General features: G+C 58.9%; 61 protein-coding genes and 1 tRNA gene (2 of these 62 cut by a window edge). 36 read left to right on the top strand and 26 right to left on the bottom strand.

What is annotated here, in order from left to right; translation table 11 throughout:
• The 11 genes from HX875_RS03745 to HX875_RS03795 form a co-directional block, all read right to left on the bottom strand.
• Nucleotides 1-1,533, bottom strand: partial view of a malto-oligosyltrehalose synthase gene (locus HX875_RS03745; protein ID WP_177041750.1) — the 5' portion only. 1,224 nt of this gene lie to the left of the window's left edge; only the first 1,533 of its 2,757 coding nucleotides appear in the window; its start codon is at nucleotides 1,531-1,533; its stop codon lies beyond the left edge, outside the window.
• Entirely contained in the window at nucleotides 1,530-3,614 is a 2,085-nt protein-coding gene (gene malQ, locus HX875_RS03750) for a 4-alpha-glucanotransferase (RefSeq protein ID WP_177041752.1), read from the bottom strand. The genes HX875_RS03745 and malQ overlap by 4 nt, the downstream gene beginning before the upstream one ends.
• Nucleotides 3,611-5,362 (bottom strand): malto-oligosyltrehalose trehalohydrolase, encoded by a 1,752-nt coding sequence (gene treZ, locus HX875_RS03755; protein ID WP_177041754.1) that lies wholly within the window; start codon nucleotides 5,360-5,362, stop codon nucleotides 3,611-3,613. The genes malQ and treZ overlap by 4 nt, the downstream gene beginning before the upstream one ends.
• Nucleotides 5,363-5,379: 17 nt before the next feature.
• Complete coding sequence (gene glgA, locus HX875_RS03760; protein WP_177041756.1) at nucleotides 5,380-6,939, bottom strand: glycogen synthase GlgA; 1,560 nt, start codon at nucleotides 6,937-6,939, stop codon at nucleotides 5,380-5,382.
• 485 nt (nucleotides 6,940-7,424) lie between these two features.
• The gene (locus tag HX875_RS03765; RefSeq protein ID WP_177041758.1) at nucleotides 7,425-8,375 is read right to left on the bottom strand and encodes a D-2-hydroxyacid dehydrogenase family protein; all 951 of its coding nucleotides are present in this window, start codon (nucleotides 8,373-8,375) and stop codon (nucleotides 7,425-7,427) included.
• A 26-nt stretch (nucleotides 8,376-8,401) separates the two neighbouring features.
• Complete coding sequence (locus tag HX875_RS03770) at nucleotides 8,402-9,415, bottom strand: alpha/beta fold hydrolase (protein WP_177041759.1); 1,014 nt, start codon at nucleotides 9,413-9,415, stop codon at nucleotides 8,402-8,404.
• 56 nt (nucleotides 9,416-9,471) lie between these two features.
• On the bottom strand, nucleotides 9,472-9,903 hold the full coding sequence (locus tag HX875_RS03775) for a YqaA family protein (RefSeq protein WP_177041760.1): 432 nt from the start codon (nucleotides 9,901-9,903) through the stop codon (nucleotides 9,472-9,474).
• Between the two features lie 3 nt (nucleotides 9,904-9,906).
• Nucleotides 9,907-10,353, bottom strand: a complete 447-nt coding sequence (locus tag HX875_RS03780; protein ID WP_177041761.1) for a DUF411 domain-containing protein — start codon at nucleotides 10,351-10,353, stop codon at nucleotides 9,907-9,909.
• Nucleotides 10,354-10,508: 155 nt separating this feature from the next.
• Complete coding sequence (locus tag HX875_RS03785) at nucleotides 10,509-10,964, bottom strand: SRPBCC family protein (protein ID WP_177041762.1); 456 nt, start codon at nucleotides 10,962-10,964, stop codon at nucleotides 10,509-10,511.
• Nucleotides 10,965-11,054: 90 nt separating this feature from the next.
• On the bottom strand, nucleotides 11,055-13,049 hold the full coding sequence (locus HX875_RS03790) for a methyl-accepting chemotaxis protein (RefSeq protein ID WP_177041763.1): 1,995 nt from the start codon (nucleotides 13,047-13,049) through the stop codon (nucleotides 11,055-11,057).
• 166 nt (nucleotides 13,050-13,215) lie between these two features.
• Entirely contained in the window at nucleotides 13,216-14,211 is a 996-nt protein-coding gene (locus tag HX875_RS03795) for an aldo/keto reductase (protein ID WP_177041764.1), read from the bottom strand.
• 119 nt (nucleotides 14,212-14,330) lie between these two features.
• Here HX875_RS03795 and HX875_RS03800 point away from each other — a divergent pair, with 119 nt between their 5' ends.
• Nucleotides 14,331-15,248 carry a LysR family transcriptional regulator gene (locus tag HX875_RS03800; protein WP_177041766.1) on the top strand — a complete coding sequence of 306 codons (918 nt, stop codon included), beginning with the start codon at nucleotides 14,331-14,333 and terminating at the stop codon, nucleotides 15,246-15,248.
• On the opposite strand, the gene HX875_RS03805 is transcribed toward HX875_RS03800, so the two are convergent.
• Nucleotides 15,239-16,144: an AraC family transcriptional regulator gene (locus HX875_RS03805; RefSeq protein WP_177041767.1), complete on the bottom strand. Its 906-nt coding sequence runs from the start codon at nucleotides 16,142-16,144 to the stop codon at nucleotides 15,239-15,241. The genes HX875_RS03800 and HX875_RS03805 overlap by 10 nt on opposite strands.
• Before the next feature lie 102 nt (nucleotides 16,145-16,246).
• Here HX875_RS03805 and HX875_RS03810 point away from each other — a divergent pair, with 102 nt between their 5' ends.
• Genes HX875_RS03810 through HX875_RS03830 form a run of 5 tightly spaced genes read left to right on the top strand, consistent with a single transcriptional unit; the run spans nucleotide 16,247 to nucleotide 20,680 of the window.
• Complete coding sequence (locus tag HX875_RS03810; RefSeq protein WP_177041770.1) at nucleotides 16,247-16,807, top strand: carboxymuconolactone decarboxylase family protein; 561 nt, start codon at nucleotides 16,247-16,249, stop codon at nucleotides 16,805-16,807.
• 52 nt (nucleotides 16,808-16,859) lie between these two features.
• The gene (locus tag HX875_RS03815; RefSeq protein WP_177041772.1) at nucleotides 16,860-17,921 is read left to right on the top strand and encodes an acyl-CoA dehydrogenase family protein; all 1,062 of its coding nucleotides are present in this window, start codon (nucleotides 16,860-16,862) and stop codon (nucleotides 17,919-17,921) included.
• Nucleotides 17,918-18,721 (top strand): ABC transporter ATP-binding protein, encoded by an 804-nt coding sequence (locus HX875_RS03820; protein ID WP_177041773.1) that lies wholly within the window; start codon nucleotides 17,918-17,920, stop codon nucleotides 18,719-18,721. The genes HX875_RS03815 and HX875_RS03820 overlap by 4 nt, the downstream gene beginning before the upstream one ends.
• A complete protein-coding gene (locus HX875_RS03825) occupies nucleotides 18,708-19,907 on the top strand; it encodes an ABC transporter substrate-binding protein (protein ID WP_177041775.1) in 1,200 nt (399 codons plus the stop codon). Before HX875_RS03820 ends, HX875_RS03825 begins: the two co-directional genes overlap by 14 nt.
• 14 nt (nucleotides 19,908-19,921) lie before the next feature.
• Nucleotides 19,922-20,680 (top strand): ABC transporter permease, encoded by a 759-nt coding sequence (locus tag HX875_RS03830; RefSeq protein ID WP_177041958.1) that lies wholly within the window; start codon nucleotides 19,922-19,924, stop codon nucleotides 20,678-20,680.
• A 58-nt stretch (nucleotides 20,681-20,738) separates the two neighbouring features.
• Here HX875_RS03830 and HX875_RS03835 read toward each other — a convergent pair whose 3' ends face one another.
• On the bottom strand, nucleotides 20,739-20,876 hold the full coding sequence (locus tag HX875_RS03835; protein WP_003207572.1) for a hypothetical protein: 138 nt from the start codon (nucleotides 20,874-20,876) through the stop codon (nucleotides 20,739-20,741).
• 173 nt (nucleotides 20,877-21,049) lie between these two features.
• On the opposite strand from HX875_RS03835, the gene HX875_RS03840 reads away from it, so the two are divergent.
• A complete protein-coding gene (locus tag HX875_RS03840; protein WP_177041777.1) occupies nucleotides 21,050-21,244 on the top strand; it encodes a hypothetical protein in 195 nt (64 codons plus the stop codon).
• A gap of 1 nt (nucleotide 21,245) precedes the next feature.
• On the opposite strand, the gene HX875_RS03845 is transcribed toward HX875_RS03840, so the two are convergent.
• The gene (locus tag HX875_RS03845; protein WP_177041780.1) at nucleotides 21,246-21,623 is read right to left on the bottom strand and encodes a fe2+ zn2+ uptake regulation protein; all 378 of its coding nucleotides are present in this window, start codon (nucleotides 21,621-21,623) and stop codon (nucleotides 21,246-21,248) included.
• A 240-nt stretch (nucleotides 21,624-21,863) separates the two neighbouring features.
• Between HX875_RS03845 and pvdQ the strand changes: the two genes are divergently transcribed.
• The 3 genes from pvdQ (at nucleotide 21,864) to HX875_RS03860 (ending at nucleotide 27,247) form a co-directional block, all read left to right on the top strand.
• Nucleotides 21,864-24,161, top strand: coding sequence for a bifunctional acylase PvdQ (gene pvdQ / locus HX875_RS03850; RefSeq protein ID WP_177041782.1), 2,298 nt, complete (start codon nucleotides 21,864-21,866; stop codon nucleotides 24,159-24,161).
• Between the two features lie 213 nt (nucleotides 24,162-24,374).
• Nucleotides 24,375-24,448, top strand: a tRNA-Cys gene (locus HX875_RS03855).
• 351 nt (nucleotides 24,449-24,799) lie between these two features.
• The gene (locus tag HX875_RS03860) at nucleotides 24,800-27,247 is read left to right on the top strand and encodes a DUF4062 domain-containing protein (RefSeq protein WP_177041784.1); all 2,448 of its coding nucleotides are present in this window, start codon (nucleotides 24,800-24,802) and stop codon (nucleotides 27,245-27,247) included.
• Nucleotides 27,248-27,326: 79 nt separating this feature from the next.
• Here HX875_RS03860 and HX875_RS03865 read toward each other — a convergent pair whose 3' ends face one another.
• The 9 genes from HX875_RS03865 to HX875_RS03905 are packed head-to-tail and all read right to left on the bottom strand — an operon-like array spanning nucleotide 27,327 to nucleotide 31,299.
• Complete coding sequence (locus HX875_RS03865; RefSeq protein WP_177041786.1) at nucleotides 27,327-28,391, bottom strand: tyrosine-type recombinase/integrase; 1,065 nt, start codon at nucleotides 28,389-28,391, stop codon at nucleotides 27,327-27,329.
• Nucleotides 28,392-28,394: 3 nt separating this feature from the next.
• Nucleotides 28,395-28,631 (bottom strand): DUF4224 domain-containing protein, encoded by a 237-nt coding sequence (locus HX875_RS03870; protein ID WP_177041960.1) that lies wholly within the window; start codon nucleotides 28,629-28,631, stop codon nucleotides 28,395-28,397.
• Nucleotides 28,631-28,951 (bottom strand): hypothetical protein, encoded by a 321-nt coding sequence (locus tag HX875_RS03875; protein WP_256348029.1) that lies wholly within the window; start codon nucleotides 28,949-28,951, stop codon nucleotides 28,631-28,633. The genes HX875_RS03870 and HX875_RS03875 overlap by 1 nt, the downstream gene beginning before the upstream one ends.
• Nucleotides 28,948-29,490: a phosphohydrolase gene (locus HX875_RS03880; RefSeq protein WP_177041788.1), complete on the bottom strand. Its 543-nt coding sequence runs from the start codon at nucleotides 29,488-29,490 to the stop codon at nucleotides 28,948-28,950. Before HX875_RS03880 ends, HX875_RS03875 begins: the two co-directional genes overlap by 4 nt.
• A complete protein-coding gene (locus HX875_RS03885) occupies nucleotides 29,487-29,885 on the bottom strand; it encodes a hypothetical protein (RefSeq protein ID WP_003207588.1) in 399 nt (132 codons plus the stop codon). Before HX875_RS03885 ends, HX875_RS03880 begins: the two co-directional genes overlap by 4 nt.
• 47 nt (nucleotides 29,886-29,932) lie before the next feature.
• Complete coding sequence (locus HX875_RS03890) at nucleotides 29,933-30,259, bottom strand: pyocin activator PrtN family protein (RefSeq protein ID WP_177041790.1); 327 nt, start codon at nucleotides 30,257-30,259, stop codon at nucleotides 29,933-29,935.
• Nucleotides 30,252-30,389, bottom strand: coding sequence for a hypothetical protein (locus tag HX875_RS03895; protein ID WP_177041792.1), 138 nt, complete (start codon nucleotides 30,387-30,389; stop codon nucleotides 30,252-30,254). The genes HX875_RS03890 and HX875_RS03895 overlap by 8 nt, the downstream gene beginning before the upstream one ends.
• A 25-nt stretch (nucleotides 30,390-30,414) precedes the next feature.
• Entirely contained in the window at nucleotides 30,415-30,699 is a 285-nt protein-coding gene (locus tag HX875_RS03900) for a phage antirepressor KilAC domain-containing protein (RefSeq protein WP_177041794.1), read from the bottom strand.
• 9 nt (nucleotides 30,700-30,708) lie between these two features.
• The gene (locus tag HX875_RS03905; RefSeq protein ID WP_177041796.1) at nucleotides 30,709-31,299 is read right to left on the bottom strand and encodes a hypothetical protein; all 591 of its coding nucleotides are present in this window, start codon (nucleotides 31,297-31,299) and stop codon (nucleotides 30,709-30,711) included.
• Nucleotides 31,300-31,656: 357 nt separating this feature from the next.
• Between HX875_RS03905 and HX875_RS03910 the strand changes: the two genes are divergently transcribed.
• Nucleotides 31,657-33,450 (top strand): NACHT domain-containing protein, encoded by a 1,794-nt coding sequence (locus HX875_RS03910; RefSeq protein WP_177041797.1) that lies wholly within the window; start codon nucleotides 31,657-31,659, stop codon nucleotides 33,448-33,450.
• 20 nt (nucleotides 33,451-33,470) lie between these two features.
• Here HX875_RS03910 and HX875_RS03915 read toward each other — a convergent pair whose 3' ends face one another.
• Entirely contained in the window at nucleotides 33,471-34,196 is a 726-nt protein-coding gene (locus HX875_RS03915) for a LexA family protein (protein WP_177041799.1), read from the bottom strand.
• Nucleotides 34,197-34,274: 78 nt separating this feature from the next.
• Between HX875_RS03915 and HX875_RS03920 the strand changes: the two genes are divergently transcribed.
• The 5 genes from HX875_RS03920 to HX875_RS03940 all read left to right on the top strand — a co-directional run bounded on the left by HX875_RS03920 (nucleotide 34,275) and on the right by HX875_RS03940 (nucleotide 38,166).
• Nucleotides 34,275-34,535, top strand: coding sequence for a hypothetical protein (locus HX875_RS03920; protein ID WP_177041801.1), 261 nt, complete (start codon nucleotides 34,275-34,277; stop codon nucleotides 34,533-34,535).
• A gap of 328 nt (nucleotides 34,536-34,863) precedes the next feature.
• Nucleotides 34,864-35,382, top strand: coding sequence for a phage regulatory CII family protein (locus HX875_RS03925; RefSeq protein WP_177041803.1), 519 nt, complete (start codon nucleotides 34,864-34,866; stop codon nucleotides 35,380-35,382).
• Nucleotides 35,375-35,602 (top strand): TraR/DksA family transcriptional regulator, encoded by a 228-nt coding sequence (locus tag HX875_RS03930; RefSeq protein WP_177041805.1) that lies wholly within the window; start codon nucleotides 35,375-35,377, stop codon nucleotides 35,600-35,602. Before HX875_RS03925 ends, HX875_RS03930 begins: the two co-directional genes overlap by 8 nt.
• A complete protein-coding gene (locus HX875_RS03935; protein ID WP_177041807.1) occupies nucleotides 35,592-37,808 on the top strand; it encodes a VapE domain-containing protein in 2,217 nt (738 codons plus the stop codon). The genes HX875_RS03930 and HX875_RS03935 overlap by 11 nt, the downstream gene beginning before the upstream one ends.
• The gene (locus HX875_RS03940) at nucleotides 37,801-38,166 is read left to right on the top strand and encodes a PA0613 family protein (RefSeq protein ID WP_177041809.1); all 366 of its coding nucleotides are present in this window, start codon (nucleotides 37,801-37,803) and stop codon (nucleotides 38,164-38,166) included. The genes HX875_RS03935 and HX875_RS03940 overlap by 8 nt, the downstream gene beginning before the upstream one ends.
• Before the next feature lie 460 nt (nucleotides 38,167-38,626).
• On the opposite strand, the gene HX875_RS03945 is transcribed toward HX875_RS03940, so the two are convergent.
• Complete coding sequence (locus tag HX875_RS03945) at nucleotides 38,627-38,974, bottom strand: hypothetical protein (protein WP_177041811.1); 348 nt, start codon at nucleotides 38,972-38,974, stop codon at nucleotides 38,627-38,629.
• A gap of 87 nt (nucleotides 38,975-39,061) precedes the next feature.
• Between HX875_RS03945 and HX875_RS03950 the strand changes: the two genes are divergently transcribed.
• Both HX875_RS03950 and HX875_RS03955 read left to right on the top strand, forming a co-directional pair.
• Complete coding sequence (locus HX875_RS03950) at nucleotides 39,062-39,406, top strand: phage holin family protein (protein ID WP_177041813.1); 345 nt, start codon at nucleotides 39,062-39,064, stop codon at nucleotides 39,404-39,406.
• 22 nt (nucleotides 39,407-39,428) lie between these two features.
• Nucleotides 39,429-39,668: a hypothetical protein gene (locus tag HX875_RS03955; protein WP_177041815.1), complete on the top strand. Its 240-nt coding sequence runs from the start codon at nucleotides 39,429-39,431 to the stop codon at nucleotides 39,666-39,668.
• On the opposite strand, the gene HX875_RS03960 is transcribed toward HX875_RS03955, so the two are convergent.
• Nucleotides 39,645-39,962, bottom strand: coding sequence for a hypothetical protein (locus HX875_RS03960; RefSeq protein ID WP_371321469.1), 318 nt, complete (start codon nucleotides 39,960-39,962; stop codon nucleotides 39,645-39,647). The two genes, HX875_RS03955 and HX875_RS03960, sit on opposite strands and share 24 nt — an antisense overlap.
• A gap of 312 nt (nucleotides 39,963-40,274) precedes the next feature.
• Here HX875_RS03960 and HX875_RS03965 point away from each other — a divergent pair, with 312 nt between their 5' ends.
• From HX875_RS03965 to HX875_RS04050, 18 genes are all read left to right on the top strand, one after another.
• A complete protein-coding gene (locus HX875_RS03965) occupies nucleotides 40,275-40,904 on the top strand; it encodes a terminase small subunit (protein ID WP_177041817.1) in 630 nt (209 codons plus the stop codon).
• Nucleotides 40,885-42,891 (top strand): phage terminase large subunit family protein, encoded by a 2,007-nt coding sequence (locus HX875_RS03970; RefSeq protein ID WP_177041819.1) that lies wholly within the window; start codon nucleotides 40,885-40,887, stop codon nucleotides 42,889-42,891. The genes HX875_RS03965 and HX875_RS03970 overlap by 20 nt, the downstream gene beginning before the upstream one ends.
• Nucleotide 42,892: 1 nt before the next feature.
• Nucleotides 42,893-43,099: a phage head-tail joining protein gene (locus HX875_RS03975; protein ID WP_177041821.1), complete on the top strand. Its 207-nt coding sequence runs from the start codon at nucleotides 42,893-42,895 to the stop codon at nucleotides 43,097-43,099.
• A complete protein-coding gene (locus tag HX875_RS03980; RefSeq protein WP_177041822.1) occupies nucleotides 43,099-44,580 on the top strand; it encodes a phage portal protein in 1,482 nt (493 codons plus the stop codon). The genes HX875_RS03975 and HX875_RS03980 overlap by 1 nt, the downstream gene beginning before the upstream one ends.
• Complete coding sequence (locus tag HX875_RS03985; RefSeq protein ID WP_177041824.1) at nucleotides 44,577-45,719, top strand: head maturation protease, ClpP-related; 1,143 nt, start codon at nucleotides 44,577-44,579, stop codon at nucleotides 45,717-45,719. Before HX875_RS03980 ends, HX875_RS03985 begins: the two co-directional genes overlap by 4 nt.
• Nucleotides 45,716-46,054: a head decoration protein gene (locus HX875_RS03990; protein WP_177041826.1), complete on the top strand. Its 339-nt coding sequence runs from the start codon at nucleotides 45,716-45,718 to the stop codon at nucleotides 46,052-46,054. The genes HX875_RS03985 and HX875_RS03990 overlap by 4 nt, the downstream gene beginning before the upstream one ends.
• Before the next feature lie 63 nt (nucleotides 46,055-46,117).
• A complete protein-coding gene (locus HX875_RS03995) occupies nucleotides 46,118-47,113 on the top strand; it encodes a major capsid protein (protein ID WP_177041828.1) in 996 nt (331 codons plus the stop codon).
• 2 nt (nucleotides 47,114-47,115) lie between these two features.
• Nucleotides 47,116-47,436, top strand: a complete 321-nt coding sequence (locus HX875_RS04000) for a head-tail joining protein (protein ID WP_177041830.1) — start codon at nucleotides 47,116-47,118, stop codon at nucleotides 47,434-47,436.
• Entirely contained in the window at nucleotides 47,433-48,092 is a 660-nt protein-coding gene (locus HX875_RS04005) for a hypothetical protein (RefSeq protein ID WP_177041832.1), read from the top strand. The genes HX875_RS04000 and HX875_RS04005 overlap by 4 nt, the downstream gene beginning before the upstream one ends.
• Nucleotides 48,082-48,600, top strand: coding sequence for a hypothetical protein (locus HX875_RS04010; RefSeq protein ID WP_177041834.1), 519 nt, complete (start codon nucleotides 48,082-48,084; stop codon nucleotides 48,598-48,600). The genes HX875_RS04005 and HX875_RS04010 overlap by 11 nt, the downstream gene beginning before the upstream one ends.
• The gene (locus HX875_RS04015) at nucleotides 48,597-49,190 is read left to right on the top strand and encodes a phage baseplate assembly protein V (protein ID WP_177041836.1); all 594 of its coding nucleotides are present in this window, start codon (nucleotides 48,597-48,599) and stop codon (nucleotides 49,188-49,190) included. The genes HX875_RS04010 and HX875_RS04015 overlap by 4 nt, the downstream gene beginning before the upstream one ends.
• Before the next feature lie 55 nt (nucleotides 49,191-49,245).
• Nucleotides 49,246-49,452 (top strand): hypothetical protein, encoded by a 207-nt coding sequence (locus HX875_RS04020; RefSeq protein WP_177041839.1) that lies wholly within the window; start codon nucleotides 49,246-49,248, stop codon nucleotides 49,450-49,452.
• 5 nt (nucleotides 49,453-49,457) lie between these two features.
• Complete coding sequence (locus HX875_RS04025; protein WP_177041840.1) at nucleotides 49,458-49,784, top strand: GPW/gp25 family protein; 327 nt, start codon at nucleotides 49,458-49,460, stop codon at nucleotides 49,782-49,784.
• The gene (locus HX875_RS04030; RefSeq protein WP_177041842.1) at nucleotides 49,781-50,662 is read left to right on the top strand and encodes a baseplate assembly protein; all 882 of its coding nucleotides are present in this window, start codon (nucleotides 49,781-49,783) and stop codon (nucleotides 50,660-50,662) included. Before HX875_RS04025 ends, HX875_RS04030 begins: the two co-directional genes overlap by 4 nt.
• A 1-nt stretch (nucleotide 50,663) precedes the next feature.
• Nucleotides 50,664-51,269 (top strand): phage tail protein I, encoded by a 606-nt coding sequence (locus tag HX875_RS04035; protein WP_177041845.1) that lies wholly within the window; start codon nucleotides 50,664-50,666, stop codon nucleotides 51,267-51,269.
• Complete coding sequence (locus HX875_RS04040; protein WP_177041847.1) at nucleotides 51,266-53,194, top strand: phage tail protein; 1,929 nt, start codon at nucleotides 51,266-51,268, stop codon at nucleotides 53,192-53,194. The genes HX875_RS04035 and HX875_RS04040 overlap by 4 nt, the downstream gene beginning before the upstream one ends.
• Before the next feature lie 12 nt (nucleotides 53,195-53,206).
• On the top strand, nucleotides 53,207-53,641 hold the full coding sequence (locus HX875_RS32705) for a phage tail assembly chaperone (protein ID WP_256348030.1): 435 nt from the start codon (nucleotides 53,207-53,209) through the stop codon (nucleotides 53,639-53,641).
• 102 nt (nucleotides 53,642-53,743) lie between these two features.
• Nucleotides 53,744-54,832 carry the 5' portion of a phage tail sheath subtilisin-like domain-containing protein gene (locus HX875_RS04050; protein WP_177041849.1) on the top strand. It continues 75 nt past the right edge of the window, so the window shows 1,089 of its 1,164 coding nt (coding positions 1-1,089); its start codon is at nucleotides 53,744-53,746; its stop codon lies beyond the right edge, outside the window.

Genomic DNA, 54,832 nt, shown 5'->3' on the forward strand with positions numbered 1-54,832 from the left:
GCGGCCCAGCGGGCGGTCGCGCCAGGGTTGGCCACCGAGCCATTTTTCCAGGTAGTCGAGCACCGGCCAGTCGCCTTCGCTCAAGGTGCTGCGAGCACCGGCCAGGGCTTGCAGGAAAAACACGTCGTCCAGTTCGCTGCGGCCCCGGGCGCTGATGTAGGTGCGATACACCGGGAAGTGCACGATCAGTTCCTGCAACGCCCGGCGAATCGCGCCCAGCGTCAGGTCGCGGCTCATCACATCGTCCCGGGCCACTTGCAGCAGGGCCTGGGCCACGCTTTCGAAGTCGCCGGCCAGGGAGCCGTTGAGGATTTGCTGGCGGGCCAGCCAGGCTTCTTCGATAAACGAAGACGGGCGTTCGGTGTGGCGGGTCCAAAGCTCGGCCAGGGGCTCGAAGCCTTGCGGGTCATGTTGCAGCAACGACAGCTGGTTCATGAATTCGTAGCCGGTGGTGCCGTCTACGCGCCAGTCTTCGCGCAGGGTTTCGCCTTCGCCGAGGATCTTCTCGACGAAGATCGGCAAGTGCCGCCCGCCCGCCAGGGAATCGACGCGGCGACGCAGTTTGCGGCAGTAACCGCGCGGGTCGGCAAGGCCGTCGATGTGGTCGATGCGCAGGCCGTCGATCAGGCCTTCGCCGATCAGTTGGAAGATCTTGCCGTGGGTGGCTTCGAACACCGCGCTGCGCTCGACCCGCAGGCCGCCCAGCTCGTTGACGTCGAAGAAGCGTCGCCAGTTGATATCGTCCGCCGCCGTGCGCCAGCTGGCCAGGCGGTAGCTTTGTTGTTCCAGCAGGTTGTGCAGGCGGGCAAAGCCTTCGGGCTGGCGGGCGTCGTAGAGGCCGAGGTTATCTTCGATGGCCTTGAGTGTTCCGGGATCCCGGGCGGCCTCGCTCAGTTCCTGTTTCAGCGCGGTGGCCAGGGGATAGGCGTCCGGCTGGTAGGCCAGGCCGCTGAAGCGGTCGGCCAGGGCTTTGATCGGCACCAGTTCGCCGTACTCCCGTGGGCAGATCGGAAAGCGATGTTCGTAATGCTCGACGTAGAACGCGCCTTGCTGCGGATCGAAACGCAGGGGCAGGGCGCCGGATTGCAGGGCTTCGCCGTAGTCGCTGCCGAGAAACGGCATCAGCAACTGGCCCTTGAGCAGTGGGTCTGGCGAGTGCCATTGAATGTCGAAAAACTCGCTGTAGGGACTCAGGCGGCCCCACTCCAGCAGGTCCAGCCACCAGGGGTTATCGGCACCGCCTACGGCCATGTGGTTGGACACGATGTCGAGGATCAACCCCATCTCATGTTCGCGCAGGGCTGCTACCAATCGGCGCAGTGCAGGTTCGCCACCGAGTTCGGGATTGACGGTGGTGGGGTCGACCACGTCATAGCCGTGCATCGAGCCGGCGCGGGCGCTCAGCAGCGGCGAGGCGTAGAGGTGGCTGATGCCCAGTTCGGCGAAGTACGGCACCAGCGGCACGGCGTCGTCGAGGGTGAAGCCTTTATGAAATTGCAGGCGTTGGGTGGCCCGCAGGGTCAATGGCTTCATCGGTCACGCTCGTGGGCCTGGATGCGCGCCACGGCCAGCAGCTCAAGGCGGCGGGCGGCATTTTCATCGTCGAGCAGAGTGGCTGCATCGCCCGGCAGGCGGCGGCGCCAGTTCGGGTGGGTGTCGGTGGTGCCGGGCAGATTGGATTGTTCCTCAACGCCCAGGGCGTCCTCCAGTGGCAGCAATACCAACGGCGCACGGGTATGGCCCAGGTAGCGCACGCTGGCATCGATGACGTGGTCGGTTTCGTTGCGTATTTCATCGGTGAAGTTCTGCGGGTCCTGGCTCAAGGCCTGGCGCAGTGCCTGACGTTCCCGCAGGCGGTGTTCGCTCCATTGCTCCACGGTTGGGGCATCGATCAGGCCCAACTGGATATTCCAGTCGATATCGCGGCTGTGCCACCAGCCGTTGAGGGTCGGCAGGTCATGGGTGCTGGTGGTGGCCAGCGCGTTGTCCGGCCAATCCAGGATCGGTTTGAACTGGCCGCTGTGGTCTTGCTCGAACAGCAGCACACGCATGCCGAGGATCGAGCGGGCGATGAGTTTTTCCCGCAGGCCGTCGGGCACGGTGCCGAGATCTTCGCCGAGGACGATCGCCTGGTGGCGGCTCGATTCCAGGGCCAATAGCCGCAGCAGGTCATCCACCGGGTAATACAGGTAGGCACCGTCCCGTGGCGAGGCGTCCATCGGGATCACCCACAGGCGTTGCAGGCCCATCACGTGGTCGATGCGCAAGCCGCCGGCATGGGCGAAGTTGGCTCGCAGCATTTCGATGAAGGCGCGAAAGCCGTTGCGCTTGAGGCCTTCGGGAGAAAACGCGGAGATGCCCCAGCCCTGGCCGGAGCGGTTGAGAATGTCGGGCGGCGCACCCACAGTGAGGTCCGCCAGCAGTTCGTCCTGGCGGCTCCAGGCCTGGCTGCCGCCGCCATCGGCGCCGACGGCCAGGTCGGCGATCAGGCCCACGCCCATGCCACTGCCCCGGGCGGCTTGTTGCGCGCGTTCCAGGCAGCGGGCGATCAGCCATTGATTGAAGGCGTAGAAGCCGATTTCATCCCGATTGTCTTCGGCGAACTGCGCCAGTGCCGGGCTTTGCGGGCTGTGCCAGTCCTCGGGCCAGTGGCGCCAGTCGAGGCTCTCGCCGTCGGCGGCACGCTGGGCCTGGATGGCTTCGAAGCGGCAGTGGTTTTCCAGGGCTTCGCCGCCGGCCTGGCGGAAGCTCAGGAAGTCGGCGTGCTGCGGGTGGTCGCCCCGGCGGAAGTCTTCATACAGGGTACGCAGCAGGCGCTGCTTGGCTTTGGCGGCGGCCGGCCAGTCGATCAGGCTTTGCTGCTCGAGGTCTTGCAGCTCATCGGCCAGGCCGCTGGCTTCGATGGCGATTTGCACCGCACGCTCGCCGAGTATGCAGCCGGGGGAGGCGTACAAACTGTTGAGGAACAGGCGGCTGGACGGGGAATACGGGCTGAAGCGCTCGGTGTCGGCGCTGAACATCGCGTGCATCGGGCTGATGGCCAGGGCATCGGCGCCGCGCTCGGCGGCGGCCCGGGCCAGTTGCTCCAGGGCCTGGGTGTCGCCAAAGCCGCCGTCGCCGCTGCGGCGCAGGGAATACAGTTGCGCACTCAGGCCCCAGGCACGGGCGGTTTGGGTGTCGACCGCTTCCGCGACGGTGTAGCAGTGGGTCGGGGCGACGGCCAGGGTGAAATGCTGGTCGGCGATATGCACCTGGTGGTAGCCCACTGCAATCGTTGCGGGCAACACGGCGTCATCGTCCAGGCTCAGGTTCAGCACGCTTTCGTCTTCGAGGTGAATCTGGCACGGCGTGCCCGGGGCGAAGTAGCGCGCCAGGTCCAGGCCGGCGCCGCTGTCGACGGTCATCAGCGGCGGCAGGTGCTTGTCTTGTTGCACGCGCTCCAGGTCCAGCAGGCTGGCTTCGATCTCGGCATCGTTGTCGGCCGGGTGGCCGAGGCCTTTCAGTACGGCGCGCAGGGCGTCGGCTTTCACATGTTGCGGGCGGCCGGTTGCGTCGATCCAATCGACGGCCAGGCCCGCTCGGCTGGCGAGTATTTCCAATTGCGCGTCGCTCAAGGGTGCTCTCCAACAGGGGAATGGGTAAGGCTGACGCGGGCGCTGAAGGGAGCCAGTTGTTGGGCTCCACTTTCCTGCGTCACAAATAGGAGGTGCGAGGCTGCCGGGTAGTTCAGAGATTCGGCGCTCAGGTTGAGGTCGATCTGCAACAGGCTGCCATTGCCCAGGCGCCAGCGTGCGGTGACGGCGTGGTCGGCCAGCACTTGGGCGCCCAGGGCCACGCTGCCTGGCAGGTGAGGCACGATGTGCTGGTGGCGCAGGCTCAGCAGGTGGCGGTAGAGCTGCGAGTCGCCGCAGTCGGCGAGGGCGGGTGCCGAGCGGCGGAAGGTTTGCAGGGAGTTGGGGTCGGGAATCCGCTCGCGGCGCTCGGGGTCGCTGAACGCGGCAAAGTCGGCAAACTCGTTGCGCCGGCCTTCACGCACTGCCTCGGCCAGTTCGCCGTGGTGGTCGGTGAAGAACAGGAACGGTTCTTCGGCGCTGACTTCATCGCCCATGAACATCAAGGGGATCATCGGCGACATCAGCAGCAAGGTCGTCGCGGCGCTCAGCGCCTGGGGCGAACACAACTGATGCAGGCGCTCGCCCAGGGCACGGTTGCCGATCTGGTCGTGGTTTTGCAGGAACAGCACAAAGGCACTGGGCGGCAGGTGGCCGCTGGGCTCGCCGCGCGTGTGGCCGTGGCGGGTGGTGTGGCCCTGGTAGATAAAACCTTCGCTCAGGCAGCGGGCGAGCTTGCCGGTGGGGTCCTGGGCGAAGTCGGTGTAGTAGGCGTCGGTTTCGCCGGTAAGCAGCACGTGCAGGGCGTTGTGGCCGTCGTCATTCCACTGGGCGTCGAACCCGGCCTCCAGCAGGCTGGCCTGGTTGAATTCGTTTTCCAGCATCAGCCACACATGGCGCCCGGCATCGACTTGCTGGCGGACCTTTTGCGCCAGCTCCTCAAGAAAGCCGGGGTCGTTGATGGCGTGCACGGCGTCCAGGCGCAAGCCGTCGAAGCGGTATTCCAGCAGCCACATCAGCGCGTTGTCGATGAAGAAATCCCGGACTTCCCGGCGATCAAAGTCGATGCCGGCGCCCCAGGGCGTGTGCACATCTTCGCGGAAGAAACCTTTGGCGTAGGTGCCGAGGTAATTGCCGTCGGGGCCGAAGTGGTTGTAGACCACATCCAGGATCACCGCGAGGCCATGATGATGGGCGCTGTCGATCAGCTGTTTCAGCTGTTCGGGCGAACCGTAGGAAGATTGGGGGGCGTAGGGCAGGACACCGTCGTAGCCCCAGTTGCGTTCGCCGGGGAACTGCGCGATGGGCATCAGCTCAATGGCGGTGACGCCCAGCTCCGCGAGGCGCGGCAGTTGTTTCTCGACTTCGGCGTAGCCCCCCAGCACGCCCACGTGCAACTCGTAGATCACGGCTTCGTGCCAGGGCCGGCCCTGCCAGTGGCTGTGGCGCCACTGATAGGCCAGCGGGTCGACCACTACGCTGAAGCCGTGAACGTCCGTGGCCTGGGCCCGGGAAGCCGGGTCGGGAACGTCCTGTTCGCCGTCGATGTTGTAGCGGTAGCGCGTGCCCGGTGGGCATTGCAGCTGCACCACAAACCAGCCATCGGCCTGGGGCAGCATTGCGACCGATTTACCTTCTTCAAATTCAACGCTGACATAAAACGCGTCTGGCGCCCACAAGGCGAAACGGGTGTGTTCCGCATCCAGCATGATCGCGCCGTGGGGCCAGGTTTCCAGAGTCCTTGACGGCATCTATGAAGACCTCTTTTTTACTGTTTCCCCGATCTTCCCAGCGCTTTCGCCACCAGTTTTTCATAAAGTTCGGCGTAGGGTTCCACTGCCTGGCTCCAGTTGAACGGAGCGGCCATGGCTCGGCAACGCATCGCATTGAGCAAACCTGGGAAGGCGAACACCTTGAACGCGCGGCTCAGGGCCGCCTCGTAGCTTTCGACAGTGGATTCGTTGAACAGGAAGCCGGTGACGCCATCCTCAATGGTGTCGGCCAGGCCACCGGTGTTGCGCGCCACCGGCAACGAACCGAAGCGCTGGGCGTACATCTGGCTCAGGCCGCAGGGTTCATAACGGGACGGCATCAGCAGGAAGTCGCTGCCGGCAAACATACGGCGGGCGTCGGTCTCGTTGAAGCCGATGCGCACGCCGATCTGGCCGGGAAAGCGCAGGGCCAGGGCGCGCATGGCTTGTTCTTCTTCAGGCTCGCCGCGACCGATGATCGCGATCTGGCCGCCGTTTTCGACGATGAAGCTTGCGACCGCTTCAGTGAGGTCCAGGCCTTTCTGGTAGACCAGGCGCGACACCACGGCGAACAGCGGGCCGGTGGAGTCATGCAGGCCGAACAGGTTGCGCACATGGGCGGCGTTCAGCGCCTTGCCTTCCCAGTCACCGATATTGAAGGGGTGAGTCAGGTGCGAGTCGGTGGACGCTTCCCAGCTTTCATCGATGCCGTTGGGAATGCCGCTGAGCAGGCCTTGCTGGGTCTTGCTGGCGAGGAAACCGTCCAGGCCACAGCCGAATTCGGGGGTGGTGATTTCCTGGGCGTAGGTCGCGCTGACCGTGGTGATATGGCTGGAGTACGCCATGCCGGCCTTCAGGAATGACAGCTTGCCGTAGAACTCCATGCCTTCCTGTTGCAAGGCGTGTTCGGGAATCCCCAGTTCCGGGCACGAGGCCAGGCTGACCACACCCTGGTAGGCCAGGTTATGAATGGTGAACAGCGTCGGGGTGCGTGACCCACGCCAGTGCATGTAGGCGGGTGCCAGGCCGGCGGGCCAGTCATGGGCGTGCACCAGGTCCGGGCACCAGTGGATCTGTGCCAGGTTGGCGGCAATATCGGCGGCGGCCAGGCCCAGGCGGGCGAAGCGGATATGGTTGTCGGGCCAGTCACGGCCGTTGTTGGCGCCGTAGGGCGTGCCTTCACGCTCATACAGTTCGGGGCAGATCAGCACGTAGATGACCAGGCCATCCTTGAGGTCCATGCGCCCGATCTTGCACGGTGGCAATGCGGCGTGGCCGCCCAGCTCACCGATGATATGAATGGGGTTGTCGCTGTCCAGCACCTGCGGGTAGCCAGGGATCAGCACCCGCACATCGTGCAGGTGCGCCATGGCGCGGGGCAGGGCGGCGGACACGTCTCCCAGGCCGCCGGTTTTCACCAGGTCAGCCAGTTCGGAGGTGACAAACAGCACTTTCTTGCGGTTGGGATTCTGACTCTGTACCGGCCGCAGCGCGTTCGGCAGGTCGGCCAGTGAGGTCGGCCCGCCAACCGGCTGACTAAAACGCTCTCCCTGAGTATCTACAGCGGCACTGATCATAGTTCTCTCCCATGTGTTGGTCGGCTGATGGCATATGGCAATCAGCGAAGGTTGACCGCATCCTGCGGCCAGGCGCACAAGCGCTACACAGACTGGCAAGCCTTATGCCAGTTGTGCTGGAGTCTTAAATAGAGTGGATGGACGGGCATTCGGCGTGAACCGTCAGCGCTCGCCTTACCTTAAACCTGACCTACGGCAGAGTTCGAAAGTTTCGATTTTTTGCGGGGTTTTTGTTTTGGAACGGACCCATCGGTCATGAGTCTAGGACAGATCCCAGAGCCCGTGGGGTCTGTGGGGGAATTTTGTAGGACAAATTTTTTTCATCCGCACCGTAGCGTCCCTAGCGCCGGTACCGCTTCCGTAGTAGCAGCTGTCGAGCGCCAGCGAGGCTGCGTCGGGCGCACTGCCGATTCTGAACCGGGTCGCGCCCTACGCAGCCTCGCTGGCGCTCGACAGCTGCTACTACGGGGGGGAGGAGTGCACCGCTATAGTGCGCGGACAGGCACGCCTTTGGCCCACGCCTGAATGTCTTCGATCATCTGCTCGTAGAACTGGCGGTAATTCTGCTCGCTGACATAACCGACGTGTGGCGTGGCCAACACATTCGGCAATTGGCGGAACGGGTGCCCGGCAGGCAACGGCTCCTGGGCGTAGACATCCAGTGCCGCGCCTGCCAGCCGGCCATTGGCCAGTGCGTCAATCAAGGCCGCCTCATCGACAATCGGCCCGCGCGCCGTATTCACCAGGTGCGCCGCAGGCTTCATCCATCCCAGCGCCTCGGCGTCCACCAGCCCGCGGCTGCGGTCGCTGAGCACCAGGTGAATCGACAACACATCCGCCTGTTCAAACAGCTCACGCTTGCTGACCCAGGTCACGCCGGTCTCGGCGGCGCGTTCCGGGGTGAGGTTTTCGCTCCAGGCAATCACGCGCATGCCGAATGCCTGGCCATACTTGGCGATCTTCTGGCCAATGCTGCCCAGGCCGAGAATGCCCAGGGTCTTGCCGTACAGATCGCCGCCCAGGCCCACCTGCCAGCCGTCGGCGCGCAGGGAATTGGCTTCGGCCAGCAGGTTGCGGGTGGAGGCCATGATCAGTGCCCAGGTCAGTTCCGGGGCGGCGTGTTTGTAGCTGTCGGTGCCGCACACCTGGATGCCCAGGGCCTTGGCGGCGGGAATGTCGATGGCCGCGTTGCGCATGCCGCCGGTCACCAGCAGCTTGAGCTTGGGCAAGCCTTGCAGCAGGGCCTGGTCAAACGTGGTGCGCTCGCGCATCACGCAGATCACTTCGAAACCCTGCAAGCGCTCGATCAGCGTCGCGGTATCTGCGGGGTACTCGTGGAGGAAATGCACCTGGCCGACCGACGCCAGGACTGACCAGTCCACCACGCCACTGGCCACATTCTGCCAATCATCAATCACTGCGATCTGTACCGACATTCACGCGTGCCTCGAAAAAGGTTGGATTAGAGGGCATTCAGCCCTTGCAACAGCGCCTTGTGAAACTGTGCCGGTTCTTCCATTTGCGGCGCATGGCCCAGGCCCGGGAATTCCACCAGGGTGGCGTGGGGGATCAACTTGGCCACCTGCTTGCCCAATACCGCGTAGTTGCCGATCTTCGCCTTGACCGCCGGTGGGGCGATGTCTTTGCCAATGGCGGTGTTGTCGGCTGTGCCGATCAGCAGCAGGGTGGGCATCTGCAGGTCCTTGAACTCGTAGTACACCGGCTGGGTGAAGATCATGTCGTAAATCAGCGCCGAGTTCCATGCCACCACGGTGTGGCCGGGGCCCTTGTTCATACCGGCGAGCATCTGCACCCAGCGCTCGTATTCTGGCTTCCAGTGGCCGGCGTAGTAGGTGTCGCGTTCGTAGTTGCGGATGCCGTCGGCGGTGAGCTTCAGCTCGCGCTCGTACCATTGGTCAACGCTGCGATAGGGCACGCCAATGGCTTTCCAGTCTTCCAGGCCGATAGGGTTTACCAGTGCAAGTTGTTCGGTTTGTTCCGGATATAGCAGGGCGTAGCGCGTGGCGAGCATGCCGCCGGTGGAATGGCCAAGAAGCGTGGCCTTTTGAATGCCGAGTTTTTCCAGCAACTGGTGAGTGTTGATCGCCAGTTGCTGGAAGCTGTACTGGTAATTGTCCGGTTTGCTGGAGGTGCAGAAACCGATCTGGTCGGGAGCGATCACCCGGTAGCCGGCGTCACTCAAGGCCTTGATCGAGGCATCCCAGGTGGCGCCGCAGAAGTTCTTGCCGTGCATCAGCACGATGCTGCGCCCATTGGCCTTGCCGTTGGCGGGAACGTCCATGTAGCCCATTTGCAGGGATTTTCCCTGGGACTGGAAGGTGAAGTGTTCCACTGGATAAGGGTATTGGAAGCCTTGCAGTTCGGGGCCGTAGGTTGGGCCTTCAGTGGCGGCGAAGGCGGGCAGGACGCTGCCGAGCAGCAGGCTGGCGACACACAATGAGCGGATTTTGGACATTGGTATTGGCTCCGGGAACAGTGCCCGGATGCTGTGGCGGGGGGATTAACGGGAGATTAAATCCAGTGCAGGGTCAGCATGGCCAATACCCCGTAACGCGCCCCTTTGGCCAGGGTCACCAGCAGCAGGAACCGCCACAACGGCTCGCGCATCACCCCGGCCACCAGCGTCAATGGGTCGCCAATGACCGGCACCCAACTGAGCAGCAACGACCAATGACCCCAGCGTTGATAGTGGGTGCGGGCCTTCTCCAGGTGTTTCGGGCTGACCGGAAACCAGCGCCGCTCCTTGAAGCGCTCAACCGAGCGTCCCAACAGCCAATTGACCAGCGAACCCAATACGTTGCCAAGCGTTGCAACCGCAAGCAGCAGCCACAGGCTGTAATGCCCGCTGATCAACAGCCCCACCAGCACCGCCTCCGACTGCATCGGCAACAGCGTGGCGGCGCCGAAGGCGGCGAAAAACAGTCCCAGGTAACCGGCAAGCATCAATCAGCGTGCCGGGTAGTCAGCCACCACCACGTCCTTGCCTTCACGGGTCAGGCCGATGACTTGATAGGCATCACTGCTGCCGTCCATCTCCATGCCCGGCGAGCCCATGGGCATGCCCGGTGCCGCAATACCCAGCAAGTCATCACGCTTGCGCAAGGCGAGCACTTGGTCGGCAGGCACATGGCCTTCGACAAACTTGCCGTCGATCACGCCGGTGTGGCACGACGCCAGGCGCGGCGCCACGTCCAGGCGTTGCTTGACCTCACTCATGTTGGGTTCCACATGGTCATTGACCTTGAAACCGTTGTTTTCCAGGTGGGCAATCCACTTCTTGCAGCAACCGCAGTTGGCATCGCGGTGCACATCAATCGGGATCAACTCGGCGGCCTGGGCCAAGGGGCTCATAAGCAGGGCCGACAGTGCGGCCAGTCGCAGGGTGGTTTTCATCATCATCTCGTCAGATAAAGGGCAACAGGCGGCCATTCTCCGTGCTTTTTACAAAAGGATTTCCCGGGAGTGTTACGAGGTTTTACGAAAAACCGACAGCACCAGAATAACGGCCTGGTGCTGTCGGAAAACTGAGGGGGGGGATGACGGTTTTGTCAGGTAATCGAGGATTCCAGGCGCCGCTTGAGCTGATCAAGGGCCTGATTGGACAGCGCAACCATGCGCTCATGCAAGGTGGTCAGTTGCAGTTCGGTTTCATAGGTCAGGATGCGCTTGAACAGTGTGCCGCTGCCCTGGGTTTGCAGCAGATAGTGGATACAACCGTCGACGGCCAACGAAGTGAACGCCGTCTTGAACTCCCGCGGTCGCTGCGCAATCTGCACGCGATAGCTCATGGGTACCCGCACGCCCAGCAGGTCGATGGTTTCGGTAAAACGGTGCCCGGTGGGTAATGAACCGGTGATACCGGTGTCGGCGCCCAAGGAAGTCGGATGCCATTCATGCCAGCGATCCGGTTGGGTGACATAGTCGTAAACAGTTTCGATAGGGGCCTGGATGTAGCGTTCCTGACTGATCCGCTCCAGGCGGATCGGGTGCTCAACTGCATGCATGACACACCTCCTGTGTGGCGAGACTAAGCACTTTGAGCTGTCAGAATAGTCCGGCTCCCGCACATTGCACGGGAGTCGGCAGGCTATTTTTCAACGCACCTTGAAGCGTCCCATCAATGCAATAACCCGGCCATTTGCATCCAGCAGGCTCTGGGTGTTGTGTTCCGTGGCGTGGCCGCTTTGCACCAGCTCTTCGACCATATGGCGGATGTGCACCATGCTGCGGTTGATTTCCTCGGTCACCGCGCTTTGCTGCTCGGCGGCAGTGGCGATCTGGGTGCTGAGGTTGTTGATATGGCTGACGGAGCCGGCCATCTCATCCAAGCCCGTGTTCACCCGTGCGGTGGCATCAGCTGCGGACTGGCAGCTGGCCTGGGTGGCTTCCATGGCGGTCACCGAGGAACTCACGCCGGTGGTCAGGCGTGCGAGCATTTCGTTGATCTGCGAGGTGCTGGCCTGGGTGCGGGCGGCGAGGGCGCGCACTTCGTCGGCGACCACCGCAAACCCCCGGCCTTGTTCGCCGGCCCGGGCGGCTTCGATGGCGGCATTGAGGGCCAGCAGGTTGGTCTGGCCGGCAATGGCGCCGATCACCCCGAGGGTTTCGGTAATGCGCGCGGCGTCCTGGCGCATGTTTTCCACGGTGTGGGTGGCACTGGAGACCTCGCCGATCAACGCGCTGACGCTGCGGGAGGCTTCACCCACCACCACCCGCGAACGGTCGGCGTGCTCGTTGGCGCGCTGGGTGAACGCGGCGGTTTCGGCCGCATTCTCGGCCACGGTGTCGGCGGTGGAGCTCATCTCGGTGATGGCGGTGACGGTCTGGTCGGTTTCCGAGGCATGGCGCACCAGGATCTGGTTGGTCTGGGCCGACGTCTGCTGCAGCTGTGCGAGGCTCGACGACATGGCGCCGGTGGCCTCGGTCACCTCGCCGATCATGTTTTGCAGGTAGACGATAAAGCGGTTTACCGAATGCCCGATCGCCCCCAGTTCGTCCTCGGCGCGGATGGTGATGCGCCGGGTGAGGTCGGCATCGCCGTTGGACAGCGCGTCGATATTGGTCTTCAGCGCGGTCATCCGGTGCACCAACTGGCGGATGGCATACACCTGCAGCAGCACCAGCAGCAGGATCATCGGGATTTGCAGCATCGCCAGGGTGCCTAAAACGTCATCACGCTGGGCGGTGATCAGCGAGGTCGGCAGTGCGGTGGCGAGGAACCAGGGCGTACCTTCGATCGGGCGCATGAAGAACGTGCTGGCCACGCCCTGGTTGTCGAACTCGCTGCGCTGCAGGGATTGGTCGCGATGGGCCAGGCCGGCGCTGACCTGGGCCGCAAATGCGGAAGTGCCGGTCAGTTCGCTGATGTTCTTCAACACCACCGGGCCGCTGATGCGCGTGCTGTTGCTGATGATCTTGCCGTCGCCTTCGACGATCAGCATTTCGGCGCTGAGGTCTTTTTCCTTGCTGGCCACCAGGTCGTTGAAGAACCCCAGTGTCACGTCGATGGTGGCGACGCCGTACGCCGCGCCGTCACGCTGGATCGCCATCGCGCAGTTGGTGCGAGGCTCCTGGCTGGCGTCATCCTTGTAGGCTGCCGCCCAGGCGCACTGGCCACGGGGTGAGGCGAGCCCGCCCTTGTACCAGCTCTGGTCGTAATAATTGGGGGCCGCGTCGCTGTTCCAGAACGTATTGACCGCCAGCTTGCCCGAGGCATCGCGGTGCCAGAAGGTGCTGTGCTTGTTACGCCCCGGCGTGCGCTGGTTGGGCAGGGGCCAGATGCCGCCGCCGAACACTTTCAATTCGCCGTACTGGTCCACCAGGCCGGGCAGCACCTTGTCGATGGCGTCGCTGTCCAGCAGCGGGATGGTTTGGGTGATGGTGCGTTGCTGGGCCTGGACCTTGTTCAACTCGCCCTGGATCTGCCCGGCCACTTCGGCAATGCGATTGAGCACCACCTGTTCTTCGGTGTGGCGCAGCGTGGGCGCCACCAACTGTCCGACGCCCACGACCGTCAATACGAATAACAACAGGACGAACAGCACCAGGAACAGGGTGTAACGGGCTTGGATAGAGCGCAATGAGGGCATGGGGTCGTCCTTACGAAGCGTTTATTGTGCGACGCGGCTTTGTTAGAGCTTCGAAGGGCTATCGGCTTGGGACGGGGGAGCTTTAGGTACCATGGTGCAAGAAAGTTGCACGGCATGCGTTGAATGATCGGAGCTGGCACGCCAGCCCCGATCCAGACCGGCCGGATTATTTATCCAGCATCTGCATGACTTCTTCCGGGTAACGCAATCCGGCGGTTGCATTGGCCGGGAAGATCGCTTCCAGGGCCGCCAATTCGGTCGGGTTCAGCTTGACCTCCAGTGCCGCGACATTCTCTTCCAGGTACTTGCGCTGCTTGGTGCCGGGGATCGGGATCAGGTAGTCCCCTTGCGCCAATACCCAGGCCAACGCCAACTGCCCGGCGGTCACGCCCTTATCGGCGGCCAGTGCCTGCACTTGTTCCACCAGCAACAGGTTTTTCGCAAAGTTCTCGCCCTGAAAACGCGGGCTGAAGCGGCGGTAGTCATCCGCCGCAAAATCGTCCGGGCTTTTCAGGGCGCCGGTCAGGAAACCACGGCCCAGCGGGCTATAGGGCACAAATGCAATGCCCAGGCGCTGGCAGGCGGCGAGGCAGCCGTTGTCTTCCTGGTCGCGGCTCCACAGGGAATATTCGCTTTGCAGGGCGCAGATGGGGTGCACGTTGTGGGCGCGCTCCAGGGTGGCGGCCGAGGCTTCACTCAAGCCCAGGTAGCGCACCTTGCCTTGTTTGACCAGTTCAGCCATGGCGCCGACGGTTTCCTCAATCGCCACTTCCGGGTCGATGCGGTGCTGGTAATACAGGTCGAGGGTTTCTACGCCAAGGCGTTTCAAGGTGCCGTCGATGGCACTGCGGATGTACTCCGGCCGGCCATTCACGCCACGCAACGCCGGGTTCGACGGGTCGCGCACGATGCCGAACTTGCTGGCGAGAAACACCTGGTCGCGCTTGCCGGCGATGGCCTTGCCGATCAGCGCTTCGTTGGTGTGGGGGCCGTACATGTCGGCGGTGTCCAGCAGGTTGATCCCCAGCTCCAGGGCGCGGTGCAGGGTATATATGGCTTCGGTGGTGTCGGTGCCGGTGGTGTAGAAATCGGTCATGCCCATGCAGCCGAGGCCGATGGCGGAAACCTGGGGACCGTTTTTGCCGAGTTGACGAGTGTGCATGGGTTCAGCTCCTGTGTAGGGAAGGGCGCCATTGTTGCCCTCGACAAAAGCGGGATAAACCGGCTAAAACCACTATCACTATTATGAAATTCTAAACAATCCCTGAAGGAAGCCCGCCCGTGGACCGTTTTAATGCGATGCGTGTGTTCGTGCGGATTGTCGAATTGGGCGGCTTTGCCAAGGCGGCCGACAGCCTGCAACTGCCGCGCGCCTCGGTAACGATCCTGATCAAGCAACTGGAAGCGCACCTGGGCGTGCAGTTGTTGCAGCGCACCACGCGCCAGGTCAGCCCGACCCTCGACGGCGCCGCCTACTATCAGCGTTGTGTGAGCCTGCTGGCCGACCTTGAGGAAACCGAGGCGGTGTTCTCCACCAGCCGCCGCAACCCGCGCGGTACGTTGCGCATTGATATGCCGTCGGGGATCGGCCGGTTCCTGGTGATTCCGGCGCTGCCGGAGTTCACCGCGCGCTACCCGCAGATCGACCTGGAAATCGGCCTTAACGACCGCCCGGTAGACCTCATCCGCGAAGGTGTGGACTGCGTGTTGCGCGGTGGCCTGGCGCTGGACGAGTCACTGGTGGCGCGGCCGCTGGCAATGATGGACCAGGTGACCTGCGCCAGTCCCGGCTACGTGCAGCAGTTCGGCATGCCGTCGACACTGGATGATTTGACCGGCCATCTGGTGGTCGAATATTTCTCCAGCACCAGCGGCAAGCGCTATGGCCTGGAGTTCCAGATGGGCAATGACATACGGTTGGTGGACTTGCCCAAGCAAGTCGCAGTGAACAGCGCCGACGGCTACCTGGCGGCCTGTGAAGCGGGTTATGGCTTGGTGCAGACGCCTTACTATCACGCCGTTCGCCAGCTGGAAGCGGGCACGTTGGTGGAGGTGTTGGCGGACCTGCAACCGCCGAAGTTGCCATTGACCGCGCTGTACCCGCCGCACCGCCAGTTGTCACAACGGGTGCGGGTCTTTGTCGATTGGCTGGTGGACCTGTGTGCTCGGCCCGACAATGGGTTGCAGCGTCAGCCTTGAGCCTTGCGATAGGCACCGGGCTGGAAGCCGGTGACTTTGTGGAAGGCCCGGGTGAAGGCGGCCACCGATTGATAGCCTACGGCCAGGGCTACCTCCGCCACCGTCTGGTCCTGCTTGAACAATTGGCAGGCGTGGCGCACGCGCATCATCAGCAGCACTTGCCCCGGCGACTGGCCGCACAGCTCATTGAAGCGCTTGAAAAACGCCGAGCGCGACAAACCGGTGCAGGCCGCCATGCTTTCCAGGGTCCAGGGATCGGCGGGGCGGGCGATCAACTGCTCCAGCAGGCCGGCAAATGCCGGTTGCCGGGCCAGGGCCGCGAGGCCGCCGAGTTCGGTGTTGTCCAGCACTTGCTGGCGCAGCACATACAGAAACAGCAGGTGGCACAGGCGCTCCAGCAGCGCGGGCGAGGGCGCCGGTGTGCGCTCGCATTCCTGCAGGATCAGATCGAACAGGTTACGCGCGGCGGTCAACGAAGGGTCGCCGGCCCGCAGGATGATCCAGGCGGGCAGGCTGTCGACGATCATCGCCGACAACCCGGACTGGAAATGAAAGAACCCGCACACCAGGCCCACACCATCGCTCGCCTGGCTGTCCAGCGCCACCATCGGTTGGCGCGGGCATTCCTGGGCGCCGGCGGCGGTGCCATCGCTGGACAAGCGGTACGCCAGGTCCCGCAGCAGGAAAACCGCGTCGCCATTGTTCAGCGGGTAGGGCGTCAAGTCGCCGTCGATGTGCATCCAGCATTGGCCTTGCACCACCAGATGAAAACTCGCGCTGGCCAAACCGTGGGTGCTGGCGTGCCAGTCGCCGCAGTAGCGCCCGACGTGAAACAGGCTGGTGTTGAGTTCAAGGCTATCTAATAACCAATCGACAAGCGCACTGGACGAATTCATCTAACGGAAAGACTCTAGAGCAAGTAATCGCTACTTTAGACTATTGAGCGGATTTTTTATAACCAACAGACTTGGTACACGAATCCATGAGGAGACCACTCCATGTCCCGCGTACCGATGCTAACCCTGGAAACCGCTCCTGAGGCGGCCAAGCCCTTTCTGGAAAATGCCCTGAAGGGTTCCGGGTTCATCCCCAATCTGCTGGCGGTGCTGGCCAATGCCCCGGCGGCACTGGAAACCTACATCACCGTGTCCGGCCTGAACGCCAAGTCTGACCTGAGCCTGGCCGACCGTGAGGTGGTGCAGCTGATTGCCGCCACCACCCACGGTTGCGATTTCTGCGTCGCCGGGCACACTGCCGTAGCGCGCAACAAGGCCAAGCTGCCGGAAGACGTGATCGACGCCCTGCGCCAGCGTGGTGAACTGCCCAACGCGCGTTATGAGACACTCGCCGAGTTCACCCGGGAAGTGATCGCCACCCGCGGTGATGTCAGCGATGCCGGCTTTGCCGCGTTCCGTGAGGCGGGCTACACCGACGGTAATGCGCTGGAAGTTATCCTGGGGGTGAGCCTGGCCACCCTGTGCAATTTCGCCAACGTGTTTGCCCGCACCCCGCTGAACCCGGAGCTGGCGCAATACCGTTGGGAAAAACCGGCAAGCTGAAGGCGCGCAAGCGTTCGCGATGGTAAACATGCTGTAACAAGGAGAAACATGAATGCTTGACCCAATCTTGAGCCGTTGGCTCGATGTTCAAGCGCAGGCCCTGGATGTGGGCAGTTGCGATCCGCAGGAAGTGCTGCCACGGCTGGCAGAGGCCAATGTATTACGTATCGGTGTGCCCAAGGACCTCGGTGGCCTGGGCGGCGATGTCACCGGCGCGGTGGAAGCCATCGCCGATGTGGCCAGCCATTCCCTGGCCTCGGCGTTTGTGTGCTGGGGCCAACGCTCGTTTATCGAATATCTGCTGCAAAGCCCTAACCAGCGGCTGCGTGAGCAATTGCTGCCGGACCTGCTGAGCGGCAAGCTCGCGGGGGCGACCGGGCTGTCCAACGCGATGAAGTTTTTGTCTGGTATCGAGACGCTGCAAATCAGCGCCGAGCCGACGGATGACGGCTGGAACCTCAATGGCCGCCTGCACTGGGTGACCAATCTGCGCAAGAACGGGTTTGTGGTGGCGGCGGCCATCGAGCATGCCCAGGGCGGCGCGCCGTTTATCCTGGCGATTCCGGATTCGGTGAGTGGCCTGCAACGCTCCCGCGACCTGGAGCTGTTGGGCCTGCAATCGAGCAACACCGCAGCCCTTGGCTTTGAAGCCGTGGAACTGAGCCGCGACTGGCTGCTGCACGAGGACGCACGCAAGTTCCTGCCGGCCGTACGCCCGGCGTTTCTCGGTTTGCAATGTGGCATGTCCATCGGCCTGGCCCGGCGTTCGCTGGCCGAGGTGGCCAATCACTTGGGCTCCAGCCGCACCGTATTGCGCGAAGAACTGGAAGTGCTGCGTACCTCGCTGGAGCAGGCAGTCAACGACCTCAAGAAAGGCCTGCTCAGTGGCCGCTTCGGTACTGAGCCGGTGCCGTTGTTCCGCCTGCGCATTGCCCTCGCCGAAATTGCTGCCAGCGCTGTTCAGCTTGAGTTGCAAGCCAGCGGCGGCAAGGCCTATTTGACCGCCCACGGCAGCGGCTTTGCCCGGCGCTGGCGCGAGTCGGCATTTGTGCCGATCGTGACCCCGAGCCTGGTGCAGTTGCGCACCGAGTTGAACCGTCAGGCCAATCTATGAGCCAGGCGGTATTGCACGCCCAGGGGATTTGCCTGGGGTACGCGGGTAATTCGGTGCTGGAAGGTTTTGACCTGCAACTGCAGCCGGGTGAAGTGGTGTCGATCCTCGGCCCCAGCGGCGTTGGCAAGTCCAGCCTGCTGCGGGTGCTGGCCGGTTTGCAGGCGCCCCAGGGCGGCAGCATCAGCCTGCTGGGCGAGCCGTTGGACGGCCCGCATCCGCGAGTGGCGGTGGCATTCCAGGACCCCAGCCTGTTGCCCTGGCTGAGCCTGGAAAAGAACGTGGCCTTCGGCCTGGACTTCGCCCGCCAGCCGCACCTCAGCCCTGAAGAGCGACGCAGCCGGATCGACCACGCGATCCACGCCGTGGGCCTTGAACACGCTCGCCAGCAATTCCCGGCGGCGCTGTCCGGCGGCATGGCCCAGCGCACCGCGTTGGCCCGCTGCCTGGCCCGCCAGCCGCAGGTGTTGCTGCTGGACGAACCCTTCGGTGCCCTGGATGAAGTGACCCGTGCCGACATGCAGCACTTGCTGCTCAAGGTCAATCGCGAGCAAGGCTCGGCGGCGGTGCTGATCACCCATGACATCGACGAAGCGCTGCTGCTGTCCGACCGGATTCTGCTACTGGGTAACCGCCCGGCGCGGACCCTCGGCGAATGGCGCATCGACCTGCCGCAACCGCGGGAAGAACAGGTGGAAGCCATCGGCATCCTGCGCATCGAGATTCTCAAAACCCTACGGCAGGCGAGCCGCACTAACCCCCAACCCAATGAACTGCTGGAGCCTTGCCATGTGTCTGGATGACCTCACTCACTCGCGCCGTGACTTTCTCAAACTCTCGGCCGTGCTCAGTGCCGCCGGGGCCTTGCCACTGCTCAGCAGCTTGCAGGCCCGAGCGGCCAGTGAGCCGGACGCACCGGTGCGCATCGGCTACCTGCCGATCACCGACGCCACGCCGCTGCTGGTGGCCCACAACAATGGCCTGTTCGAAGCCGAAGGCATCAAGGCCGAGCGCCCGGTGCTGTTACGCAGCTGGGCCCAGGTGATCGAGGCGTTTATCTCGGGACAGGTCAACGTGATTCACCTGCTGTCGCCGATGACCGTGTGGGCCCGTTATGGCAGCAAGGTGCCGGCCAAGGTCGTGGCCTGGAACCACGTGGGCGGCTCGGGCTTGACCGTGTCCCCGGGGATTACCGACGTGAAGCAACTGGGCGGCAAGTCGGTGGCGATTCCGTTCTGGTACTCGATCCACAACGTGGTGGTGCAGCAGCTGTTCCGCGACAACGGCCTGACCCCGGTGGCCCGCGCCGCCGGCAGCGCGATTGCCGCCAACGAGGTCAACCTGATCGTATTGCCGCCCTCGGACATGCCGCCGGCCCTGGCCAGCAAGCGCATTGACGGCTACATCGTCGCCGAGCCGTTCAACGCCCTGGCGGAAAACCTCAATGTGGGTCGTGTGCAGCGCTTCACCGGCGATGTGTGGCGCAACCACGCCTGCTGCGTGGTGTTCATGCACGAGCACGACCTGACCAACCGCCCGGAATGGTCGCAGAAGGTGGTGAGTGCCATCGTCAAGGCCCAGGTCTGGACCCGCGACAACCGCGAAGAAGCGGTGAAGCTGCTGTCCAAGGACGGCGAGAACCGCTACACCCCGCACGCTGAACCGGTGCTGCGCAAAGTCCTGGCGCCGGCTGCCAGCGATCGTGCGGCGTACCTCGCCGACGGCGCGATCCAGCACGCCAACTGGGACGAACACCGCATCGACTTCCAACCGTACCCGTTCCCGAGCTACACCGAAGAACTGGTCCGCCGCCTGAAAGACACGCTGATCGAGGGCGACAAGAAATTCCTCGCCGACCTCGACCCTGCCTTCGTTGCCAAAGACCTGGTGGATGACCGCTTTGTGCGTAACGCCATCGCGGCAGTCGGCGGCATGAAGACCTTCGGTCTGCCGGAAGGCTTCGAGCGAAACGAGGAGATTGGCGTTTGAACCACGGCAAAACCTTGGCGTTGCCGGGCTGGCTGCTCGGCTTGAGCGGGCTGGCTGGCTTGTTGTTGCTCTGGTGGCTGGGAGTGAAGGTGTTTGGCAGTGCAGACGGTTTGTCTGCGCGGTTTTCGCTGTCGGCGACCTTCGCCAGCCTGTGGGAATTGTTGGGGCGCAGCGAGCTGTACCTGAACATTGCGGTGAGCCTCAAGCGGATTTTCGTCGGGCTGTTCCTGGCGTTGCTGATTGGCGTGCCGTTGGGCTTGCTGGTGGGCAGTTCGCGCAAGCTGGAGGCGGCGACCACGCCGGCCTTCCAGTTTCTGCGGATGATCTCGCCGCTGTCGTGGATGCCCATCGTGGTGATGTTGATGGGGGTGGGCGACCAGCCGATCTACTTCCTGCTGGCGTTCGCGGCGGTGTGGCCGATTCTGCTTAATACGGCGGCGGGCGTGCGTCAGCTCGACCCGCGCTGGCTGCAACTGAGCAAAAGCCTGAGCGCCACGCGCTGGGAAACCTTGCGCCGGGTGATTATTCCCGGGGTGATGGGGCATGTGCTGACGGGTGTGCGCCTGGCCATCGGCATTCTGTGGATCGTGCTGGTGCCGTGCGAGATGCTCGGGGTGAGTGCCGGGCTGGGTTATTACATCCTCGACACCCGCGACCGGCTGGCTTACTCGGAGCTGATGGCGATGGTGCTGCTGATCGGCCTGTTGGGGTTTGCCCTGGACGCGTTTGCGCGGTGGTTGCATCAGCGTTGGGTGCATGGTGCAAACAGTTAGGCCTGGCCTTTCACAACAAACCCGACGAGATGTCGGGTTTGTTGTTTATGCGGCGCGATCAGCGATGGTAATACCCAGGTCCGCCTTCGCTGTAGCGATGGTCGTGCCAACCGCCACCGCCGTGGGGGAATATGATGCAGCCACTCATGCTCAGCATGATCAGCAAGGGAATCAGCAGTGTGATTCGACGAAGCATTTCAAAATCCTCTAGGGTGCTCACAGGTTCAATCAGGCGTTGTGCAAGCCAAAGTTTTTCATCGCCTGTAACATGAGACCCCGCCGACCCCAGTCCATCCCCGGCAATGGGTATGTGCTTGGTGTGGCCGTCGATACAAAGTGGATACAATTTTTCAGCTTCAGGAACCCGTCATGACCCAAAAGCAACGTCTGAAATATTCGATTCTGATTTCCCTGGTGGTGCTGGGGACGATGTTTGGCCTGTCCTACCTGCAGACCAACGGGGTCATCAGCGAGAAAACGTTCCAGTACATCGCCATTGCCGTGGCGGTGACCGTGGTGGTGATCAACGGTGTGATGCGCCGCAAGGTCAAGCCTAACCTGTAAGTCAGGCCCGGCCCTCCAGGACTTTGGCAGCCTGCTCGTGCAGGCTGTAGCTCTTGTCGGCGTTCAGGGTGATCACGCCTTCGATGCACAGGCGCTTGAGCACCTCGCGCACGCTGAGAAACGACAGCGGGATGCCCAGCTCCAGCAAATGGCTGTGCACGCCCCGCACGCCGAGGGTGCGCTGGTTGTCGGCGGCGGTCAGCAGGGCGTCGATGACTTTCAGCCGGATCAGGCTGGTGCGCAGGCCAAAACATTTGAGCAAATGACGAATGCGCTGGTTGCCGTGTTCCGGCGCCTTGCCGAACGCCTGGTTGCCGGAGCCAAACGCGCCGTCATGCATGGATGAGTGTCCTTCCGTGGGCAGTTGCGGGTTGTACATGCAAAAACTCCTTATCAGAGCCTGATCAGGAAAATGATGGTGCTCTTACCTAATAAGACGTACGAGCAGCCGAAATCATGAAGTGCAGGATGTAGAAATTTTGTCGGTAACATCCTGGAGACATAAATAACGTTGGCTCACGCCGTGGATCTTCTAAATTTTTCCGGGTGTTTACGTCTTTACTGAGGTGTTGGCGAAGCTGTCCCTCGTCACGGTGTTTAATTTGGCTGTGGAGTCTGCGTGATTATTTCCAACGGGTTGTTCAGGGTGTGCGTGGCTGGGGCGTTGCTGGGGCTGAGTCTTTGCGCCACGGCGCGGGTGCAGGAACAACAGGCCTCGGCCGAGATTCGCCGTACCGGTTTTGGTGTCCCGCATATCCGGGCCAGCGACGAGCGCGGGCTGGGTTATGGCATCGGTTACGCCTACGCCCAGGACAACCTCTGCCTGTTGGCCAATGAGGTGGTGACGGTCAACGGCGAGCGCGCCAGGTACTTTGGCCCTGAGCAGGCCACCCTGGAAGGGCGCAACAACCTCACCAACGACGTGTTCTTCACCTGGCTGAACACGCCCGAGGCCGTTGCGGCGTTCTGGAAGGCACAGACCCCGGCGATGCAGCAGCGCATCGAAGGGTATGTCGCCGGCTACAACCGTTACCTCAAGGAGCGTACCGCCCAGGGTTTGCCGGCGCAGTGCCAGGCGGCATGGGTGCGGCCGATCACGGCTGAAGACCTGGTCAAGGTGACCCGCCGGCTGCTGGTGGAAGGTGGCGTCGGCCAGTTTGCCGAGGCCTTGGTGGGCGCCACGCCGCCGAATGCCGTCGCCCAAATGAACGCCAAGGCGTTTGAGGTGGCCGCCGCCAACCAGCAGCGTTTCGCCCTGGACCGCGGCAGCAACGCCGTTGCCGTGGGCCGCGACCGTTCGTTCAACGGCCGCGGCATGCTGCTGGCCAATCCGCATTTCCCTTGGGTGGGCGGCATGCGTTTCTACGAGATGCACCTGACCATTCCCGGCCAACTGGATGTGATGGGCGCTGCCTTGCCGGGCCTGCCGGTGATCAACATCGGCTTCAACCAGCACGTGGCCTGGACCCACACGGTCGATACCTCCAAACACTTCACCCTGTACCGCCTGACCCTGGACCCGAAAGACCCGACCCGCTACCTGCTGGACGGCAAATCCGTGCCCATGGACAAAGCCACGATCAAGGTGACGGTGAAAGCCGCCGACGGCACTACCAAGCAACAGTCCCGCACCGTCTACAGCTCGCAGTTCGGCCCGGTGGTGCAATGGCCGGGCAAGCTGGACTGGGACAACAAATATGCCTTCAGCCTGCGGGATGCGAACCTGGGCAACGACCGGGTGCTGCAACAGTGGTACGCGATGAACCGCGCCGCGAACCTCAAGGACCTGCAAGCCTCGGTGCACACCCTGCAAGGCATCCCGTGGGTCAACACCGTGGCGGCGGATGACCAGGGCCAGAGCCTGTACATGAACCTGTCGGTGGTGCCGAACGTCAGCGCGAAAAAACTCGCGCAGTGCAGCGACCCGCGCGTCGGCCTGCAGTTCATCATGCTCGACGGCTCCCGCAGCGCCTGCGCCTGGGACATAGACCCGCGCGCCGCCCAGGCCGGGATCTTCCCGGCCGATCAACTGCCGCAACTTGAGCGCACCGACTATGTGCAGCACTCCAACGACTCGGCATGGCTGGTCAACCCCAAGGCTCCGTTGACCGGTTTCTCACCGGTGATCAGCCAGGAAAAAATCGGCCTGGGCCCGCGTGCCCGTTTCGCCTTGCAGCGCTTGCAGGAACTCGATAAGCAGCCGATCAAGGTCGTCGACTTGCAGAACATGATCATGGACAACCAGGTGTACCTCGCCGGCCAGGTCATGCCTGACTTGCTGAAATTCTGCGCGGGTGCCGACGCCGGCGTGAAATCAGTGTGCGACAGCCTGAAAAGCTGGGACCAGCGGGCCAACCTCGACAGCGGCCTGGGCCTGGTGCACTTCATCAACCTGGCGGAGCAACTGGCACAGGCGCCCGATGCGTGGAAGGTGGGCTTCGACCCGGCACAACCCTTGACCACGCCGCGTGGGCTGGCAATTGAGCGGGCAGGGGTAGCCAAGGCACTGCGTGAAGCGATGCTGGCGTCAGCCGCCGACGTGGCCAAACGCGGGCTGACCGCCGACAGCCGCTGGGGTGATATCCAGGTCTCGGGCCAAACGCCGATCCATGGCGGCCCGCAAGAGCTGGGCGTGTACAACGCCATGCAAAGCGTGCCTCGGGCGGATGGCAAACGCGAGGTGGTCAGCGGCAGCAGCTACCTGCAGATCGTGACGTTTGACGAGAAGGGCCCGAAGGCCGAGGGCGTACTGGCGTTCTCCTTGTCCAGCGACCCGGCGTCGAAATACTTCAAGGACCAGACCCAGGCGTTCTCCGAGAAAAAGCTCAGCCCGCTGCCGTTTACCGAAGAGCAGATCAAGGCGGACCCGCAGTACCAATTGCAGGTTATCCGTGACAAGGAAGAGGCCGGGCGGTAGGGTAGCCCACGGGAATCGATGCCCCTTGAGAGAATATTTTTTGAAATCAAGGGGTTGCAAGCCCTGGCAAATGAGTACATAATTGCGCCCATCGAACGCACTGAAGCATTAAAAACTTCAATGTTTTCAATGAGATAGAGTAGAGGCAAGCTTCACACAGCCCACTCAAGTTTGTATGCGGTGAATGTCGGTTGTAAGGCATTGATCGTTTGAGGCCGAGTAGCAAAATGGTTATGCAGCGGATTGCAAATCCGCCTACGCCGGTTCGATTCCGACCTCGGCCTCCACTCTTAAAAACCCCGTAGATTAACGTCTACGGGGTTTTTTATTGCCTGTGACTTGGGATCACTTCCGCAATATTTACTATCGCTTCCGCAACTTGTCACCCTTTATATAAAAAAGCCACGGACGTCGGTCCCCGCCACGAGGCCCCTTGACCCGATACCATTCTGGTAGGCGGGCTCGACCAAAACTGGATTAGATAATGCTACATCGGTTTTTCCATGTGGCGTTGATCCCTCAGCAGGTTACCGACTCAAAATCCTTAATATCCCCGTGGACAGCCGCTATGAAAGTTGTGATTATTCAACAATGCTAAAAGTTGAAAACCCAAATTCAGATGGATGTGAGGATTGGCTGTGGCAGGAAACAGAAAGGTCGTAAGCTTTTTTTTAGCGTCTCCAGGAGATTTGATTCCAGAGCGAAAAATTGCTAAACAAGTTGCCGATGAACTGAACTCTATGCTTTCGATAAAGTTTAATATTCATATTGAGCTAGTCGGATGGGAGGATACGGTATCTAGTGCAGGAAGACCTCAAGAAATAATTAACCGTGACCTAGATCGGTGTGATGTTTTTATTGGGCTTGTTTGGAAGCGTTGGGGAAGCGCCCCCGATAATGAAAGTAAATATCAGTCGGGCTTTGAAGAAGAATTTACAATAGCTACAACTGGCAACAAACAAAAAAGAAAACCTTTGATAAGTCTTTTTTTCAAAAAGGTTGATGCACCAGCAATGAGTGACCCTGGTGAGCAGTTGCAGAGAGTCATGAAATTTCGAAAGAGTATAATAGAAAATAAATCGTTGCTCTTTCAAGATTTCGAAAACTTGGATGAGTTTGAGGGCATAATTAGAAAATGTATTTCTAACTATGTTTTTGATCATATAGATTTAAATGATAATCATCCTCAAGCAACGCACACACCTGAAGCAGAAATCGAAAAAAGTAGCAGCGAAAAAATTAACGAGAATTTTGATCAAGCCCCTATCAGGGGGCAGAGCGCCAACTTTATTCAGTCCATACTTCGTCGTAATGGGGATGCTTCTAGTAACGCGAAGTTGGAGCCATTTGAGGTTGCTCGGTTAAGGTTGATTTCAAATGGACTAGGCGATAGTCTGAATGATGTCATTTATCTAGGGCCGCATGATTGTAATTTGATATACAAAAATAAAGATGGGTGCGTGTTTGATAAGCATGAAGTGCTAGGCCTACTTCAAAGTGGAGCTAAAAATTTACAATATCAAAATATCCCTTTGTGGTTTTGGCTGAAGCATCCGAAAAATGAACTCTATCATTTGGCTTTCTTAACACTAACGATACCTGATGATGGGCATGCGATAGTTAATTCTATCTTGGATGTGATGGCTCTGACAGAAACTGAAATTAAGGAGGATGATTTTTTAAAAAGGGAGAATTATTTAAATTTATGGTTTTCTGAAAAGAAGAACCCCTCTGTAAAAAATGCTGCCTTACGCTATCTTTGTGTAATGGGGGTTGTGGAAGATTTGGATACTATACACAAGGAGATTATCAAAAACGATTCTCAGACCATTACATTGGCAAATGAGGCGTATATAACTATCAAGTTGCGTATAGGAGTGGGCTCCGCATTGAAGGCGATTGCTGAACTGCAGCCAGCTACATTAAGTGCGGAGCTTGTTGGGCGGATATTTTTTAATCATAGTCATATTTCGTCCGATGAATTAGATGCTGCTATGACCAACAGAAACAAATTGGTGCGAGAACGATCTATTGAATTGCTTATATTAAGGGGGCTTTTAGCGAATAATCTTGTGGAAGCCGTCCAGCAAGACCCAGAGCCTAGCGTAAGGGGGCTTGCAATAAAGTCTCTGCTAAATCAAGGGGCTAGCTTAAGCGAGGATGAAGCTAAAGCCATAATTATGAAGGATCGGTCTAAGCCGACCACTGAAGAAGATGCTGTTTGGGTAAAATATCAGCCATTGGTCTTGTCCGCTATGGATAGCGATGAGTTGGAGAGGAGAACTCTTAAAAATTTACCCTTGATTCCCGATACCTATATTGAGCTTTGCCGAAGGAACATTGAAACGTCACGCCATGATTTGACTCGTAATTTGCTTGATAGATTCGAAGCTTTTTATAGTGAGAGGATTGTTGTCTGGGCGGAAAGTGCGGGCGGCGCGTCAGTTGATATCATTAAGCAATTTGATTCTATAAAAAATCATATTATAGGTAAATTTGTACGTAAGTCCCTCACGGTTCTAATTGAAACGAAGTCGAAAAAAGATGTTGCAGTTGTTCGTGCTTCTCTCTCAGATCCCACGGTCGTTCCGATAGTTGCGGATCTGGAGTATTTATATCAATTTGGTGAGTGGCAAGATATTCCTCTCGTTATGTCTTTGGTAGACAGGTTTAAACTTGATGATAGTGGATCGCTACTAAGTGGTTTTGGGATTCCACGAAATGCACAAGCCTTAGCTGTTAAAATTTTGCTGAAGCTCGGCAAGAATAGACTGGCAGATATCTTGAAGCTAGAATGCTCTCTTAGGGTTAAGCGTCACTTGATTTGCTCTATTAATGATAAAGAGTTTGTCAGTATTGATGATGACGTTATTCTAAGTGTGCTTCAGGATTCCGATGATGAAGTTCGTAAGAATTGTGCGCTCAAATGCGCTAAAACATACTCGAAAAATCGGCTGTCTTCACTTCTTGATAGGTATAATGAAGAAGAACAGTCGTTTTACAATGTGATTTATTGGCTGGATTTTGGTCTGTATGGTTCAAGGGGCCAAGTCAGAAATGTCTGTAGAAAAACATTCATACTTTAACTTGGCGATTGATTGTTATGCTCTTCAGTCATTGGCGTGCCAATGACTGAAAGCTCTTGGGGATTTCCTCGTCTCTGGTTCATTTAGTAGGTCTAACTATTTCTCCAACTCGTCGGTATACTTTCTTGGTCATCTCCTCGGTTGAGTGACCTAATAATCGGCTTGCATGCGTCAACTCGATCTCGCTTGCAGCTTTAGGCCGGATGTCCTTGAACTGAAACTGACGAATGCTCGTTGCCAGCGCGGGATCACCATCAGCTGACGCTTTGATTGCTGCCTTCTCTCGTGCGTCGTCCCACCGATTACGCAGCATCTGTTGGCTCATCCGAAGTCCAGACGCGTTAGTTATCAAGGTTGACGTGCGGATTCCATTGACGGCTCTGCGTTCTTGCAGGTCGTCGATGAAGCTACTCAGGCCGGATTGGATTCCGGCATCCTCCAAACGAAGACGGAGACGTTTTTCGGTCTTGCCCTGACCAATCAGCAAAAAGCCATTGTTCAAGTCGGTCGCTGCAATCTTGAGCACATCTGCGGGACGTTGGCCGGTCAGGTAGGCCAGATCCATCGCGTCCTTGAGCTCCTGTACCGCCTCCGCGTATACCGCGTTCCATACGGTTTCACCGGCATAATAGTCCCGTGGCTTTTCCTTGTTGCGGCGAACGCCAAAGCAAGGGTTTGCTTTGTCAGTGAGCCCCCATTCGCGTGCAATGGTAAATGCATGGGAGAGCAGGGCGATCTCACGGTTGGCCCTCACCTTGGCTGTCCTGGCGTCACGGTACTGCGCTACTACTTGAGGCGTGATCGACTCAATGGGGGCGCTCTCAAATGCTCTTCTGAGTTGCTTGAGTTCTTTGCGGTTGTCGGACTGAGTGCGAATCGACTTCCCCGGGATGATTTCCTTTTCGTAGCGATCAAATACATAGCTCATCAGATGATTGGGCTTCGGTGGTGTCTTGCGTTCCAGTCTGGCCCACTCCACTTTGGCCTGGTCGAGGTCTGTACCGAGTGGGATTTCCTTCCGCTTCCCGTCGGCAGTTCTTCCATCGTAATAATACGATGTCCAAGTCTTTCCACTCTTACCCTTGCGAATGCGCCGTATCATCCGTGGCGGCAGATCTCGATTGGCTGTACTTTTCTGGCGCATTAGTCAGCTCACATTTGCGAGGTCGAGCGACCAGGTTTCAGTCACGACATTGGCAGCGGAAGGTTTGACACCTGACAGTTTCAGTCGAGCATAAACCCGACCTACTATTGGGCGGCGAGCGCCAGTCAGGACAAACTCCCAGCGGTTTTCGGTCAACCAGTGGATTTGCTTAGACGGGATTTGATAGCCGGTGATGGTCGCCAATTCTTCGTCGGCCAGCGTTTCGCTTGGGATTTCCATCATGCGGCTCTCTTGGTCAGATCTGTCGCGCCATTACCTAGGCCTGTTTTCTCTTCAGAAAGAAAGTCGGTAATGCCTGAAGCATGCGTATACCCCACGACAGGCTGCGCGAGCGGGCGTTCCTGAGCGTTTAGCGTTGCATTAGCGAGCGCTGCCCCGCGCAGCTTTTCGTGGGGTATAAGTGCCTCGGCGGTGGCGCTGGAAGAGGCAATATTGCCTGCTGCTGCGCAGCAGAAACTGTTTATTTCCTGCGTGTCGACACTCACTGGTGTGCGGAGCAAAGCGGGCAGGGTGCTGATATTGTCCTGGTGGTTATTCATGCCGCTTTCCTCTGGTGTTCGATAGCAAGTTGGTCCATCAGGCGCTGGTGGTAGGTGTTGCGTGCTTCTGCGGCTGACCATGGGCGAATGGTTTCAGCCATGGGCTCTATGCCGACCAAGCAATCCCAGATAGCCGGATCGGTTGGCATGAGGTCGCGGCGCTCGGTGGCCAACGCAATCAGGTCAGCCTGGTGTATGCATGCGGGTAGATCGAAGGCCAGGTCGAAGCACTCAGAGATTCGCCCCCACACGACGTCCTCAAATCCTCGGTAGTCAGGCATCCACTGTTTGAGTGGCCGGGTCATATCGCCCAGGTACGCCTCGGTCGCATCGTGGAGCAGGGCCGCCAACTTGTGTTCTTCCGGCACCAGCTCGGCGACGATGCAGCTGTGTTGTGCCACGCTGTAAAACTCGCGGGTGTGGCCGTTGAAGCGACACAGGTGGGCCAACGAGTGCGATATGTCCAGTGGGTCGATCATGTCGACTTCAGGTTCATAGACGTTGAAGTGCTTGCCGGTGAAGGTGAAGATGAAGTTCATGCTGCATCCTCCAGCGTGAACGGATCCATTAGGGCAGCCATGCTCAGAGCCTTGTCGCGTAAGGCTAGTGCTTGCGTTGCCTGGCTTTCGGATCTCACTGCTCGGAAGGTGTCAGCCGCAAGCTTCAGCTTTTCGGCGATGGCCAACAGGGTGAGTCGATCTTGTGGTTGAAGATCCAAGATGAGTTGCAGGCGCCGGCATCGTTCGGTGACTTGCTCAAGTTCGGTAGCGCTTGCTGACTCGCCCTGGTCCATCCCTTCCATAAAGCCCTGAGCGTGGCCTTCCTCATAGCCCTCAGCTCGACCATCCGTTAAGCCGCCCTTGTAGCCGACCCAGTAGAGGATCCCAAGCGCGATAACGATGCCGATCAGTGCGTATATTTGAATTGCAGTCATGTGGTGTGCTCCTGGTGTTGTTGGCTGGTGGTGGCAGCCGTTGGGGGTTACTGGCCTTGCTCGGTTGAGTCGGTTTCTGGACGCGGCATGTCTTCATCTGCTCGGTAAGCGCGGATGTCGATCAGGGCCGCTACGTGTTTGATGTGGGCGTACCTCAATGCCTTGGCGCTGTGGTCCAGAGTGGTCACCGGCAGTTGGATGCGACCGGCGTTGATCGCCTCGATGAATGTCTTTTCATTGAGGTTCTTGAAGTAATGCACGCGCAGCTTTTCCAGTGGGATAAGCACGTCACCGAAGAGTTGATGAAGCATCTCGACGGTCGCGATATCCGGCGCGGGTTGCAGCCGCAGCGGTGTTTGACTGTTGTTACTCATGGGGCTCGGCCTCCTTGCGTTTGAGTCGTGATGGATGGTTCCAGGCATTCAGGCAATGGCGCTTGGTCAGCTCCCGCAGATGCTCCGGCACTTCGAGGAGCGCGGCGTTGCGCTCCTCGCGTGTGCGCATGGCGACGATCTGGCGGGCGTACTCCCTAGGCCACGTCACGGTTGCCTGGCGGGATGGCTGGCAGTTCGAGCCCCAGTTGCTCGGCGAGCCAGGGCATTCCGGCTTGCCGGAACTTGGTCGATTGGCTGTACTGCATGCCCGCAGTCTCGTGGTACCAGTTGCCGTTCTTGATCCGCAGGTACTCACGGTCACGGACGGGGAAGGCCGGCAAGTTGCGGTCGTTGAGCAAGCCCTTTTCACGCATGAGCGCGATCAGCTTGGGGCGGGTGATGCCGAAGTACTTGGCGGCTTTTTCCAGGCTACGTTCCATCACGGCCTCCTACGCTGCGTGCGCGGCAGGTGTAGCTGCTGCGGCCAAGTGGTTGATGGATTCGACGACCATGCCGTACAGCTCGACGTCAGTCCCGTATACCGTGAAGCACTTGGTGCGCGGCGACTTCACGCCGATGCCCATGATGGTGGTGATGCCGGAGCGGGACTTGTTGCGGTGAATCGCCAGATATATTGGCTGCTCGAAGCCCAGATCGAGGCTGATAGCGCCGCCGGTGCGTACCAGCTCGAACACTTGTTGCTTGTGTTCAACATCAAACGTGCCGTAGCGACGGTTTGCGTGGAGAGCCGGCAGTGATTCGGGCGATGTGCTGGGGTCGATCGGGCCGTTGGCTATTTCTTCGATGAAGTCGGCCAGTTTGAGGTGCATTTTTTTGCTGTTGGTCAGGGTCAGCGTGTGGCGTTCGGTGCCCAGTTCAACGGTGAAGTGCGTGTCGGCTTTGCTGCGTTCGACTTTCAGGCGGAAAGCCAGCACATCGCGCCGTGGTGTGGTGCGCAGCGTGTGGTTGAAAGTCTCGCTGAGATTGACCTGAGCATGCAGCAGGGCAAGGGTACGGTTGTCGAGTTTGAACTTGCTCATGCTGCGTGCCCTCCGCCGTTAGGATCGAACGGTGCGGGCGTGGTGCGCTCTTTCAGCTTGGGTTTGGATGCGATGAAGGTGCACCCGCAATCTTGCGCTAGGCGGCGAATCTCGAAGATGCGGAAGGGGTTAGCAACGGCCGGGTGGACGTGCAGGGTGGCTGTGGTGTGCATGGTGTTGCCTCGCTCTGTGGTGGAAGAGTGAAACAAATATCAACCATTGGTTTACAAAAATCAACAACCAAAGGTTGATTTATGGATAAAAAAATCATCACCGTTGAGGTTCCAGAATGAGGTGTGTTTTCATTGTCTTAGCCAGTGGCAAACTGCCAGTCTTTTTGTGAAAAGGATATTCAAGATGAATGAAACCGAAATAGCAGTAGAATTATTTAATTCTCAACTTGAGAATGTATTTAATTTCGGTATGGGGATATATGAAGCTCAAGATGAAAAAAGGAAAATAAAAATTGGTCAGGCTTATCAGCGTTATATATTGAATGCACGCAGTAAGCTGGCGAAGACAAAATCTTTTTTTATTTTAGATAAGCCTACTGATTTTTATGATTATTACGTTTCTACCGAGATTTCATGTGGTCGCATAAGTTTAGATAATCCCGGAATTTCTCAGTGTGTGAATGTTAGCGATCGAATTGTCATCGCCGGTACTGGGGGAAGTGGAAAGTCTATTTTTATGCGTCATATGTTTCTTGATTGCATCAACACCATGAGGTTTGTCCCCGTATTGATTGAGTTACGTGATTTAAACGATTCTAAGAGAACTGTAGAGGAGCAAATATTTTACGTTTTAGAAAATGGCGGCTTTAATGTAGGTGGAGGTTTCGTCATACGTTCAATGGAGGCTGGGAGGTTTTGCTTTTTATTTGATGGTTTTGATGAGTTGATAGAAAGTAGGCGTCGCGAGGTTAGTGATTATATTAATGAGATTTCTCTTCGGTTCTCAGGCTGCCCTATAATAGTTTCATCTAGGCCCGATGAGAGGTTCTACGGGTGGAACCAGTTCAGTATTTTCTTTGTTGAGCCTTTAAGTAAGGAAGCGGCACTATCACTTGTTAAAAAGCTGCCGGTAGAAGAAGAAGTTAAGAAAAAATTTCTAATAGAGTTGGATGAAAGATTGTACGATGAGCATCAATCTTTTTTGTCGAATCCATTACTTCTTTCTATAATGTTGCTTACATATCATCAGAATGCAGATGTTCCTACAAAATTGAGTTTATTTTACAGTCAGGCATATGAGGCGCTATTTCAAAAACACGACGCGACTAAAGGTGCATATTCCCGGAGTAGAGCAACAAGTTTAGATATTCTTGATTTTGCGAAGGTATTTTCGTTGTTCTCCTTGATTACTTTTGATAGGCGGATTTTTAGAATGTCGAAAATTACCTGTTTAGAATTTATTGAGGATAGCAAAATACGCCTCGGGACTAACTTTGATAGACAAGATTTTCTACAAGATCTTCTTGGGGCCACGTGTTTGCTGGTGGAGGATGGGCTTCAGGTAGCATATTCACATAGATCATTCCAGGAGTATTTCGTCTCACTATTTATCCTGGGTGAAAGCTTAGAGGTGCAAACCCAACTGCTGGATCGCTACTGGAATTCAACAGGAAGCGATAGTGTGGTCGAGTTAGTCCATGAACAAAATCCTGCAATGGTTGAAAGGGCGTTGTTGATTCCATTTTTGGACAAGGCATTTGATGAGCTTGGGCAAGTAGCAGATATTACTCCTGAATATCATTTCGAATATTTATGTAAGGCATATACATCAATGCAGGTCGACCCTGGGGGTATTTCAATCACACATTGTATGGATGGTTTAAGTAGCAAAAGAGTAGCGTTTGGTGTAATTGATACCGCAAATAAATTGTGTGGAAGATGGAATAGCTCACCTGAAGAGGTATACAGAAAGCTCTCAGATGCGATCTTGGATGAACTGGGTGAGAGAGGTGGGAAGTGTTCTTTGAGTGTATCTGAACTTGCATCTAAGCCCAAAGTATTGAAGGTGATGCAGGATTCAAATACATTCTTCGGAATAGAGTATCTTAAAATGGCGCATGATCTTTATGGTCAACTAAAACGGAAACACTCTGATCATGCAAAAAGCCTCTTTGATTTGTTAGGAGCTAATAGGTAGTGGAGGTTAAAAAGTGTCGATTACTCAGGGATGAATGAGCCCACTACTTTGCCGCAGATGTGTGTTTCTTCCGTAATGTCAATGATTGGATATTGCGGATTGATAGGCCTCAAGAATTGGCGCCCTGCATCTTCTACCAAGATTTTAAAGGTGGCTTCATTGGTACGTGGAACCCTCGCGATCACTCGATCACCTGTCTTGGTTTTAACTTCAGGGTCTACAAAGATAATGCATCCTGTTGGATAACTTCTGCCAGGTCCAGGATTCGTCATGGAGTCACCTAGTACTTTAAGTGCATATCCGCTCTCACTTATAGGCACAGGGCAGGACAGCCAGGACTCGCCGTCATGTTCCTCAAAATTTGATTCGCACCACGCACCTGCCTGTACCCACGAAATCAACGGGACTTTTCCGAAACGCCGAGTTATCTCGCGGACATTGCTCTCGCCCGCAACTCCAATTTGGTGGACATTCCCGTTCCCTGTTTGCTCTTTTGGCAGCACGCCATATTCCAACCATTCCCGGCGAACCTTCAACCATGAGCACAGCACTGCCATGCTATCTGCCTCAGGTATGGAGTCGCCATTTAGCCATTTGCTGATGGCTTGCGGGCTTTTTTCAGCTCCGACCTTCACCAGTTGACTGTGAATATCCGCCCCGCGTCCCCGGGTGCGTACACCGGCATCGTTGAGTGCTTCGTGAAGGCGCGCCGTGAAAGCTGCCCGTATCTCGTTCTTATCAACCATGAGTTGATACTCTCACAGGGGTTGCGCAATAGTCAGTTGATGTTAATATCAACCGTGAGTTGATAAGTGGAGGTTGCCATGTTGGACCCCGCCGATTTTCCGAACGCCATCGCGTTTGCATTTGAAGCAGCAGGCGGCATCGGTGCCGCCGCCAAGGTGTGTGAAAGGAGCTATCAGGCGCTCAATAAATGGCGCTTGGCTGCCAGTCTTCCCCGCACCGATTACACCGGTGAAACCCAATACGCCGCACTTTTGGCGAACGCTGCAAAGCAGAGGGGCAATGCGTTTGACGCTGCCTGGCTACTCACCGCATCGGCCCCTCAGAAAGCTGCAGCGTAGATAGAAAAAAGGCGACCCAAGGGCCGCCCAGTTCCCCCCGGCACACACCACCACAGTGCTGTCGGGTCGCGATAAAGAGTTGCGGGCACACCACATGCTAACCACCTCTCTTTACCGCGCTACCAAGACACGGATGTCTTGGGTTGCTGCCTTTTCCACCACAGATTGGGCAGCTGTTGCGCCAGAGGTGAACAACGGATTGTTCGCCTCGGCACGGTGCCGGTTCGATCCCTAGATCTAGCCGGCGTTTTGGGCCCTTTCAAGCCACGCGGCAAATGTACCACCACTGCATGTCGCGGGGCACTGGCAACCTTGTAGGAATAATGCCATGAGCCGAATAGCTTTAAGCTGTGTTGATCGAGCGCAAAGGGAGGTCCTTACGCTCGAACTAGCCCTGTACCACGCCGCACGGGACTATCCCGGCGGTGCTGCCGCAATCGCCGCCACCACCGGCCGTAATGCCACCACGCTGCAGCACAAGCTGTCTCCTACCCATCCGTCTCACACCGTAAACATTCAGGAGTTCGGCGAGATCCTCGAACTGACCAAGGATCGCCGCATTCTTGATGCGGTGCATGCCCTGGTCGGCGATACCACATGGCAGGAGCTGGCTGAAAGCTATACCTGTGACATGCCCGAGACCCTCACCACAGGTATTGCTTCGTACTTCCGTCAGGTGGCTGATTTGGCTGATACGTGGGCCAAGAGCATTGGCGACGGTGTCGTCAGTGATCAGGAACTGGCCGAGATTCGCCTGCAGGTGTTTCGCGGTATTCAGGGGCTGCTGGGTATGTTCAACCGCGCCAAGTATGTCAACCAGACTACGCGGGGTACCGACCGTGGCTGACGTTATCGATTTTGCCAACGACCTGGTGCAAGAGCGGATGGATCAGGCGCTCGCGGCGCGCAATGCGAATAAAACGGCTACTGCTGCACATTCGTTCATGTTCTGCGAAAGCTGCGACACGCCGATCCCGTTGGCACGCCGTGTTGCGATCCCTGGTTGCACCCAGTGTGTGGCCTGCCAGTCCATCGACGAAGCCAGGAAGGCCCGCCATGCTCGATGAGGTACTCAATCAATTCTCTGATTACGGCTTGGAGCCTGATCAACCCTTGGTGTTCGGCAAGCTAACCCGTTGCAAAACCACCCAGGACAAGGGCAAGGAAAAAAACGGCTGGTACGTGGTCCACGAGCATCTCACCGAGAAGAACGGAACGTTGATCTTCGGCAGCTTCGGTGATTGGCGGTCCGGTGAGTCTCAGAAGATCAAGGTCAAGGCCGGACGTATGAGCCCTGAGGAGCGCGAAGTCATGCGCGCTCGCCAGGAGGAGGCTAAGCGTAAGGCTGCCGAGGTCGCGGCGAACGCCTCACGTCGAGCGGCCAGCCGTGCAGCGGCTCTGTTCAAGCGCATGCCCGAGAAGGGTAAGAGCGCCTACCTGGATCGAAAGCAGATCGTCGGCTTCAAGGTTCGCTATGCGCCACGTACCGGCGCATTTTTGGTGCCTATGTGCAACGTTCGCGACCAGATCGTCGGCCTGCAGGTGATCTTCCCGGCAAAGCAGGAGGACACTGGGCGTGACAAGGCCTACTGGCCCTACGGCATGTCGAAAGAGGGCGCCTTCCACCTGATCGGTCCGCATCCTGAGCCGGGTGAGCCGGTGCTGGTGTGTGAGGGCTACGCCACAGGCGCCAGCCTGCACATGGCAACCTCGCTGACGGTCGCCATCGCCTTCGATGCGGGCAATCTGTTGCCGGTCTCCAAGGCCATGCGCGAGCGCTTCCCAGGCTGCCCGCTGATCATCTGTCGTGACGATGACTGGAAGACCAAGCGCCCCAACGGCGAGCCTTGGAACCCAGGTGAAGAAAAGGCCAGCAACGCCGCGCTGATCGTCGGCGGCCAGGTGGTTGCACCAGTCTTCTCCGGCGAGCGTGAAATCAAGTGGACCGACTTCAACGACCTGCAAATCGCCGAAGGGTTGGAGGCCGTCCGCCGCCAGGTGCTGGCGGTGGTCAAGCCTCCCGCAGCTGGCGGTTGGAAGGACCAACTGGCGCGTACCGAAAACGGCTCCCTGATCGCGCACATGCAAAACGTCGAACTGATCCTGGGCAATGACGAACGCTGGGCCGGCGTCATCGGTTACAGCGTGTTCAGCTCCAAGATCGTCAAGCTGCGGTCTGCGCCATTTGGCGGCGGTGCCGGCGATTGGGCGGACATCGATGACATGCGGGTGATGAAGTGGCTTGCGCAGCAGTACAACTTGCGGGTGAAGGCGTCCCATGTGATCGAAGCGGTCAGCGTTGTTGCCCACGACCATGCATTTCACCCGGTGCGCGAGTACCTGGAGAAGCTGGAATGGGACCGCGTGCCTCGGCTGGAAACCTGGCTGACCGATGTGTTGGGCGTCCAGGCCACCGAATACTCGGCCAAGGTCGGAAAGCGCTGGCCGATCTCGGCCGTTGCTCGTGTGATGCGCCCGGGCTGCAAGGCCGACTCGGTGATGATCCTCGAAGGCGGGCAGGGTGAAGGCAAGTCGACCGCCATGGGCGTCCTCGGCGGCGAGTGGTTTATGGATACGCCCTTTGCCCTCGGCGACAAGGACAGCTTCCAGGCAATTCGCGGCAAGTGGATTGTCGAGCTTGGGGAGCTGGACAGCTTCAACAAGGCCGAAAGCACCAAGGCCAAACAGTTCTTCTCCGCGTCCACCGACACCTACCGCGAGAGCTATGGCCGCAGAACGAACGACGTGCCACGCCAGTGTGTGTTCGTGGGTACCACGAACCAAGAGGAATACCTCAAAGACGCCACCGGCAACCGCCGTTACTGGCCAGTGTTCTGCAACAAGGTCGACTTGGAGCAACTGCGCGAGATTCGCGATCAGCTCTGGGCTGAGGCGTTGTTCTGCTTTGAGGCGGGCGATATCTGGTGGGTGACCAAGGATGAAACCCGGATGTTCACCGAGGCCCAAGATGAACGCTTTGTGGTCGATGAATGGGAAGGCCCGATTCTGACCTGGTTGGAGGAGTCGCAGATCGGCGAAACCGCCACCGGCAACGAGATCCTCAGCCAGGCGCTGAAGCTGGACTTCGGCCATTGGGGCAAGCCCGAGCAAATGCGGGTCGGGGCGATCATGCATCGGTTGGGCTGGCGGAAGAAGCGCATGCCGGCGTTGGCAAAGAGCGGTGTGCGCCCCTGGTCCTATCAGAAGCCGGCGACCTGGGGCCGTGGGTCTGCGTTGCAGCAGACTGTGGTAGAGGAGCCTTGCTTTGATTAAGCGAATCGATGAGATGCTCAAGCTATGGGCGCAGGATCTGCATTCGCCTGTGTCGGAAAACGTCGGCGGGCCAAGTGGCGGTAACATGATTGCCATGCTGATGGAGTGCAAGGGCGAGCTGATACGCGGCACTCGCGGCAGTCGGGTGCTCCTGGACGAATCGGCGGATATCGAACTGATCGTCAACAAGCACTTGCCACCGCAGCTGTCTGTCGTTGTGCGCGAGCACTACTGCAACCACGAAAGCTTCCTGTCGCAGAAGTACACCCACTGCGGATGCAGTCGTGACACCTACTACCAGCGCCTGCACGAAGCACACTTGCACATCGCCGGCATATTGATGGGGAAGGCTGCATGACCATCAGCATCACTCCGCGTGCCCTTGTCCTACTGTCCCGCCTTGTCCGACTGCCATTTAGTGCAGTTGGACAGGCGCAGCCCGCGCCGTTGTTGAGCTGTCCTACTGTCCAACCTTTTCCCGCCCATGCACACGTAAGCATAGCGGGCACGTATTCGCGCACATGGCGCGCACGCGAGCTTTTAGCTTTCTCTCTATACACAAGAGAAAGTTAAATAAGGTAGGACAGTAGGGCAGGGCCCCGAATTTAGGCGCCTGTAGCTGTCCTACTTCGATTCTGAATAGTGGGACAGGCAGGACAGGGCACCAGAAGCGATAGCCGATTGAATGCGTTGTCCCTCCGTTGTACCTGCGTCATACCCACGTTGTACCCGTATTGCGCGGTGGCATTAAAACTCCCTTGCTGCCACCGGAATCCGCCTGTAAAAAGTACCCATCTTCGATAGGTGCGACCGCAGAGTTAAGGGTTTTTTACCACAGGTTTTTTGTCCCCCTTGATCCAGATCAGGAGTAAAGCCATGGTGACAATCAGGTATACGAAGAAGTTAAGTGCGTAGAAAAACAGACCTATCACCTCGATCCTTTCGATTGGCGCATCAGAGTAGGCGAATTTGTAAAACTCGTACGCCGAGTTGAAAAGCATGACGCACGCTCCTAGCAAGCCCAGGGTGCGATACAAAATGCTTCCCATGATTTTCAGCCGGCGCAGTGCTCGCTCAGTGACATCAGTAGGAGCGAATAGCCAAGCGACAAATGCGCCTCCAATGATTGTTGTTAGCAAATTTATAAAGATCCCTGACGTATCCATGTAACACCCTGTTAAAACTGAAGTTGTATTTACGACGATATCAAGAAAACCCGGCCATAGAGCCGGGTTTTTGCATTGGAGATAGCGATGACGAACGAGCAGCAAGCGCTTATTGATATGCCCATCTGGATGGTGATCGTGCTGTCCCTGGTCGGCGGGATATCGGGCGAGGCATGGCGTGCAGACAAAGCAGGGGTAAGCGGCTGGTCCTTGATTCGCCGGTTGCTCCTTCGGTCTGGTGCATGCGTGGTCTGCGGACTCTCCACCATGATGTTGCTGCATGCATCGGGCATGTCGGTACTGGCGGCGGGAAGCATTGGTTGCCTCACCGCGATGGCTGGAGCGGATGTCGCGATTGGCTTGTACGAACGTTGGGCTGCAAAGCGGCTGGGTATATGTAATGTGCCGCCCAGTAGAGGATCCGGCCAGTAACACAACTGATTGGGAAACAGTTATGCAGATTCGAGTGTTGAGTGATGAGTTAGAGGTTATTTGGGTGAAGACGGACGCTGGTGGAGTCACCAGTGATTTCCACCGCAGGGACGGAACTTTAGAGAAAATCATCGATACGCTTCAGCGTGCTCTGAATGGCGCATACATAGAGCTTCAACAGCCGGTCAGTTTTGCTGATCCGGCTGTCAGTAACAGTGAGGCGATGGAATCGTACTTCTCAGAACGTGAGGGTCTTGTTTAGGTTGCCTGTTACTAATCGCCAGATGTTTGGAGATCGAAAGAATGGATGCCAAGCGGATGGTGCAATAAACCTTACGGTCCGGCCACTTTGCCAGATGGTAACAGCTGTTCCTGCAAGCCCGGCTTGATGTGCTGCATACTCAAATGCGGTAAGAAACTCTTGCTGGTCACTCGACGATTTGCTTCCAAATGAGCCGTCCAAAGGCACGATGATCATGTCTTGCCCTTGCTCGTGAAGATGCGCAATTTTGTAAGTTGTCACGTCTTTCTCCTTGGCGATATCGCCTTTGTTCACGATAGCCCTGCGTAATCAAGGGCTTTGAAACAATATCACTTTGATTGCGCGGCTTTATTACTGTGATTGCAGTAATTCATTGGGCGTTGGTCGCATTGACGAGGATGAAGTGATATGGGCCATGAATTACTGGCTTTGCAACGGGGAACTATTTTGGTGCGCGTCGCGGTCGCCGGGGACCCTGGCGGCATTCGAGGGACACGGGGCATGAAACCCGCGGGAAAGCGTTAGCGGCAGGGCTGCCAGCTTACTGAAATTCAATCCATTGAAATTGAAAGGCTCCATTGAAAAGCCGTTGAAAAAGGAGGGCTCATGACAGAACCAACCTACCTGTCAAAGAGCGCTTTCGCGGCTCGCATCGGCAGGTCGCCCAGTTACATCACCTGGTTGAAAGATAACAACCGTCTGGTGTTATCAGCCGATGGCAAAAAGGTCGACGTCCTGGCCACCGAAGCCCTCATTGTTGAAACCGCCGATCCAAGCAAGGCCGCCGTCTCGGCTCGCCATCAACAGGCCCGGGTCGAGCGTGATGTTCACAGCCAACTCAGCCCCCTTGCCGAGCCGACTTCCACGGCTGCGCCGCAGCCAATGGCTACCGCCGGTAAACCGGCCGATTTTCAAAAGGCTCGCGCGCACCGCGAGTACTACCTGGCGCAGCTGGCCGAGATGGAATTTCACAAGGCTCAAGGCTCGATGGTCGAGATCGTCGCGGTTCAGTCGGGGGCCTACAACGCTGGGCGCATGCTGCGTGACACCCTCTTGGGCATGCCGCCGCAACTGGCGCCGGAGTTGGCTGCTATGACCGATCCTTGGGAAATCGAACGACGCCTGACGGCAGCGTTACGGGTAAGACTCGAAGAGGCCAGTCGCATGTCCGCAGAGGACTACGGGCACACACTCGAAACCAACTGGGAGGTGGTTGATGACCCAGGCCAGATCTAATGGCGCGCAGGTCTACCGCGAGGCTTACTTTCGAGGTCTGCAGCCTGATCCAGATGTGTGGATTGATGAGTGGGCAGATGAGTACATGCGCATACCACGCGACACTGGTGCCGCAGAACCGGGTCAGTACCGCACATCTCGGACGCCTTACGCCCGTGAGCCGATGCGATGCCTATCACCGGCACATCCGTGTAAACGAGTCGTCACCATGGTTGCCTCGCAGTTGATGAAAACGCAGATTGCGCTGAACTGGATCGGTGGGTTGATCCATATGGCGCCGTCCAACATCCTCACACTGCTGCCCAGCTTGGGGCTTGCTAAGCGGGTGTCATCTCGTATCGGCAAGACCATCAAGGCCACTCCGGTGTTGCGCGAGCGTGTGGCAGCAAGTCGCTCGCGGGACTCGCGCAATACCATGGACACCAAGGAGTTCGAGGGTGGCTCGCTCTATGTCACCACTGCGGGCTCTGCGGCCAACTTGGCCGAGTTGTCGGCGCGCTACATCTACGGCGATGAAGTTGATCGCTGGGAGGTCGACGTGGGCGACGAGGGGGACCCTATCGAACTAGCGGAAACGCGGGGTAGTACCTTTGGCCGCAACGCAAAGTTCTATTTTTCGAGCTCGCCGACGATCAAGGGCGCGTCACGCATTGCTGATCTGTTTGAATCCAGTGACCAGCGTTATTTCTACGTGCCATGCCCCCACTGTGGTCATATGCAGGTGCTTGAATGGGAGAACCTTCTCTACTCAGCCGACTTTAGCGTGGTGCATTACAAATGCGCTGCGTCCGGTTTGGACTGCGATGTGTTGATCGAAGAACACTTCAAGGGGCAGATGTTAGCCAAGGGTGAATGGCGCTCCCACAGTCCGGGCGATGGGGAGACCGTGGGCTTCCACCTCAACGCACTCTATTCGCCGCCGGGGTGGATGGATTGGAGGTCGCTGGCTAAGCAGTTCGAAAAGGCCAAAAAGGCCCAGGCCAAGGGTGACCTTGAACCCATGCAGGTGTTCTACAACACTCGTCTGGCAAAGGTCTGGGACAGTGCACAAGAGCAGACCAAGGCATCTGTCCTGATCGAGCGGGCTCGTAAGGAGGGCTTCTCCCTCGGTGCGATGCCTGCTGCCGTGATGATGATTACTGGCGCTGTCGACGTGCAGGCCGATCGCCTGGAGTTCATGGCTATGGGCTGGGGTGTAGGCATGGAGCGCTGGGTCATCGATCACCGAGTAATCGCCGGTGACCCATCAGATGAGCGTACCTGGGCTGTCCTCGACGAGTTGCTCAAGGAGCGCTACCGACACCCTTGCGGTGTTGGCCTGGGCATTCTTGCGGTTGGTGTCGACTCCGGTGGCCACCACACGGATGAGGTGTATCAGTTCTGCCGAGTGCGTCGCTGGCGCAACATCTTCGCCATTAAGGGCGCGAGCAAGCCCGGCAAACCGGTGATCGCTCAGCGGCCTTCGATGGTTGATGTGACCTGGAAGGGGCAGACTGAGCGCGGCGGTGCCGAGCTTTGGTTTGTCGGTACAGACACTGCAAAGGACTGGATCTACAACCGCTACCCGTTTGAGTCTGGCCCAGGTGCGGTGCACTTTGCCAACGACCTGCCGGATGAGTTCTTCGCCCAGTGCGTGGCCGAGCGAAAGGTCGCCAAGTACGTGCGTGGTCACAAGCGTATCGAGTGGATTAAGGGCAAGGCCGAGCGCAACGAAGCGCTCGACCTGATGGTGTATTGCCTGGCAATGGCGCACTACCTCGGCATCAACCGGTATCAGGAACACGACTGGGATCGGGTTCGAAACTCTCTGGCCCAGGCCGGTTTGTTTGATGAAAAGGTGGTCACCGCTGAGCGTGTCACGGTCTCCGAGCAGGCTCCCGTTACACCACAGCCAACGCCGCAACCCGATACCCCGGTCGCCCAACCGCGACCCGCTTCACCCCCACAACGCCGCAGTTCAACAAGCGGTTACCTGAAGAGACGCTGATATGTCGTTTACCCCGAAGCACCTCGATGCCATCGAGCGCGCCATTGCGCGCGGTGAGAAGACCGTGCGCTACAGCGACCGCACTGTGGAGTACCGCTCCATCGACGAACTGCTCAAGGCCCGCGACGAGATCCGCACGTCGCTGACCAACGCCGCCGGGCCACGCTCTCGCGTGGTGCGGCTCACCCATGGAGGCAAGGGACTCTAATGGCTCGACACTATCCGACGCTAACCCGTAATGGATTCTTGCTGCCGTCAAACATCAAGGCCAGTTACGAAGGCGCCGGGGAGGGCCGGCGTTCGGCCAGTTGGGAAGCCACTGATAACGGCATCAACAGCATCAACACCCCGGCCCTGCGCAACCTGCGGGCACGTTCGCGGGCCGCGGTGCGCAATGACCCGTACGCCTTCAACGTCATAGACAAACGCGTAAGCAACCTGATCGGCACGGGGATCACGCCCAGGCCGACCACCGACGATGCCGAACTGCGCAAACTCCAGCAGCAGCTGTGGGACGACTGGGTGGATGAAGCAGACGCCGATGAGCTGACCGACTTCTACGGTATGCAGGCCCTGGTAGCACGCACCGTTGAAACGGCCGGCGAGTGCTTTGTGCGGCTCCGGCCACGCAGCCCCAGCGAAGGCTTGGCGGTGCCGCTGCAGTTGCAGGCGCTAGCCCCTGAGTTCGTTCCTCACGACAAGTTTGAGATGGCCAAAAACGGCAACGTTATCCGCGCGGGGATCGAGTTCAACCCGGCCGGCAAACGTGTGGCGTACTGGATGCACCTGTCGCACCCGCGCGATTCGTCGTCGTTGAATGCAGGCTACAACCAGTTGGTGCGTGTACCGGCGGCGCAGGTGCTGCACATTTTCGAACCAATGGAGCCTGGGCAACTGCGAGGCGTGCCGCGCTTGGCACCGGTACTGAAGCGCTTGCGCAGCTTGGACAATTACGACGACGCGGTGCTGTTCCGCCAGGAAGTGGCGAACCTGTTTGCCGGCTTCATCAAGCGGCCACCACCGGAAGCTGTGCCGCAACCCCGGGATCCAGTTACGGGGCAGTTGCTGACCACCGACCGCGACGGCTTCACGCCAATGGTCGCCCTGGAGCCCGGCACCATGCAGGAGCTTGCACCAGGTGAAGAGGTGGAGTTTTCCAAACCACCCGACGCTGGCAACAACTACCCGGACTTCATGCGGCAGCAGCTGATGGCGGCGGCGGCGGGTTCTGGCACCCCTTACGAGATCCTCACTGGCGACATGCGCGAGGTCAACGACCGGGCGCTGCGGGTGGTGCTCAACGAGTTCCGGCGCCGATTGGAGCAACTGCAGTTCGGCGTGTACGTGCATCAGCTGTGTCGCCCGGTGCGGGCTGCCTGGATGGACATGGCGTTGTTGTCCGGTGCCCTGGTGTTGGAGGACTACGCGCAACGTCGGCGCGAATACCTACGCACGCGCTGGGTGCCGCAGGGCTGGGCCTACATCCAGCCGGTGCAGGACGTTCAGGCCCGCCAGATGGAGGTTCGAGCTGGCTTTGCCTCTCGCAGCGAGATGGTGCTACGCACCGGGTACGACGCGGAAACGGTCGACACGGAAAACGCTGCTGATCTCGCCAGGGCCGCGGATCTCGGCCTCAACTACACGACTCTTGAAGCCATCGAGACGATCGATGACAAGGAACAACCATGAGCAAAAAAACGAAACCGCGTGTTTATGACAAGGCGGGCAAGCAGGTGAAGGTCGCGGATAAAAGCTGGTACACCCTCCAGGCCAGCGGCGAAGCCGAGCAGCGCAACATCGAGATATTCGTGTACGGCGAGATCGGCGCCTGGGGCGTTACCGCCAATCAGTTCGTGCAGGATCTGCGCGCCATGGATGACGGCGTGTCGCCGGTGATCGTTGCGTTCAACAGCATCGGCGGTGATCTGTTCGATGGTCTGGCGATTCACAACGCGCTCTCGCGCCTGGGTGAGCGCTGTACTGGCCGCATTGATGCCCTGGCGGCCAGCGCGGCCAGTGTTGCGGTGTGCGGCGCGCATCGGGTGGTGATTGCCGCCAATGCCATGCTGATGATTCACAACCCGTACACCTTCACCGGTGGCGATGCCGAAGACTTCCGCCGTGTCGCCGATGTCCTGGATCAGACCTTGGAAGCGATTATCGCGGCCTACAAGGCTAAGGCGCCGGATATCGACGAAGCTGAGCTGCGGCGCATGGTCAACGCTGAAACCTGGCTCACGGCCAACGAAGCGGTGGCACTGGGCCTGGCCGATGAAGTGGGCGACGGCCTCAAGGTCAGTGCCTGTCTCGGCCAGGGCAGCGTGATAGCGCGGTTCCAGCATGCCCCGCCGGAACTGCTCGCCCAGCTTGATGAAGGGCCAGAGGTGGAGCTGCCAGAGCTGAACGACCCACCGGAGCCGGCTCCCGTGCTGGACGCGGCCAAAATGGCGCTGATGGTCACACAAGGTTGCGCAGCAGCGGGCATCAGCAACTTGGTGGATCCGATTCTCGCCTCCACGAAGCTGGAAAGTGAAGCCGTGATCCAGGCGGCGCTGACCAAAGCCAAAGCCCTGCACGGTTTGTGCGTTGCCGCACGACTGCCCGAGCTGGCGGGCGAATTCATCACCGCTGGCCTGGACGAAGCCGCAGTTCGCGCGAGGCTGTTCGACAAGTTGGTAGGCAGTGGCGGCGGCTTTGAAATCAACAACAGCCTGCCGCTGGATACCGACCCGGTACCTAAGGTCCAGGCCAAGCAGGCTGACCCTCACTCGATCTGGGCCTCCCGTCAGGCGGCTCAGAACGGAACCTCGAAAGGAGCAAAAGTATGAAAATTGAATCGATTCACGCGGGAGAGTTCCTGCTGTCCGAAGGACCCGGCACCATTTCCCGCGAGGCGATCAACGTCGCCGCCGGCCCTGCGTTGGAAGCCGGCCAGATCCTCGGGTTGGTCACCGCTACGGGTGAGTTTGCGCCATACGACCCAACTGCTGAAGACGGTAGCGAGAACGCCCGCGCGATCCTCTTTGGACCATTGAGCATGTCGGATGTGGTACGCCGTGGACGTGCGGTGGTGCGGTTGGCCGAGGTCAGTGAAGCACACTTGACCGGTCTGGATCCTGCTGCTGAAAAAGCGCTCGACGCAAAAGACGTGATCGTCCGCTAAGGCGATTTGCCTAAATCTTTCAGCCCGCACTGTGCGGGTTTTTTGTTTTCTGGAGACCGGTTCATGGCTGACATTCAAATCTTCAACGACGATGCTTTTTCGGTGTCCTCGTTGACTGCCGCAATCAACGAACAAGAATACGTGCCCGGGCGCATTGGCAGCCTGGGTTTGTTCCAGGAAGAGGGCATTACTACCCTGACCGTGCAGATCGAGAAGGACGGCGACACTCTGGCCTTGGTGCCGGCCGGTGAGCGTGGCACATCCGGCCTAGTTGTTTCGGGCAGCAAGCGCAACCTGATCCCGTTTAACACCGTGCATCTGCCACAACGCTTCACCATCAAGGCCGACGAGATCCAAGGCATTCGTGCCTTCGGTACACGCTCCGAACTCCAGTCGGTGCAGGACGTGGTCAACAAACGACTGGCCAAGGCGCGTCGGCAGTTGGACGTTACTCACGAATTCCAGCGCCTCGGCGCGCTCAACGGCAAGATCTACGACTCCGATGGCAAGACGGTGCTGCTCGATTTGTATGACCGTTTTGGTGTAAAGCGAAAGTCGTTGCCGATGGGCTTAATCGGCGAGAAAAAGTCGTTTCGCGTGCAGTGTGGTGAGGCATTGGATCTGCAGGAAGACGCATTGGGCAGCGTGACCCGCAGTGGTTCGCGTGCTTTCTGCGGTAAGAATTTTTGGAATGCACTTTTGGAAATTGATGAGGTGAACAGAACTTACCTCAATACCCAGCAAGCAGCTGCTCTGCGTGGTGATGCGCGGGAAAGTTTCGACTACGGCGGCATCAGCTGGGAGCGTTATCGCGGAAAAATCGCCGGCATGACGTTTGTACACGATGACAAGGCGTTGCTGATTCCTGAAGGCGTACCGGACTTGTACATCTCGGTATTTGCACCGGCCGACTATATGGAAACGGTCAACACCGAAGGTGTTCCTTACTACAGCAAGATCGAACCGTTGCCTTTCAACAAAGGCATGGCCGGGGAAGCCCAGTCCAACCCGTTGCATATGTGCACGCGGCCTCTGGCGCAGATCCTCCTGGAAATGTGATCGTGGCGTTCCGCGATCTGATTGACGACATCGACGACGTGGTATTCGAAACCCTGGGCGATTCCGCCCAGATCGAAGGTCGCGCCGAGCCGGTGCTGGGCATGTTCATGGCGCCATGGAAGGCGCCGCAGTTTGGCAAAACTCAAACCGCCATACGCGAACCTCGTTTTGAGATTCGCGTGCGTGATTCGGATGGCCTTACCAAGGGCCTGCTGGTCACCGTCGATTTGCCGACGTTGGACGGCGGCGGAGCGTATGACCTGCTGCAGCTGGAGCCCGGCGGCGATGGCCTGGTGGCTCTGATCTTGAGGAAGCGTCCATGAGTGTCGGTAGCTACGCACAGCAGAAACGCGACGGTGGTTTGATCAACATCCAACCGTCACTGGCGGATCTGAAGATCTTTCAGGACTTCGCTCGGCTTGTACCGAAAGCTGCGGCTGCAGCGCAACGGCGAGCGATCAACAAAACCTTGGGGTGGTTGCGTACCCATATTGCCAGAGCGGTGGGCAAGCAAGAGCGCGTCGCCATTGGGGCCGTCCGGCAAAGGTTGAGGGCGTACCCCACCAGTGGCGGTGCGATGCGCGGCAAGTTGTGGTTTGGCCTCAACGCGATTGAGGCCAGCCGCATCGGTCGGGCGCGTCAGACCGGCAGGGGCGTTTCGGTGGCAGGGCGTCGCTATCAGGGCGCATTTTACAAACAGGTGTACGGCAACAGCGCCGATATTTGGATCCGTACTGCCAGCAAGCACTTCAACAGCGATGACTACCCGGAGGCGACTCAAGGGCGGCGGCGCAGTGGTTTCGTTCAGGAAAACGACAACCGCTTTCCTCTGGCGAAAGCCAAGGTGTCGCTGGAGCAGGCCCGGCCGCACTTTGAGGCCTGGATTAAACGCGCCGATGAACAGCTGATTGTTGTGCTTCAGCAGGAGCTCAATTACGAACTGCAGAAGTATCTGAAGGGGAGCGCCAATGTCAGATGAGCCGTTCAGTCTGACCCAGCTGTACCTGGCCATTGAGCAACACCTGACCGAGCATCTGTCGGGTATTCAGGCGGTAGTGTTTTGGCCGGACATTCAGGAAAACCAGGGCATCCCACTGCCTTCAGTGTTTCTCGAAATGGCCGAGCTTGAGCCCGGTACCGATATCGGCACCGGCGAAACCAGCGTGGTCTGTAAGTTCGAGGCGCGAATCATCGTTGACCCGATTCAAGCCAATCATCACGAGCAGGCTGTGCACCTCGTGTCGCAGCTGGCGGTGCTGCTCCGACAGCAAAGCTGGGGCCTTGAAGTCAACGTCGCGGAATTTGTGCGTGCTACTCAGGACTGGACCAAGCCCGAGCTGGACGGCTATGTCGTGTGGGTGGTTGAGTGGACTCACCAGGTCTATTTGGGCCTTGAGGTTTGGCCTTTCCCTGAAGAGAAGCCGAGCATGCTCAAACTCAATCTGTCGGCCTTCCCGGATGCCGATAGCTCAGGGGGCGCGCCATGAGTTATCAGACGGGCGAGCATGACCGGATGATCGCGGCGATGTTGATGCCGTGTGTGGTGGTCGGGGTGGATCTGGCGGCCCCGGCCGTGCGGGTCAAATCGGGCGACTGGGTTAGCGCCTGGGTGCGCTGGCATAGCCAGGCTGCCGGCAAGGCACGCCACTGGCGGGCGCCGACCTTGGGCGAGCAGGGAATTTTGTTTAATCCCAGCGGCCAGGCCGGTATGGGCACGTTTGTTCCGGGGCTGTACGGCGGCGCCGGTGCCGCGCCGGATAACCGGGATCATGTCGAGGTGTGGCGCTTTGATGATGGTGGCTCTCTGGTCTATGACTGGGAGGCCAACAGCTACACGATCACGCTGCCCACGGGCACCGTGAGCATCAAGGTAGGGGCGACCGAGGCGGTCGTTACCGATAACGCGGTGACGGTCACAACGACCAACGTCAAGTTGATTGCAGACGTTGCAATTGAAGGTTCGCTATCCGTAACGAAAGACGTTTCTGTCCAGGGCGCTTTGCATGCCGTGAAAGACATCACCAGTGACGGCAAGATCATCGACGCCGGCGGCAACAGCGCGAACCACAAACACTAGCTGTTCAATTTCACTGGCCCGCCGCGTGCGGGCCTTTTTGTGCCCGGGGGAAACCATGGCCAAGACTTCTGATAACCACGTCGCAGGCATCGCGCCTGGTTCAACGTTCCGCGACAAGCTCTACACCTCGCGCACCCTGATTCTGCCCGATAGTGGCCGCGCTTTGGCGGTCATCAAGGCGCAGGTGTCGGTCCCGGCAGCGGATACCGAGGCGCGGGCTTACCTCGAAACCAACGAGGAATTCGAACTACTGCAGGAGTGATTTAGATGATCGGAATGGACCGCCACACCGGCCAGCCGATTTCGGGCCTTGCGCATTTGCGCCAGTGCATCGAGGACATTCTAAGCACCCCGTTGGGAAGTCGTCGGGAGCGGCCGGAGTACGGCAGCAAGCTGCGTCGTTACGTGGATATGCCGGTTAACGAGGGCTGGAAGGGAGCGGTTCAGGCCGAGGCGAGCAGGGCGCTAGGCCGCTGGGAGCCCCGCCTGAAGCTGGAGCGCGTGCAAGCCGTCTCTGTCCTGGGCGGTCTGATCAATATTCAGGTCACCGGTAGCTACCGGGGCGAAAGCGTACTGCTAGAGGTAAGTGTATGAGTATCGTTGACCTGTCGGAGTTGCCGGCGCCTGACGTGCTTGAGCCCCTGGACTTTGAAGAGGTCTATGCGGAAAGACTGGGTGTCTTCCGCGAGTTCATGGGCGACAACTGGAGCGCACCGCTTGAAAGTGATCCAGTGGTCAAGCTGCTGGAGGTCGGTGCCTATGTGGGCATCGGTGATCGCGCCCGGGTAAACGATGCCGCCAAGGCGTTGCTGTTGGCCCATGCCATCCGTGGCGACCTTGATCAGCTCGGGGCGAACGTGAACACCAAGCGCCTGGTGATCCAGGCGGCGAACCTTAGCGCTATACCGCCGGTTGAGGAGGTCAGGGAGGGCGACGACGCTTACCGCGAGCGGATCCAGTTGGCCTATGAGGGCCTGACCACGGCGGGGCCGCGCAACAGCTACAAGCTGCATGCCCGCAATGCGTCTGCCCTAGTGGCGGATGCATCGGCGGAAAGCCCCTCGCCGGCGTGCGTTACGGTAACGGTGCTGGGCCTGTCGGGGGATGGGGCGGTGGGCCCTGAGTTGTTGGCCGTGGTAGCCAGTGCGCTCAATGACGAAAACGTTCGGCCATTGGGCGACCGGGTGACGGTGCAAAGCGCCCAGGTCCTGCCGTATCGCGTTGACGCGGTGCTGCACATGAAAGGCCCCGGCCCTGAAAGCGCCGTCGCGCGGGATGAGGCGGAAAGACGACTCGCTGCCTGGATCAACCCGCGCAAACGCCTGGGGGTTGAGGTGGCGCGCTCCGCTGTGGACGCGCAGCTGCACGTCCCAGGCGTTTCGCGCGTTGAGCTGGCCAGGTGGAAGGATCTGGCCCCTACAACGGCTCAGGCGGCGTTCTGCACCGGCTATAGCGTCAAGCTGGGGGAGTGACATGAAAAGCCTACTGCCGATCAACAGCACCCAGCTTGAGCGTGCGATTGAGGCGGCGAGCGCGGATAAGACCGTGATCCCGCTGCGTTCGCTCTACAACCCCGCGACGTGCCCCGTTCATTTGCTGCCGCACCTGGCGTGGGCCTGGTCTGTCGACCGCTGGGATGACCGCTGGACGGAGGCGGCCAAGCGCAACGCCATAAGGTCGTCGTTCTACATCCACTCCCGCAAAGGAACCATTGGCGCGTTGCGCCGTGTGGTGGAGCCGCTTGGCTACCTGCTGGAGGTGACTGAGTGGTGGCAGACGGTGCCCGAGGGGGCGCCGGCCACCTTCGCACTGAAGGTCGGTGTGCTGGAAAGCGGCATTACCGAGGAAATGTATCAAGAGCTAACCCGGCTCATTGATGACGCCAAGCCCGTCTCGCGGCATATGACGGGATTGGCCATCAGCCTGGAAGCGCAAGGCACCATCAATATCGGTGTTGCCGTTTATGACGGCGACGTACTCGACGTCTACCCACCCGCAGCGCGTGACATTGAAGTCAGCGGCTACATCGGTGTGGCTGGGCGCGAACACAGCATTGACACCCTGGACGTGTACCCATGATTGATAAGAACTCGCAATTTATGGCGATCCTCACCAATGTGGGGGCCGCCAAACTGGCTAACGCTAACGCCTTGGGACTTCCCTGGAAGATCACCGCTCTGGCGGTTGGCGATGCCAACGGTACCGATCCGGTCCCTAGTGCCACGCAAACAAAGCTGGTCAATGAGCTACGGCGTGCACCGCTTAACCAGCTTGTTCCTGACCCGAAAAACGCTGCTGTCTTTGTGGCTGAGCAGGTCATTCCCGAGAACGTGGGCGGCTTCTGGATCCGGGAAATCGGTTTGTATGATGAGGACGGCGATTTGGTGGCGGTTGCCAACACTGCCCCGACCTTCAAGCCTTTGCTTGCGCAGGGATCCGGCCGGACGCAAATCATACGGATGAACCTGATCGTCTCCAGTGTGGCCAACATCGAATTGAAGATTGATCCGTCGGTGGTACTGGCTACCCGCGACTATGTTGAGTTGGCAATCACCGAGGCTTTGAACAAGCAAGATTTCAAGCACTCCGTACTGGTAGCCACGACAGCGAACACCACGCTGAGCGGTCTTCAGACCGTTGACGGCGTAGCGTTGCAAGCCGGGGCCCGCGTTCTGGTGAAGAATCAAGTGACGGCCAAGGACAACGGTCTGTGGGTAGTTTCCTCAACTGGGCCATGGAAACGCGCCGAGGATGCAGACACCAGCATCGAGGTGACGCCAGGTCTATTTGTGAGCGTCGAGACGGGCACGCTCAACAGCGACAGCGTTTGGCAGTTGGTAACCGATGCGCCAATTGTCCTGGGCACTACTGCGCTGACCTTTGAGATGGTGGCGGGGCGCACGGGGGTCAATGCGGGTTCATATGGCAAGGTTACTGTCGACAAGTACGGGCGGGTCATTGCCGGCACGAACCCGACTACGCTCGCTGCGGCCGGGATCACCGATGCACTATCGATTAATGGCGGCACCCTGCAAGGGAATGTCCAACTGACGGAGAACAGCAGACTCTATATCGGGCCGGGAAATACGCCCTCATGGGGATTGGGAGTGTTTGCCGGGGTGCCCGGGTCAATTAAGGGGGGCGTTGGCTTCTACGGTGGCTCTGACGGTGCATTCAAGACCGCATTCCTGGGGCTGGGAACTGATCCTTGGTCCAGCGGCCCCGGCATCCGGATCAAGTCGGAGGGGATTGTTGAGATCAGCGGCACGATCACTGGAAGCGGAGCTGGTTTGTACTCTGTGCCCTTTGCTGCGCTGACAGGCCTGCCGAACACCTTGTCTGGCTACGGCATCATCGCTGCGAGCCAAACGGAGGCTGAGCAAGGCTCTGACACGACCAAGCCGATGACGGCGCTACGGGTCTGGCAGGCAATCGCGGCAAAAGTTGTGCAGGCGACAACAAGCATTGCAGGTATCGCACGTTTCGCTTCGCAGACGGCAGTCAACAGCGGTACTGAACCATCGACGATGGTCAGCCCTTTGACACTTGCCACACGCCTGGCTGCGTTGTGGCAGGCCGCTCAAGAAGGCGTGCTGGGCGTTGTACAACTTGCCACTCAACCCGAAGTAAATGCAGGAGCTGACGACACAAAAGCCGTGACGCCCAAAAAGCTGCGCGCTGGTGTTTCATGGGTACTTGGCGCGAATGGTCACATCGCAATGCCAACCTGGCTGGGTGGCTGGATTCTGCAATGGGGGCTAGCGGTCGGGGTTGGGCAGGCGACCAACAGCGGTACCTCCCAAGGTCCAGGCCGTGACGTGTCTCTTTCCGTGACGTTCCCGAACGAAATCATGTGGGTCGGAGCCTGCATGGCCTTTACGACGATGATCACCGGGGCAGCATTTGCGCCTGGAGCAGGCTATGTGTCCAGGTCTGTGATCCGCGTTCAGAACAACTACACCCAGTCAGCAGGCGACATCGCTTGGCTGGCGCTTGGCCGATAAAGAGGTACACCTATGGCAGCGTTTTACAGCCCTTCAGAGCGCGGTTTTTTCGACACTGCGCTCAATAGTAAAAAGCAGATTCCGACCGATGCGATTGCGCTCACCGAGCCGCAGCGAAAGGAGCTGCTGGCAGGGATCGCGCGCGGTCTGCTCGCGCAAGTATCCGAGAGTGGTTCGCTTCAGCTGGTCGAACCGCCGGTTGATCCCGATGCCGTGGCCCTGGCTGAACGCGCTTGGCGTGATGGAGTACTGACGTCAGCAGCTTGGCTGCGTGATCGGCACCGCGACCAGCTTGAAATTGGCGCGCCGACAACGCTCACCGCCGAGCAGTTCGAAGGGCTGTTGGTGTTCATGCAGGCCCTGCGCAATTGGCCGCAATCGCCAGATTTTCCTGACAGTAACCGTCGACCAGTCGCCCCAAGTTGGATCATTGAGCAAACTGAATAGCGCCCCGCACTGACGGGGCGTTTTCTTTCCCATTACGCGTAACAACGAACATCCCCCACGGCCTCGCTTATGCGGGGCTTTTTCGTTTCTGGAGATTGCCCTATGAGTTTCTTTCACGGTGTGACCGTCACCAACGTGGACACCGGCGCACGCACTATCTCGCTGCCCTCGTCTTCGATTATCGGTCTGTGCGATACCTTCACCCCAGGGCCGAAGGTGACGGCCAAACCTAACCAGGTGCTGCTGATCACTCGCGAAAGCGAAGCGGTGGCGGCCTGGGGCGAAGACGCGGCTATCACCAAGTCCATCAAGGCGATCTACATGCGCGCCAAGGCGGTGATCGTGGCGTGCGGCGTTGAGAAGCTGACCACCCCGGCCTTGCAGACCTCGGCCATCATCGGCGGCGTCCTGGCTGACGGTCAGCGGACCGGCATGCAGGCCCTGTTGGACGGCAAGAGCCGCTTCAATGCTCAGCCCCGTTTGCTGATTGCCCCAGGCCATAGCGCGACCCAGGCCGTGGCCACCTCGATGGATGCACTCGCCGGAAAGCTGCGAGGCATCGCCATCGTTGACGGCCCGAACACCACCGATGAGGCGGCCATTGCCTACGCCGAGAACTTCGGCAGCAAGCGTGTGTTTCTGGTCGACCCGGGTGTACAGAGCTGGGACACCGTCCTCAGCGAGACCGTTGATGCGCCGGCGTCGGCCTGGGTGGCCGGGCTGTTCGCCTGGACTGACAACGAGTACGGCTTCTGGGCCTCGCCGTCGAACAAGGAGTTTGTCGGCATCACGGGTACCGCGCGGCCGATTGAGTTTTTGGACGGTGACGCGACATGCCGGGCCAACCTGCTGAACAACGCCAATATCACCACGATCATCCGTGATGACGGCTATCGCCTGTGGGGCAACCGCACCTGTTCCAGTGATCCGAAGTGGACTTTTGTCACGCGTGTACGCACTCAAGACATCGTCATGGACGCGATCCTCTACGGGCACAAGTGGGCCGTTGACCGCGCAATCACCAAGACCTACGTCGCTGACGTGACGAATGGCTTGGAAAACTTTATGCGCGACCTGAAAAAGCAGGGCGCGGTGATCAACTTCGAAGTGTTCCCGGACGACGAGTTGAACACGGCCAGCCAGTTGGAACAGGGCAAGGTCTATTGGCGCATCCGTTTCACCGATGTGCCG

The sequence above is a fragment of the Pseudomonas yamanorum genome (assembly GCF_013386765.1).
Lineage (GTDB): Bacteria > Pseudomonadota > Gammaproteobacteria > Pseudomonadales > Pseudomonadaceae > Aquipseudomonas > Aquipseudomonas yamanorum_A.

Excerpts from the sequence above, each read along its gene's own strand:
- HX875_RS04040 (WP_177041847.1), top strand. The coding sequence starts at position 51,266 with ATGATTGATAAGAACTCGCAATTTATGGCGATCCTCACCAATGTGGGG.
- HX875_RS03910 (WP_177041797.1), top strand. The coding sequence starts at position 31,657 with ATGAATGAAACCGAAATAGCAGTAGAATTATTTAATTCTCAACTTGAG.
- HX875_RS03770 (WP_177041759.1), bottom strand. The coding sequence starts at position 9,415 with ATGTCCAAAATCCGCTCATTGTGTGTCGCCAGCCTGCTGCTCGGCAGC.
- HX875_RS03900 (WP_177041794.1), bottom strand. The coding sequence starts at position 30,699 with ATGGAACGTAGCCTGGAAAAAGCCGCCAAGTACTTCGGCATCACCCGC.
- HX875_RS03915 (WP_177041799.1), bottom strand. The coding sequence starts at position 34,196 with ATGGTTGATAAGAACGAGATACGGGCAGCTTTCACGGCGCGCCTTCAC.
- HX875_RS03790 (WP_177041763.1), bottom strand. The coding sequence starts at position 13,049 with ATGCCCTCATTGCGCTCTATCCAAGCCCGTTACACCCTGTTCCTGGTG.
- HX875_RS03995 (WP_177041828.1), top strand. The coding sequence starts at position 46,118 with ATGGCTGACATTCAAATCTTCAACGACGATGCTTTTTCGGTGTCCTCG.
- HX875_RS03815 (WP_177041772.1), top strand. The coding sequence starts at position 16,860 with ATGCTTGACCCAATCTTGAGCCGTTGGCTCGATGTTCAAGCGCAGGCC.
- HX875_RS32705 (WP_256348030.1), top strand. The coding sequence starts at position 53,207 with ATGGCAGCGTTTTACAGCCCTTCAGAGCGCGGTTTTTTCGACACTGCG.
- HX875_RS03785 (WP_177041762.1), bottom strand. The coding sequence starts at position 10,964 with ATGCATGCAGTTGAGCACCCGATCCGCCTGGAGCGGATCAGTCAGGAA.
- HX875_RS03895 (WP_177041792.1), bottom strand. The coding sequence starts at position 30,389 with ATGCGCACACGCGAGGAGCGCAACGCCGCGCTCCTCGAAGTGCCGGAG.
- HX875_RS04025 (WP_177041840.1), top strand. The coding sequence starts at position 49,458 with ATGATCGGAATGGACCGCCACACCGGCCAGCCGATTTCGGGCCTTGCG.
- HX875_RS03955 (WP_177041815.1), top strand. The coding sequence starts at position 39,429 with ATGCAGATTCGAGTGTTGAGTGATGAGTTAGAGGTTATTTGGGTGAAG.
- HX875_RS04005 (WP_177041832.1), top strand. The coding sequence starts at position 47,433 with ATGAGTGTCGGTAGCTACGCACAGCAGAAACGCGACGGTGGTTTGATC.
- HX875_RS03925 (WP_177041803.1), top strand. The coding sequence starts at position 34,864 with ATGAGCCGAATAGCTTTAAGCTGTGTTGATCGAGCGCAAAGGGAGGTC.
- HX875_RS03775 (WP_177041760.1), bottom strand. The coding sequence starts at position 9,903 with ATGCTTGCCGGTTACCTGGGACTGTTTTTCGCCGCCTTCGGCGCCGCC.
- HX875_RS03975 (WP_177041821.1), top strand. The coding sequence starts at position 42,893 with ATGTCGTTTACCCCGAAGCACCTCGATGCCATCGAGCGCGCCATTGCG.
- HX875_RS04035 (WP_177041845.1), top strand. The coding sequence starts at position 50,664 with ATGAAAAGCCTACTGCCGATCAACAGCACCCAGCTTGAGCGTGCGATT.
- HX875_RS03810 (WP_177041770.1), top strand. The coding sequence starts at position 16,247 with ATGTCCCGCGTACCGATGCTAACCCTGGAAACCGCTCCTGAGGCGGCC.
- HX875_RS03965 (WP_177041817.1), top strand. The coding sequence starts at position 40,275 with ATGACAGAACCAACCTACCTGTCAAAGAGCGCTTTCGCGGCTCGCATC.
- HX875_RS03845 (WP_177041780.1), bottom strand. The coding sequence starts at position 21,623 with ATGTACAACCCGCAACTGCCCACGGAAGGACACTCATCCATGCATGAC.
- HX875_RS03825 (WP_177041775.1), top strand. The coding sequence starts at position 18,708 with ATGTGTCTGGATGACCTCACTCACTCGCGCCGTGACTTTCTCAAACTC.
- HX875_RS03885 (WP_003207588.1), bottom strand. The coding sequence starts at position 29,885 with ATGACTGCAATTCAAATATACGCACTGATCGGCATCGTTATCGCGCTT.
- HX875_RS03980 (WP_177041822.1), top strand. The coding sequence starts at position 43,099 with ATGGCTCGACACTATCCGACGCTAACCCGTAATGGATTCTTGCTGCCG.
- HX875_RS03920 (WP_177041801.1), top strand. The coding sequence starts at position 34,275 with ATGTTGGACCCCGCCGATTTTCCGAACGCCATCGCGTTTGCATTTGAA.
- HX875_RS03780 (WP_177041761.1), bottom strand. The coding sequence starts at position 10,353 with ATGAAAACCACCCTGCGACTGGCCGCACTGTCGGCCCTGCTTATGAGC.
- HX875_RS03835 (WP_003207572.1), bottom strand. The coding sequence starts at position 20,876 with ATGCTTCGTCGAATCACACTGCTGATTCCCTTGCTGATCATGCTGAGC.
- HX875_RS03820 (WP_177041773.1), top strand. The coding sequence starts at position 17,918 with ATGAGCCAGGCGGTATTGCACGCCCAGGGGATTTGCCTGGGGTACGCG.
- HX875_RS04030 (WP_177041842.1), top strand. The coding sequence starts at position 49,781 with ATGAGTATCGTTGACCTGTCGGAGTTGCCGGCGCCTGACGTGCTTGAG.
- HX875_RS03970 (WP_177041819.1), top strand. The coding sequence starts at position 40,885 with ATGACCCAGGCCAGATCTAATGGCGCGCAGGTCTACCGCGAGGCTTAC.
- HX875_RS04015 (WP_177041836.1), top strand. The coding sequence starts at position 48,597 with ATGAGTTATCAGACGGGCGAGCATGACCGGATGATCGCGGCGATGTTG.
- HX875_RS03890 (WP_177041790.1), bottom strand. The coding sequence starts at position 30,259 with ATGAGTAACAACAGTCAAACACCGCTGCGGCTGCAACCCGCGCCGGAT.
- HX875_RS03905 (WP_177041796.1), bottom strand. The coding sequence starts at position 31,299 with ATGAGCAAGTTCAAACTCGACAACCGTACCCTTGCCCTGCTGCATGCT.
- HX875_RS03805 (WP_177041767.1), bottom strand. The coding sequence starts at position 16,144 with ATGAATTCGTCCAGTGCGCTTGTCGATTGGTTATTAGATAGCCTTGAA.
- HX875_RS03935 (WP_177041807.1), top strand. The coding sequence starts at position 35,592 with ATGCTCGATGAGGTACTCAATCAATTCTCTGATTACGGCTTGGAGCCT.
- HX875_RS03880 (WP_177041788.1), bottom strand. The coding sequence starts at position 29,490 with ATGAACTTCATCTTCACCTTCACCGGCAAGCACTTCAACGTCTATGAA.
- HX875_RS03990 (WP_177041826.1), top strand. The coding sequence starts at position 45,716 with ATGAAAATTGAATCGATTCACGCGGGAGAGTTCCTGCTGTCCGAAGGA.
- HX875_RS03945 (WP_177041811.1), bottom strand. The coding sequence starts at position 38,974 with ATGGATACGTCAGGGATCTTTATAAATTTGCTAACAACAATCATTGGA.
- HX875_RS03950 (WP_177041813.1), top strand. The coding sequence starts at position 39,062 with ATGACGAACGAGCAGCAAGCGCTTATTGATATGCCCATCTGGATGGTG.
- HX875_RS03985 (WP_177041824.1), top strand. The coding sequence starts at position 44,577 with ATGAGCAAAAAAACGAAACCGCGTGTTTATGACAAGGCGGGCAAGCAG.
- glgA (WP_177041756.1), bottom strand. The coding sequence starts at position 6,939 with ATGATCAGTGCCGCTGTAGATACTCAGGGAGAGCGTTTTAGTCAGCCG.
- HX875_RS03870 (WP_177041960.1), bottom strand. The coding sequence starts at position 28,631 with ATGGAAATCCCAAGCGAAACGCTGGCCGACGAAGAATTGGCGACCATC.
- HX875_RS04010 (WP_177041834.1), top strand. The coding sequence starts at position 48,082 with ATGTCAGATGAGCCGTTCAGTCTGACCCAGCTGTACCTGGCCATTGAG.
- HX875_RS03840 (WP_177041777.1), top strand. The coding sequence starts at position 21,050 with ATGACCCAAAAGCAACGTCTGAAATATTCGATTCTGATTTCCCTGGTG.
- treZ (WP_177041754.1), bottom strand. The coding sequence starts at position 5,362 with ATGCCGTCAAGGACTCTGGAAACCTGGCCCCACGGCGCGATCATGCTG.
- HX875_RS04020 (WP_177041839.1), top strand. The coding sequence starts at position 49,246 with ATGGCCAAGACTTCTGATAACCACGTCGCAGGCATCGCGCCTGGTTCA.
- HX875_RS03795 (WP_177041764.1), bottom strand. The coding sequence starts at position 14,211 with ATGCACACTCGTCAACTCGGCAAAAACGGTCCCCAGGTTTCCGCCATC.
- HX875_RS03765 (WP_177041758.1), bottom strand. The coding sequence starts at position 8,375 with ATGTCGGTACAGATCGCAGTGATTGATGATTGGCAGAATGTGGCCAGT.
- HX875_RS03865 (WP_177041786.1), bottom strand. The coding sequence starts at position 28,391 with ATGCGCCAGAAAAGTACAGCCAATCGAGATCTGCCGCCACGGATGATA.
- HX875_RS03875 (WP_256348029.1), bottom strand. The coding sequence starts at position 28,951 with ATGAATAACCACCAGGACAATATCAGCACCCTGCCCGCTTTGCTCCGC.